A 57,671-nucleotide genomic window follows, 5' to 3' on the forward strand; every position below is an offset into this window, starting at 1 on the left:
ACAGAGTTATTTTGCAAATCTGAAAAATACAATCATTTCAAACAATCAAAATTCAGATATTGAGTTTTCTCAAAATACATTCTCAGTAATGGATTTGGTAATGCTATCTAAAAATAATACTCAAAATAAAGAAATACTAGCAGCCATTTATACCGATGATGAACGTTATTTTGCTTCTTATTCAGCTAAAGAATTTCACGTTTATTTGCCGATGCTTTTAGAGAAGAAAGGTTGGAAAGTGAAGTTTTTTTGGTCTAAGGATTATTTTTTGGATGCACAAAATGAAAAATAGTTAATTCAAACAACTTCTAATATTTTTAGACTTTTTGAACTTTATCTAAGTAATTGAATTTGACGGATAAATTAGTGTATTTCCGAAGACTATATTATCCTTGTTGGCTACGTAGTTCTCTAACATAGTTCCACCTAAAGCACTCTTATAATCTAACTTGGATTTCTCGTTTCGCTCTTTTTGTAGAATAACAGTTTTTTCTCTTTCAATATCCCATAGTAATACTGGCATATAATAATCAAGTGCGAATAATACATTCTCTTCTGATTTCACGAAAGATAGAGCAAACCTTATGAACTTTTGCTCTTTAAAAATTACATAAGCATTTGTGTATAATGAAATGTTTTTTTCTAAATCTTGTCTTATAGTTTTTTCAATTTCAAAGAGACTTAAAGCTACAGCTTCTTTAATTACTGCATTAATTTCCATAATCGAACAATTTAACTTTTTATAAAAATAACAAAAGTAAATATATGAAATGCTGATAAAGGAAAAAATAGTTGTTCCACTACCTAAGTATAATTTTTGTCCAAACTATCCTCTTATTTCAGTAAATTTGTCCTTTTAAAGACTAGCTCATAGTTATTTTTGTTCAATAAATTTCTATACTTTTAAAATAATAAAATCTGGAAACTTCAAAAAATACTTTCACAAAACAAGAACGTCTCTCTTCTGTCAAAGATATCGAAACACTTTTTAAAAAAGGCAAATTATTGTTTGTCTTTCCTTTAAAAGTTGTTTTTATTCCCAAAAAAGTAGAAGACAAAAAAGAGGAAAACAACCAAAAAAATACTCTCCCTGCTCGTCTATTGATTTCAGTTTCGAAGCGAAATTTTAAAAAAGCTGTCGATAGAAATCGTATCAAAAGACAAATAAGGGAAGGCTATCGATTACAAAAATCAGAGTTTGATTTGTCGCATGTAGATACATTTGCCTTTATTTGTGTGGCAAAAGAACATATTGATTCAAAGTTTTTACACAAACGTATTAAAAAATTATTACAGATGTTGGAAAATGAAGGTAAAAGTAGAGTTAATAGCTAGTTTGATTGGTTATTGTTTGCATGTTAGTAATTCTTTTCAGAGTATTGTATCAAAAAGCTAGTTATATTGAAGTATCTTTAAAGAAAAGTACTTGATATTTCGTTATCCTATTCTAAAAACTAACTGTTCAATAACACATAAAATTAAATGTCTAAGAAAACATCTCTTTCTCTTTCTTCTTCTGGACAAGATTCACAGCAACTTGTAAAAGGACAAGGATTTGGAACTGCACCTGTATTTTTTACTGCTATTTCTACTATTTTGGGAGCAGTTATGTTCTTACGTTTTGGTTATGCTGTTGGAAATGTTGGACTTTTGGGTTCTATCGGAATTATTATTTTAGGACATATTGTAACTATTCCAACAGCCATGGCAATTGCCGAAATTGCAACCAATCAAAAAGTAGAAGGAGGAGGAGAATATTATATTGTCTCTCGTTCCTTCGGACTAAATATTGGCGCAACTATCGGAATTGCGCTTTATCTTTCACAAGCAATTAGTGTAGCTTTTTATATTATTGCTTTTGCTCAAGCCTTTCAGCCTGTTTTAGAATATCTTCGAACACTTCCTTATGTTATTGATAATGGGCTTTTATTTTTTGTAGAAGATAGATTGATTAGTCTTCCTGCACTTTTGTTACTTATTTTAATGGTTTCTACAAAAGGTGCTGATTTGGGCGTAAAGGCTCTTTATTTTGTTGTTGCTCTGCTTTTTATTTCTTTGATTATGTTTTTTGTAGGAACTACAAATTACGTTTATGATTATAATTCAGTCGGTTTGAGTGATTCAATTGCCAATCCAGATTCTTTCTTTAAAGTATTTGCTATTTGTTTTCCAGCGTTTACAGGAATGACGGCAGGCGTAGGCTTGTCAGGTGATTTGAAAAGCCCACGTAAATCAATTCCCCTCGGTACTCTTTCAGCTACTTTTGCAGGAATGTTTATCTATTTCTTTATCGTTTATAAATTATATGTTTCAGCAACTCCCCAAGAACTTCATACAGACCAACTTATAATGGAAAAAATTGCCCTTTGGGGACCAATGATTTTGGTAGGTTTGGCTGCTGCAACAGCCTCTTCAGCTTTGGGTTCAATTTTGGTTGCCCCCAGAACACTCCAAGCCTTAGCTAATGATGATGCGTTTCCTTCTCAAAAAATGAACAATTGGTTAGCAAAAGGAAAAGGTAAAAAAGCTGAACCGTTTAATGCTACCTTGATTACTTCTGCTTTTGCACTTATTTTTGTTATTGCTGGTGATGTTAATGCTGTGGCTGAAATTATCTCTATGTTTTTTATGGTAACGTATGGTACTATTTGTTCAATTTCGTTCTTAGAGCATTTATCTGGCGATACTTCTTACCGTCCTACTTTTCGTTCAAAATGGTATATTTCACTTCTTGGTGCATTAGCTTGTATTTTTATGATGTTTAGTATGAATCCTACTTATGCTTTTATTTCTTTGATTTCAATGGTAGTTCTACACATTGTGATGAGCCAATATCGTAAGAAAAGCACAGGAATTGTTTATCTATTTCAAGGAGCTATTTTCCAAGTCAATAGAGAATTACGAGTATTTTTGCAAAAACGTGAAGATGAAAAAACAACACAATGGAATCCTGCTATTGTTTGTCTTTCACAAGATTTTTTCCGTCGTCAGAGTGCTTTTAATATGCTGCGTTGGCTTTCGCATCGTTATGGCTTTGGAACGTATATCCATTATATTCAAGGATTTTTATCAAAAGATACTAATATTATTGCCAAAGAAACCAAAAAAGATATTATCCAAATGGCTTCCAAAACCAAAAGTAATGTCTATATAGATACACTTGTAAGTCCGTCGCTTACTTCTTCGATTGCACAAGTATTGCAATTACCTGGGGTTTCAGGACTTGAAAATAATATGTTTTTATTAGAGTTTAGTAAAAATAATCCTGAAAACCTGAAAGGAATTATTGATAATTACCCACTTATCAAAGCCACTTCCTTTGATGTATGTGTATTAGCTACCTCCGAAAGAAATTTTGGTTTCAAAAAAAGTATAAATATTTGGATTACTCGCCATAGTTTCCAAAATGCAAACTTGATGATTCTTTTGGCGTATGTAATTGTGGGGCATAGAGATTGGAAAGATGCAGATATAAAACTATTTGCTGTCTATGCTGATGCAGAAATTGAAACTGAAAGAGTAAAACTCATCGAACTTATTAAATCAGGTCGTTTGCCTATTTCAGCTACAAATGTAGAATTGATTGCACAACGAGGAAAAAGTATGAAACAAATCATTAATGAAAAATCAAAATCGGCTGACCTTACTATGATTGGACTCAATGACAAACAGGTAAAAGAAGAGGGAGAAGCTATTTTTAAAGGTTATGATACCATTTCAGATATTTTATTTGTAAATAGTCATAATCAGAAAATTATTGAATAAAAATGATATTAGTAAAAGCAATAGATAATCTTATCGATAAAATAGGCGAATTAACACAATGGTTGGCTTCTATTTTGGTGATTTTGGTTTGTGTAGACGTAATTTTACGTTATACAATTGGTTTTAGTAGTGCTTTTTTATCAGAACTAGAATGGCATATTTTTTCATTTTTCTTTCTAGTGGGTGCTGCTTATACACTTAAAGACGACAAACATGTGCGTGTAGATGTTTTTTATGCTCGTTTTTCTGAAAAGAAAAAGGCTTTAGTGAATCTTTTTGGGACACTTATTTTTCTGATTCCTTTTTGTGTTGTAGTCATAAAAGGTGGAATTCCTTATACAGAATTTGCTTTCAGACTTTCAGAAGGTTCGCCAGATCCTGGGGGATTGCCTGCTCGTTTTATTGTAAAAAGCTTTATCGTTATTGGCTTTGGACTTCTTTTTTTACAAGCTATTAGTTTAGTTTTGAAGAGTTTTTTTATCATAATCAAAAAATAAAACCCACAAATCAGTTTGTGGGTTAAATAATTATAGTAAATGAATTACGTTTGTAAAATTGTAATAAATTGTATTCATTCCGTAATCCGTAATCGATTTACTTATTAATCAATTCTTTCACTACTTTAGCAATTGTTTGTTTTTCAGCTTCTGTGCCTAATTCTTTAATGGCTGCACCCATTGCTTGTCCCATTTGTTGAGGACTAACTTCGCCCATTCCAGCCAAAATTTTCTCTACTCTTATTTTTACTTCATCTTCTGAAAGCATTTGAGGTAAGAATTTTTCAATAACTTCTAACTCTGCTTTTTCAGTTTCGGCAAGTTCTGTACGTCCTTCTTGCTCATAAAGAGCTAAAGATTCACGTCTTTGTTTGGCTTGTTTTAATAAAATATCTAATTCTTGTTGTTCTGAAAGAGATTCTGAGGTGCTTCCTTTTTCAGTTTGAGCCAATAAAATAGCTGATTTGATAGCACGAAGAGCCGTTAATTTTGTTGTTTCTTTTGCACGCATAGCGACTTTCATTTCGCTTTCTACTTTTTCTTTTAAAGTTGTCATTTTATGGGTTAATTAAATTATAAAAAATAAACTGAATCACACTTTAAAGTCAATTCAAATTAATAAACACGAATTTAATCAAAATCAATCCCTAATGACAGTTTATTTTTAAATTAGATAAAAAGACTGCAATTTCAAACTTATATTATATTTGGTTTAGGATAGGTTTTTGATTGTGTTTAAATTTTAAAAATTAAGTTTTTAAGAATAAAATTTGTATTTATATTTAATTCACTGTAAGCAGCATTATATGTCTGTAAAAAACAATTTAATATCCCCTCAATTTTATGGAAAAGAAACTACTAGAAAATCAATTTTGTACTTACTATTATGATAATACAAATAAATTTCTCACTCAGTTATGGACAAATGAAAGTGATGATATGACAGAAGATGATTACAAAAAAGAAATGCGAAACTACTTAGGTTTTGTTCAAAAACATGCTGTATCTCATGCTTTGATTAATCTTCAAGAGTTCAATTTTACTATTGTCCCTCAAGTTCAAGTTTGGGTAGATGAAAATATAGCTATTCACGCAAATAAAATCGTACAAAAAATTGCTTTTGTTTTACCACAAGATTTAATGGTAGAGTTATCGGTCGAACAAGTAATGACAGAAAATGAAGGTAAAAATTATAAAGCATTAAATTATTTCGATAATGAGAAAGTTGCCAAAAAATGGTTGTTAGATTAATTATTGAAAATTAGTAGTAAAAAAAGTAGAGTTTGGTTATTAATTCTTTAAAACAAATTTGATTTTTGTATTTTTATACAACTAGAATTTATCAATCAATCGCTATTTTTTTTTAATTATGGATACTTTTAAAATATTTTTTCGTCGTTTCTTATATGTACTTGGTTTTTTTGCCATTCTCATTTTAGGTCTTTTACTATTTTGGATGTACAAAGGGATTCCTATTATTTCTCTTGATCCCTTTAGTTATGTGCCTTCAAGTGCAATGTATATCTTAGAAACTGACGAACCTGTTGATAGTTGGGAAGAGATTAGTAGTTCTCAGCTTTGGAAACATCTACAAACACAACCTTATTTTGGCGAATTGACAAAAGATGCAGCTTCATTAGACACAATGATTCATCAAAATAGAGAAGTTTTTGACTTTCTTGGTAAAAGAAAAGTTTTGGTTTCTTCACACATTCACAAACAAGGAGATTATGATTTTTTATTTATTGTTGATTTGAAGCGAGAAATTCCATCATTTTTAGAAAAAAATATTGGAACATTTATGAGTAGTGTTGAAGATTCTTCTAAATATGAATACAAAGGAAATCGTATTTATTTAATAAAAAATACATCAGATAATTCTCAATGGGCAATTTCTATTCGCCAACATCTGCTTTTATGTTCTCAAACTCCTGCCTTGATTGAAGCTGCTTTAGATGAGCGAGAAAATCCAAATAATTTTGAAAATAACCGTCGTTTTAAAAAAGTTGTTTCAAAAACTTCCTCTAGAAATTTAGGAAACTTATTTATCAACTATGATTTGGCAGATGAATTTTTTGGTCTTTATATGGACGAATCAAATGAATATCTGAATGATATTTCAGAAGCTCTATTTTTTTCTGGACTAAATTTAGATTTGGAACAAATAGGCGACGATGACGATGAAAATGCTTCTACACTAGTTAGGATGATAGGAACGACAGGAATTAATGATTCTGTGCCTTCTCATGTACGTGCGTTGTTGCGTTCTGGAAGTAGTGATATTACGGCTGCTCGGGTTGTTCCACAGCGTTCTGCATTTTATTTTAGTGTCAATTTTGATGATTTTTTGAGCTATTATGATAAGTTTACTGAGGTTTTGCAGCGAGATGAAGAAGCCTATCAAGAATATCAAAATCAAATTAGAACTGTCGAAAGACTTTTAGATATTAGCGTTAGGGACAATTTTTTTTCTTGGATTGGTTCAGAAATGGCAGTTATTCAGAGTGAAGCAACAGAGTCGATTGATAAAAATGATGAATATGCACTTGTTTTGAAGGCAAAATCTATTTCGGAAGCAACAGCTCAATTAGAGTTTATTGGAGAAAAAATTCGTAAACGCACACCTGTAAAAGTGGTAGTTTCCGAACACAAAGGACACAAAATAAGCATGCTTGCTGTAAAGGGATTCTTCAAATTGGTAATGGGAAAATATTTTGAAAAAATTGATAAACCCTATTTTACTTTTATTGAAGATTATGTCATTTTTAGTAATAGTCCTAAAACACTCAAAAACTTGATTGATGATTATGAAATGGGACTTACTTTGGCAAAATCACCTTCTTTTCAAAATTTCTTTAAAGAATTTGAAGCTGATAATTCAAACTTTTTTGCTTACATAAATATGCCTGTTGCTCTCAAAACTCTAAAGCGTTCGATGAGTCCAGAAACTTGGAAGACAGTTCAACAAAATGCAAATTATGTGATTTCTCAACCACACTGGGGTTTTCAGCTTCGTAGAGATGAAACCAATTTTTATGATACTCGCTTAGTTACGGTTTATGAAAATCCTGAAAAGGTGAGAAATGATTATAAACTAGCACAAGAAAACCGTAAAAAACTGCTAGAACAACTCAATAGCAAGAATATTTTAGAAAAAGTGTTTGGAACAGAAGAAAAAATAGACCTTTTCGAACAGCTCCAAACTATTCCAGAATCTGAATTGATTGAATTAGATAAAGATAATGCTGAGCGTCGTTTGATTGTCAGAAGTCAAGAAGATACTCGTTACGAATATGAAGTAAAAGGAAGTATAAAAGATGGAGTTTATCGTGAATTTAAAGCTGGAAAACTTATTATTGAAGGTTATTATAAGAATGATAAGCGAGATGGAAAATGGCGTTTCTATGATAAAAATGGCAAGATAAAAGAACGAAAACGCTACAAAGAAGGAGAAGAGACTAAGTTTTCTTTATTTTGATAAAAACAAAAAACGGCAATTTTTACGAATTGCCGTTTTTTTATCATTTCACTTCTATAACTTCAACTTGATAGGTCAGTTTTGATAATTCTTCTTCTTTTACTTTTGGAACAGCCATAGTTGTACTCAAAACACGTATTTGATTGCGTTTGAGCTTAGAAGTAGAACCCGAAACACCATATCTGACTTCTGTTCCTAATAATTTTTTAGCAGAATTAAACCAACTAAATTGAAATTTGAGAAGAGAAATAGACGCATTTCCTGTATTTTCGATTTCTAAAGTGATGCGATGAAATCCATTTCCAAGTATACCCTCTGAAAAGTTGCTTTGTCTTTCTCTAAGCTGAATATCTGTATTTTGAGGTCGTTTTTGCGCCCAAGTTACTGGGATTTTTGGTGAAGGTTCATAAGTTAGTGCTTCATTTAACTCCTCTTGCTCTATCACCGAAGACGAGATTACTACTTTTGCAATATTTGGAGCTATTGTTTTTTCATATTTCATAACTTGAAATGGAATCAAATCATCTTTTCGTAATGTCAAATCTGACTCCTTTACCACCTCTTCATAGGTTGTTCTGATTATTTCTCCTTTATCATCAAAGAGTTCTAATTTTATTTTTAACTGATTAATTTCAGCATTTTTGACTAAAAAATCACCAATTAATTCTACCTTATAACTCTCATTATATTTTGTAACAAGCGCACTTTCTGTCTGCCATTCTAAGTTTTTTAGTTTTGGGTCTGTAATTTCTATAGGGATTTCATATTCATTTGCATTAAAATCTATATTTTTATTTGGAGGATAATCTGATGCTACTTTTTTTATTTCTTCATCAATATTTATATTTATTTCTTCAGTTGATTCTGCAACAGGAAATTCTTCTTGTTTGACTCTATTAGGAGAATTGAGAAAAAAGAAAGCTAAAATGCCAAATACAATAATTAAAGGAAGAATTATAAATAGATTTCTCTCAATATAAGATTTTCTTTTAGTAACTATTTGAGTGTTTATTTTTCGTGGCTTGCGCTTCAAATCCGAAATTATCTTGAGCGATTGGTTATGACTAGGATTTTGATTCAAACAAATTTTGCTATATGAAATAGCAGCTTCTTTGTCTTTTTTATCAGCATATTCTCTAAAACGCTCAAAATGTGCCTGCGCCAAAGTAGCTGTTGTATCTATCGAATTATAATCCAAAACATTGGCTTGCTCAAGCTCTGCAATGGCATCATCATAATTTTGATGTGATAAAAAACCACGTCCACGCAACAAATGAGCTTTGTAGGTTTCTTGCACAGCCTGCCAATCTGCATCTGAAAGACCAATTTGAGCAGCTATTTCTTGTTGTTCATTTTTAGAAAGAGGTTTATCTTGTCGTTTTTGCTGAACAGCTAACAATTTTTCTATAAACTCTCTTTGTCTTTGTTGGTCATTATTCATCTGTAAATTTATAGTTGGTGATTAGCTATCTTGAATATTGATTTCCTGTTTTTTTAATTTTGATATTTTAGGACTTATAAGGTACAAAATAATTCCCTTTTGCTGAAAAAAAGACAGTAAAATTTATCAAAACAAAATACACTGTTTTTCCGTGTTACTTCATACACAAACATATCAACATTTATTCATATAAGATAAAAATACGTTACTCATTATGGATTATTTAGATAAAGACTATTTAGAAAAATCTCTTTCTTACCAAGAGTACAGAACACTTGGACAAGAACTTTTAGAAAAAGCAACCACCACAAACAGAGATAATCGTCCAGAAATTTTGGAATATACAAATACCAATATGTATCGTATGAACAGGCTTGACAAGACAACAAAAGTAAACGAGAATGTCAAAAATGCTTTAGCTACTATTTCATCAAATGAAAAATATTATTGGATCGTTTTGACAGAGAGTTGGTGTGGAGATGCTGCTCAAATTGTACCTGTTATGAATAAAATTGCAGAAGAAGCAGGCGAAAAACTAGAAATTCGTTTTCCCCCTGTCCTTGCTCGGTTTTTTGTGGCTATCGCTCGTTTTTAACGAGTGATTTATATGTATTCGGCTGTAGCCGTGGTTTTTGTATTTGTTGTTCTAGCAGCACATAAACTGTGAAAAAACACCTATTTAGCTGCAACATTATATTTTTTAATACAAATATACGGCAGGAATGCCGAATACATATAAGTCACTTGGCAAAGCCAAGCTTTTAGGTTTGTAGTAGATAAAATAGATGTAATTTCTTATCTTGTATTTAAGAATTCATCTAGTAGGAAGAGAACCTATAGCCGAGCAGCAGCAGAGAGGTAGTTTTTTATAGATATTGTGATTAGATTTTTATTCTTTAATATTAGTGTTTTTTGAGAATGTAAAACCTAATTTTAAAATTGATTAATTATGAATATTTCGCTAATCTCTTTCATCGTTTGCCTTCTTTTTACCTTTTCATTCCAAATAAAAGCACAAGATACACTTTGTTATGAAGAAATAAATAGACTTCATTTTGATAGTTTATATTTATCTTTTAATGTCGCACCTTCTTACACTAATAACTATCTTTTTTATGTAGAAAGAAAGGGAGGTAGTATTTGTATAGTAAAACATAATGGACAAGATATATACAAGAGTAGTTTAATGAAAATAGAATACAATTTCTATACTGTAGGTTCTTGTAAAAATGGTAACCCCTTCATTTTACTATACGATAGTCATATAAAAGATAGGAAAGGTAAAAGTCATATAATTACATTTGATTCTTTATTAAATAAGGATAAAGAATATAGTATAGCAAAAATAAATATGTATAAATATAATGAAGAAGTATACAGATCTATCAAATATTTAGATACACTACAAGATAGTATTATATTAAATCCTTCCTTTTATGGAGGATTCATAATTAAATTCAACAAAACAACATTTTCTAATGATCTAGTATCATACCCATACGATTATGATTTTTATAATTCTGAATTTGTATCAATAAGAGGTTTGATAGGTAGAATAGAAGAAAAAAGAGTATATTATTATAAAGAGGGAATTACGTTGGACGGTATAAAGAAAGGTCTTATAAATAAAAAAACTTTGTTTATAAAAAATAGCTTTGTTTCACAACTAGATAATGGAGATATTGTATTTTTCAAGTTTTGTGATTGAGTAATTTTTTGCTCAGACTAATATATCTTGAAGAGGTTGGTAAAACTGTTTGGTATATGTTTAAAGAAATGATGTCTTTTAATCTTAGCAAAGAACTTGTAGTAGATGTATTGAAGTACTCAAACAAGAAACCAGAAGTATTTAAAAATGTGGAAGTAGAAATGAAGAAACCACAAAATATAATCTCCTGCATTAAAAACATTATCACTTCCCAACTCTATAAAAATGGCATTTTCCTTCAAATCTGAAATACGTGAAACTGAATTGGCTTGTGGGAGCATTCCACCACCGTTTCCAAAAATTTGAATGTTATTTGGATTGATAGTAGAAGGATTCAGACCTGCTGTTTGAAGGTCTTGAAAAGTAACTTTATGTACTCCATTTTTTTTCTATTTTCAACTTCAAAATTTGTCCCTCTGAAAGAACTGAATTTTGAGCGAAACCACTAAAAGCAAAGAAAAAAGTAAGAAGAAGAAAAAAGGAATACTGAATATATTTTGATGTATGAAGATTCATAAAACTTATTTTTTATATAAATTAGTAGAGCTGGAAGTATTTTGAGCTATATGATGCTGATTATCAAGTTTTTGATTGATAAAATAGTTTGTAAAGTTACGATTTTTTGGAATACTTCTTTTCTTAAAAATTTGGAAAACAAAAAGACACCTCAATTTTTTTGAAGTTTCTTTTTTATCCTCGTTGACGATTTCATTTGAATCTCAACGACGGTGGAAAATTTTACTTTTTAGAGCAACCGTCAACGAGGCGTTGCCGTCGTTGAGGATTTTTGAATATGTAAAAATCTATTTGCCATTGGTATCTCCTACTCTAACACTTCCTCCAATATTTCCAAAGTTAGAGTTGTTTATTACGTTTTTGCTATTAACAATTCTTGTCTGAACATTCGAATTTGTAGTAGGCTGATGTTCTGCTAAAAGAGCCTTGAATTTTTCTATTTCTGTTTTTAAAGCTGAAATTTCTATTTCTTCATCTTCAATAGCATTTTCTAGAACAACTTCTAATTTTGTAGCTGCTTTTTCATCTTTTGCATTCTCTTCTACAGCTTAAATAGCTGTTTTCTGATTTTTTTGCTTAAATAAACCTCCTAAGTAAGAGAAAATTTCTTTTGAACCTGTTCTTATTTTTCTATTATTATTTTACAACATAAAATCAGTATAAGTTTTTATTATAGAGTATTCAAATAAAAATAGATGACTCAAAGAAAATTAGCCAAAAAAAGCAAAGCCCTAACTAATTTTACGTGTTTTTGATAGGGTTGGAATAAAAAAACTTTGACAGTCCTTTCAGAAGGCTGTCAATAGTTCAAAATATACGTTTACATTTTAACTATTGTCAGATTTATTTTGGATTACCAAAAAATTACTAACAAAGTTTTATAAACTTGACTAGAATTTTATTCCAAAAAATAAAAACTAATTCATTAACTTTGTAAGTTGATAGAAAAAACAAAAATCCGAATTTTAAATAAACGAATTTGGATAAATACATAAAGAAAAATTCAAAATGAATAAATTAATTGCTGATATAGACATTGTAGATAAAGCAAGTGAAGCTATACACGAACCTTGCGAAACTGTCAAAAAAACAGCCAACAATGCCAAAGAAGGAGAGCGAAAACTCTACATCGAAAGTTATGGCTGTCAGATGAATTTTGCTGATAGCGAAATTGTGGCTGCCGTAATGCAAGAACACGGTTTTGGAACGACAGATTCGGCAGAAGATGCTGATTTGATTTTCCTAAATACCTGTTCAATTCGTGAAAAAGCCGAACAAACCGTTCGCAAACGCTTAGTTCATATCAACGGACTCAAAAAACGTAAGCCTGAAATGATGGTTGGTGTTTTGGGTTGTATGGCAGAGCGTTTGAAACACAAATTTTTAGACGAAGAGAAAATTGTAGATTTAGTAGCTGGTCCAGATGCCTATCGTGATTTGCCAAAACTGGTCGGTTCGGTAGATGATGGACAAAAAGCTGTCAATGTTCTTCTTTCAAGAGAAGAAACCTATGCTGACATTTCGCCTATTCGTTTGAATAGTAATGGAATTTCTGCTTTTGTTTCAATTATGCGTGGTTGTGATAATGTTTGTAGTTTTTGTGTTGTGCCATTTACTCGTGGTCGTGAGCGCAGCCGTCCTGCTGATTCGATTGTACAAGAAATTAAAGATTTGGTAGCTCAAGGTTATAAAGAAGTTACTTTATTAGGACAAAATGTAGACTCCTATAAATGGACAAATGTTCCAAGAACGATAAGAGCCGAAAATTTTGAAAAAGAAACAGGAGAAAAAGTAAGAAATGAAAACTTTGCTACACTTTTAGAAATGGTGGCTCAAATTGACCCAAATCTAAGAGTTCGTTTTACTACTTCGCATCCAAAAGATATGACGGATGATGTTTTGCATGTAATGGCGAAGTATGAAAATATTTGTAAGTATATTCACTTGCCTGTTCAGAGTGGAAATAGTAGAGTTTTGAAACTTATGAATCGTACTTACACTCGGGAATGGTATATTGACAGAGTAGATGCAATTCGTAGGATTTTGGGAGAAGATTGTGCCATTAGTTCGGATATGATTTCAGGTTTTTGTACTGAAACAGAAGAAGAACACCAAGAAACATTGACTTTGATGGACTATGTAAATTACGATTATTCGTATATGTTTTTCTATTCTGAACGCCCTGGAACGTTGGCAGCAAAGAAATATTTGGATGATATTCCGATGGATGTAAAGAAAAAACGCCTAAGTGAAATTATTGAACTTCAATCGAAGCATTCATTGGCTCGTAATCAAAGATTGATTGGAAGAACTCATAAAGTTTTGGTAGAAGGAGAATCAAAACGCTCTGATAAAGATTTGCAAGGCAGAACGACAGACAATAAAGTAATTGTTTTTCCTAGAGAAAATTATGAAAAAGGACAGTATGTAAATGTACATGTAAATGATTGTACTTCGGCTACGCTGTTTGGAAAAGCTGTTGAATTGGCAAATTAATTTAAACGAGGTCTTATCAATTAAAAAGAATTTTAATCCTGTTTATATAGACTTTAAGTAACTAAAAACCCTCAAAATCTGATTATAGAAATCGAATTTTGAGGGTTTTTTATTGACTTTTTACTTTACAAATTCCCAAGCAAAATTAGTTCCTTTGTGTTCGACAACAATTTTGTTTACAGCACCAGATGAATAATCGACTGTTCCTTCATATTTATTTTCTTCTTTCTGATTGAGCAAAACGGAATTAACTTTTAGTCCATTTGTTATATGTTTCTCAATGCGATAACGGAGTGTTGTTGCAAGGGAAGTAGAAGTATTTTCAGGATACCAACCACGAATTATATCCACAAAAGCAACCAAGTTTTCATTTTTTTCAGTTTTAACAGTAAGTTGAACAAAATTATTCACTATTTGTGCGCTTTCAACTTGTAGTTTTGTTTCCAAATCATTCTCTAAAAAGCGTTGAGCGAGTAGTTTTTTATTTGTTTCATTCACGTCAGGAAATTGTATTCCTGCTTGTTGTGTGTATGTAATAGTTACTTCATTTCCATTTTCAAGAAGCATTTTTCCTTCGTAATTATTCTGTTCTGCTTTTTCAAAACTTAACTTTTCTATTGTTTTAACGCCATATTTTTTTCTCATTACATATTGAAAGTAGCTTGAAACTGCTGCTTTATCTTGCTTTGGAAACACACCTGTTTGTGGATCAAGAGTTAAAGGAAGTTCACTTCCATTGTCAGTTGTAACAATGACATCAAATCCATTTCCTACAGTAGGAATAAGTTTTACTTTTTCAGTAGGAATCCCCATTGATCGGATTAGATAACGCTTTGTACTTGACTCTAAAATCTCTTTCCAAATAGGTTTTAAAAGACCTATTTTATCTTTTCCAACTCGCACAAAAATAGTTGCTGTTGGCATTGCAGCATCTTCAAAAGTAGTTTTGGCTAGATAAACCCACTCATCATCAGTAATAGAAGGTGTTTTTTCTAAATGAATAGTTTGTTTTATATCTCCCCAATGCTTTTTTTCTAGTTGTAAGTCAGTTATTTTTTGATTGAATGCTTTTTCAATTTCTGGTTTTAAAAACTCTTTTATTTGTTCTTCATCTGATTTTGCTTTGTCTTTTGGAATAAATTTTTGAACTGAATTTCCTTTAGTCAGAAAAAGTGTATCTCCTTTAAAATCAAATTGATAACTATCAGCAATTCCATAAGCCATTACTTTTAATGTATTTTCATTAATTTCATAGTCTCTTTCAGTAATGTTATCAAAAGTTATTTTTTCATCTGTAACTTGAAGTGTACTTTTGTAATCTGAACGCACCCATTCGCCCTCTAATTTAGAAGAACTAGAACAGCTACTCAAAAAAACGAGCCCTACAAAACTTCCTGTATAAAATAGTTTTGATAGAAAATAAGGATATGTATGTTTAAATTTCATGATAGATTTTATTTTGAATAAACTATTTTTTTATTTTACATACGAAGTGTATGTTACAAGGCTGCAAAAGTAAGAAATTTTTGACTTTTTAGACAGATTAGTCATTTTGAAATGCTGTAAAAAAGTTTTTTTAGAGATTCTTTCTTTATTTTTTCAGTATTTTTTAGCTTTTTTATAAGAATTAATAACTCTAGTCGCTAAAACTTGTTAAGTCTTACTAATTAAACGCTTCATTTTTAATAAATTTGTAGTTACGTTTTGCAAATCTGATCGTGTAGCCTATCAATTAGATTTTAATACACGCCAAATTACTTTTTGATTTTCTAAAAATTACATGAAATACCTACCTTATTTTCTTATTGCGCTAGGCGTAATTCTTATTGACCAAGCTCTCAAATTATATATTCATTCTACACTTTCTCTAGGTGAAGACATTCTGATTTTTGGCGACTGGTTCAAACTTCATTATACACTCAACCCTGGAATGGCATTTGGTATTACGTTGGGTTCTGATTATGGAAAACTTATCCTGACTGTATTTAGAATTTTTGCAGGAATAGGAATTGCTTATGTGATGGCTCGTGCTGCATTGCGTGATGCTCCAAAAGGTTTTGTTTTTAGTATGGCTCTTATTTTAGGAGGAGCATTTGGAAATATTGTAGATTCTACTTTTTATGGTGTTTTTATAGAAGGAAATGCTGTTGCTATGTACGAAAATGAACCAAGTTTTTATCCTTGGTTTCATGGGCAAGTAATCGATATGTTTTATTTTGATATTGCTTCAGGCTATTTTCCTGATAATTTGCCTTTTGTTGGTGGCGACCATTACTCATTTTTTCCAATTTTTAATATCGCTGATGCAGCTATTTTTATAGGAGTTTGTATTATCTTGATTTGGCAAAAACGTTTCTTTCCAAAAGAAGAAGTGGTTGAAATAGAAGTGGAAAAATCTTTAGAAGATGAAATTAGAACAGACAACTCAAGTAATACAGAAGAAGATAAAATATCTGATACATCTGATGAAGATACAACTATCTTTGTAGCAGGAGAAAATGATTTAAAAGAAGATAAAATAAATGAAGACTTTAAAAAAGAGAATTAGTCTTTAAATCAAAGAAAAAACTGTTTTGAATATAATTTATTTGAACAAAAAAATCCTGTAAAATCGTTTACGTTTTACAGGATTTTTGATTTTTACTTAATTATTTGGTGATGTTACAAACTGCCACCATGCCCTTGTTAGTATTTTAGCGAAGCGACACAAACAATCAAATAATTATTTCTTTGCTCGTTTTAGTTCGTCTTCTTTGATGGTAAGTGAATACAAATCTTTTCCATCTTTGTCTTTATAAGTAATTGTCAGGATACGTTCTTTACGTTTTCCATCAATTTCAATGACTGCGTAATTGTGTTTTCCTACAATAAATGACTCTTTAATGGCTGTCGGATTTTCGTCTTCTTTTGGTGTGGCAGAACCTGCTGTAATGGAAGAAGAAGTAATATCATACAAAGGATAATCATTTTCACGTTCCATTTTAGTAATTACACTATGATGACGGTCACCTGTCAGGAAAATTACACCTTCAATATTTTGTTTTTGAATGGCATCCAATACTTTCTGACGTTCTTCTTTGTAGGTTGCATAGTTTTCAAAGATTGCACTTTCATTTAAAACCTGTCCACCAGCTACCACAAATTTAAAAGGAGCTTTACTAGAAACTAAAGACTCAATAAGCCACTGCACCTGTTTTTCGCCAAAATAACTTTTATTTTCAGCTTCATAATCTTGTGCTTGTCTGAAAGTACGATTATCTAACATAAAAAACTGTGCATCTCCCCACGTAAAAGTGCTTACTACATTATTTGCCCCTTCTATAATACTTGTATTTTGGCTGTGCCAAAAAAGTTGAAAGGCTTCTGTAGTAATATCTTTATTAGCAAATGTATAGTCAGAGTCATTAGGACCAAAATCGTGGTCATCCCAAGTAGCATAATTATGAATACCTGCTAAAAGAGGTTGCATTTCTGGAAGCGAACGAGTATGTGTATAACGGTGCATAATTCCCGAACGACTGCCCCAGTCTGGGTCACGTAAATAAGTATTATCTCCACCCCAAACCATAAAATCAACATTTTCTTTATAAAGAGAAGTGAAAATTTCGTACTCACTTCCATATCCTTTTCCAGGACGGTCAGCTTCAGGTTCGTTTACATACACACAAGAGCCAAAAGCAAATTTAATTTTTGGTGGGTCAGTTCGGTATTGCCAAAGTAGTTGAGTTTGGCATTTCAAATCATACTCAAAAGGAACTTCTTTATCATTTATGAATACTTTATATTCATATTTTGTAGAATGCTCAAGATTTCTCAAAACTGGTTTTGCAACAAAAGCTGTTAGAGAGTTCGTTTGGATAGGTTCTGTAAATTGGAAGGGTACATCTGAAATAGCTTTTTCTGTTGCTAGATTTAATTTTGGACGATAAGCAATATGTACTTTTGCAGCTTTTTTGGTTTGTACCCAAAGACCAATTTCACTCATTTCAGAATACCCAACCATAGGACCTGACTGTACAAATTCAGTTTTTAAAGCACTTTTAACTTCTTCTTGAGCAAAAGAGGATGTAGAAAAGATAATTGCAAATACGATTGACAAATAAGTTAAAGAAAACAGCTTTCTATGAGATGTGTTTTGACAAAAGTTCATTAGATAAGGGATTTGTTATAACAGATAATTATTTTCTGTAAAAATACGCATCTTTTTAAAAAAGAATGATTAATTTCTTATTAATGATAGTTGGTTTCTTACTCTTCATTGGTAACAGCTACTATTTTTTGAATGATTTTGTCAAGTAATTCGACTTCATGTTGCAAGTAACTTAAATAAAGTAATTTGTTTTCTTGATTACTTTCCATTTTCATCAAATTCATTAATCCCAAAATAGTTGCAACAGGTCTTCTAACTTCGTGAGACTGTTGCCAAGCTATTTCTTTCAAACGCTCATTTTGCTTTTGTATTCTAATCTCTTTTCGCTTTTGATCCGTAATATCTGTTACAGCAAGCACAAATGTTTCTATTTGATTATCTTCATTCTGTATAGGAGATATTTTTGTTAAGTATACTTGCTCTTTATAATCTACTTCATACGAAACGGTAAGACCTCGCCAAATTTTGGGAATAGCTTCTTGTAATTTACGATATAACTGAGGAAGAAGCATTTCACTTGCATGTTTACCAAAAAAGTTCCTTGGATTAATATCATACATCTTATAGCCTTGTCCTCCTGTATATAGAACAATCATATTTTTATCTATTAATGAAATAGAACCATCAGGAAAATTTTGTGCAAGAATATCTAAATCATGTTGTAGTTTTTTGGCTTGAGAAGTTATATTTTTATATTTTGTTATGTCTTCTAAATTATGAGAAATTCCAATAATATCGGTATTTTTATCATAGACAGGAAGTAATCTAAACTGCCACCAATTTTCTCCTTCATGTTTCTCCACTTCAATAGTTTCTCCAGCTAATACTCTTTCATAATATTGCTTAAATTCATCTTGAAATACTGGTAATATAAAATCTAGCAAAAAGTCTCCTTTTTTTGGTTCTTTTCCAAAAACGATTTTACATATATTTTTTGTAACTTGATTTGTATGAATAATTCTTAAATCTTTACCAATAAAGCTTTTTGAATAATTACTACTCTCATAAAGAGAATCAAGCATGTTGAGTGTATATTCTTGTATTTGGATAGCTTTTTTTGCTGATAAATGAGTTTTAAGTTGCTCAATAACTAAATCGGCAAGAGACTGGAGAATTTCCTTTTCTTTAGTAGTAAGTACACGAGGTGTTTTATCCAAAATACAAATTGTACCTAAATTATACTTTCCTTCAACTCTTAGAGGTACAGCAGCATAAAAACGCAATCCAAAATCACCACAAACCAAAGAATTATTTATCGTATTTGGGTGGGTGGCTGTATCTTGGATTTCATAAATTTCATCTGAAAGAATAGCTGAGCTACAGAGTCCTTTTTTTCTTGGAATTTCTTTTATATCTAACCCTTCAATTGATTTAAACCAAATTCTATCTTTATCGACTAAAGAAATAATAGAAATAGGAACATTAAATAGTTGAACGGCAAGTTTAGTAATTCTGTCAAATGCACTATCAGCAGGAGTATCTAATATTTGATATTTATTCAGAATATTCAAACGTTCTTGTTCCGATGTTTTATCGAACATACGAATAATTTTAGAGAACGTAATTACGTAAGTATTGAGATTCAACAAACAAAATCAATTTTTTGTTTTCCTTTATTTAGCTGATTATAATTTTTTTGTAAAAGACATTTTATTGAAAATACTTATAATTGCTTTACAGGGACATTTAATAGCGTCTTTTTTTAAGAAAAATAACTAGGTTATTAGAGAAAATTCACTTGAATTGATACTTCTTTCAAAATTGCAAATTCCCTTTCAGATTCGTAACTTTGTATGTTATTATAAATCAATAGATTCTGCCATTTTGTCGGTCTTAGTTTATCATTTACCCTTTTTTATTCATTTTAAATAAAAAATGAGTAAAATTTGGACAAAAAAACGCCTTTGCTTAATTTTTGACTTAGATAGAAAAGCATCTGCAAAACGGCAAAACACAAAAGAGCTATTTAACAGCAGCTATATTAATAAGCAATCAATACGAACTATATAAAATATTATGTTTAACTCAATTACAAATGTGGTCGCAAAAGTATTCGGTACAAAATCGGAACGAGATCGCAAAAAACTCATTCCTTACGTAGAACAAGTAAACCAAGAATACAAACAACTTCATGGATTGACAGACGATCAGTTAAGAGCAAAAACTCGTGATGTGAGAGCAGAGATAAATGAATACGTATCAAAAATAGATGCTGAAATTACAGAATTTAAAAAGCAAATTGCAGATGACCCAGAAATGGACATCAACGCAAAAGAAAAAATATTTGTACAAATAGATAAATTAGAAAAAGATAGAAATGTTAAGTTAGATGAAGTATTAGATAAAGTTTTGCCAACTGTTTTTGCTATCGTAAAGGATACAGCTAGACGTTTTACAGAAAATAAGAAAATTACTGTAAAAGCAACTGACCACGACCGTAGAATTATACAAAAAAGACAACAAGAAGGACGTTATAATAACGAAATTGAAATTACAGGAGAAGGAGATAATGCAACTGTTACATGGCACAACAAATGGACAGCCATGGGGCAAGAAATTGAGTGGAATATGGTTCATTACGATGTCCAAATTATGGGTGGTGTGGTGCTTTATGAAGGCAGAATTTCGGAAATGGCAACTGGAGAAGGTAAAACATTAGTGGCTACTCTTCCAGCTTTCTTGCGTGCTTTGTCAGGAAAAGGAGTTCATGTAATTACAGTAAATGATTATCTTGCAAAACGAGATTCTGAATGGGTTGCACCTATTTTTGAGTTTCATGAAATGATGGTTGATTGTATCGACAAACATCAGCCAAACACTGAAGCAAGAAGAAGAGCTTACGCAGCAGATATCACTTATGGTACAAATAACGAATTTGGTTTTGATTATTTGCGTGATAATATGGCTCGTGAAACTGAAGAACTTGTTCAACGTGGACATTACTTTGCCATGATTGATGAGGTAGACTCTGTGTTGATTGATGATGCTCGTACCCCTCTTATTATTTCTGGTCCTGTTCAAGATGCAGGAACACAAGAATATGATATTTTCAAACCTCGTATTGAAAAATTAGTTGGACTTCAACGTAAGTTAGCTCAAGATTTCTTGCAAGATGCTAAACAAAAAATAAAAGCAGGAAATGAGAAAGAAGGTGGCTTATCGCTTTTTAGAGCCTTTAGAGGTCTTCCTGAATATAAGCCTTTGATTAAGTTTTTGAGTGAAGCAGGAATGAAGGCTTTACTTCAAAAAACGGAAAACGAATATTTAGCAGATAATGCTCGTCGTATGCCTGAAGCTGATGAACCTTTATATTTCTTTGTGGAGAAAAAACAAAATAAGGTTCAGCTTACAGAAAAAGGAACTCAAGCCATTACAAGAGATGGAGAAGACCCTCGTTTCTTTATTCTTCCTGATGTTGCTACAAAAATTGCTCGTATAGACAATGATAAAGACCTCACAGATAAAGAAAAGCTAGAAACCAAAGAGAGATTACTTACTGATTACTCTATCAAAACATCACGTATTCATACTGTAACACAACTTTTGAAAGCCTATACGCTTTTTGAAAAAGATGTTGATTATGTAGTGATGGAAGATAAAGTAAAAATTGTAGATGAAAAAACAGGGCGTATTATGGATGGTCGTCGTTATTCTGACGGTCTGCATCAAGCCTTAGAAGCAAAAGAAAGTGTAGAAATTGAAGATGCAACACAAACCTATGCAACAGTTACACTTCAAAACTATTTCCGTATGTACTACCGTCTTTCTGGTATGACAGGTACAGCCGAAACAGAGGCAACAGAGTTTTGGGAAATCTATAAACTTGATGTTGTGATTGTTCCTACCAACCGTCCTATCCAAAGAGATGACAGACAGGATAAAATTTTCCGTTCAGTTCGTGAAAAATATAATGCTGTAGCTGATGAAATTCAGCATTCTGTACAACAAGGAAGACCTGTTCTTGTAGGTACAACTTCAGTAGAAAATTCGGAAATTTTGAGTAGAATGCTTCAAATGCGTAAGATTCCACATGAAGTTCTGAATGCAAAACAACACCAAAAAGAATCTGAAATTGTTGCAAAAGCAGGTATTTCAGGAAATGTTACGATTGCAACTAACATGGCAGGACGTGGAACGGATATTAAACTTTCTCCAGAGTCTAAAAAAGCAGGTGGACTAGCTATTATTGGAACAGAGCGTCATGATTCTCGTCGTGTTGATAGACAGTTACGTGGTCGTGCTGGTCGTCAGGGTGATGTTGGTATCTCGCAGTTTTTTGTTTCTTTGGAAGATCCATTGATGCGTATGTTTGGTTCTGACAGAATTGCCAAAATTATGGATAGATTGGGATTAGAAGAAGGTGAAGTAATTCAGCATTCTATGATTACCAAATCTATTGAAAATGCACAGCGTAAAGTAGAAGAAAATCACTTTGGCTCTCGTAAAAACCTTCTTGAGTATGATGATGTAATGAATCAGCAAAGAGAAGTTATTTACAAACGTCGTCGTAATGCTCTTTTTGGTGAGCGTTTGGAATTAGATATTATGCTTATTTTTGCAAAAGTATCAGATCAATTAGTACAGATTTATAAAGGAGATTTTGAATCATTCCATTTAGAAGTATTTTCTCTTTTAGGAATCCAGACAGAAATTACAAAATCTGAATTCCAATCTCTAAATGATCAAACTCTTTCTCAACGTCTTTATGAAGAAGCCTATAATGCGTATCGTCAGAAAAATAAAGATATTGCAGCAAAGGTAGTTCCTACTTTAGAAAACATATTTGCAGAACGTGGAGGAAATGCAAGAGATATAATTATTCCTATTACTGACCAACGTAGAATGGTTCAGATGCCTGTCAATATTGAGGAAACAATTGAGAAAAAAGGTGCAAATCTTGTTGCTACTTTAGAACAAACAATGGTACTTTCTATCATTGATAATCTTTGGAAAGAACATTTGAGAAACATGGATGATTTGAGACAGCAAGTACAAATGGCTCGTTTCGAACAAAAAGATCCATTGGTTATCTATAAAATGGAAGCCTTCCAATTATTTAGGTCACTTTTAGATGAAATTAACCAAGAAATCACGTCTTTCCTTTCTCGTGCAAAACTTCATGAACCTGATCCAGAAGAATTACAAGCTCTTCAAAATGCTCAACGTCGTCAGTTAGAAATGCAGATGCGTAGAGAACAAGAAGCGAAACAACAGATGGCTGTAAATCGTGCAGAAGAAGTTGATACAACAAGCGACAATCAAAGAGCGCACGGAACGCAGCAAAATATAGCTCCTACTGCTCCAAGAACAGTTTCACAAGAACCTGGAAGAAATGATGTTGTTACAGTTCGTTATAAAAATGGACAAGTAAAACAAGGAAAATATAAAAGTGTAATGAGTGATGTACGCAATGGAGAATGCGTAATAATTTAATGTAGAATATGCTTTAGCGTATTTTGTATTTATACTCTAACATTTACATTTTAAATATAAAAAAGCAACTTCAATAAATGGAGTTGCTTTTTTAGTAACTAATTTATCTTTTAATTCTATGAAAAAACTAATTCTAATTGACCCAAATCCTGTTCTTTGTAACGAATGGAAAAAATCATTCGAAAGTTATGAAGAAGTAGAAATTATAAATGGATATTTTGAAGTGTTAGAAGAATTTGATTGTATGGTTAGTGCTGCCAATTCGTTTGGTCTAATGGATGGAGGAGTAGATTATGCTATAATAAAATATTTTGGACAAGATTTAGAAAAACGAGTTCAGCAAAGAATCATAAAAGAATATAGAGACGAACAACCTGTTGGAACATCAATGATTGTGGAAACTAATCACAATAAACATCCATTTATTGCTCATACACCTACAATGAGAGTTCCACTAACTATTTCTAGAACTGATAATGTTTATAAAGCCATGTTTGCACTACTTTTGAGTGTTCATCAGCATAACAACAATAAAGAAAATAACATTAAAATAAATACAATAGCTTGTTGTGGATTAGGAACAGCCACAGGAAAAGTTCTAGAAGAAGAAGCTGCTAGACAAATGCAACTTGCTTACAAAAACTTTAAAAATCCTCCTTCAAGAATAGACTGGAATTATGCTTCTGAGCGTCAGAAAGAAATTATTTTTGGAGGGAATTTGTTTTGAAAATTTACCTATAAATAGCTGATTGAGTATGAATATTTTAAAAAAACTACGCACTTTAGAAAATCTACTATTATTGTTATTCACAATAATTTTAATTTTAGCTTCCACATATATTTTACCAGTAATTGGTATAATGCTTGGCTATGCAAACTCTGGAATAGTCTATCTTTTTACTTCGCTTTTAGGAGTAGGGTTAAGTATTGGCATTATATTCACCTTTGATTTGTGTGTTCTCTTTTTTTTGGTTTCTCTGAAGTATGTTACAAAATTCAAACTCATAAATTATTTCATTCTAATCTATATAAGTTTTTTGTTGAGTAATCTTCCTATCCTTCTGAAGCTTTCTGAGCAGCAGTATGGGAGCTTAGTCTTTTGTCTTAAAATTATTATCCTATCTATCTCTTATACAACAATCATTTATACAGAAAAATCATCTTAATATTATGAGCAAAAAACAATAAAGAGCAAAATATCTTTATTAAATTAAATTATGGAAAAGCACGAATATATCTTACACAAATTAAATGAAGTTCAGAAAGCCTCAAATAAGAAGGGTACTAGCATAAGGGGTTATCGTCGGATAGCAAAATTTATGATTATACTTAATCATTATATAGAGAAAGAAAGCTGCAAAACTTGTTCGGATATACAAGATGAACTACACAGTAAAATAGCACCAATTTACAGTAGTCCCACTTCAAATTGGCATTGGTCTAATTTTGCTGCTATATTTAATATTTATCATGATAACGCTTCACATTTAATAAAAGGACATAACTTTTATCGGAAAAAGAGATACATATATTGGGTATCTCTTGCCCTTATTCCAGTTGATATAATAATGATAATACTGTTTTTTATGAGTTATGCACCTCCAGTATTTCTAGTTTCATTACTTTTTTATTATACTGCTTCATACATCGAAAGCAAGTACATAAAGATATTTAATAGAAAGTGTTTTGAATAAATGATTTATTTATAGAAATAGTCAAACAAAAAAGCCTAGTCATCTAAAAAAAATAAATAGACTTTCATTTTAACTATGAAAACTATTTATCACTATTTAGGTAACTTAAATTTCCCAATATGATTTACCAAATCTCCTCCCAAATATAAATAACCATTATGTTCTTCAACAGAACTTGCTTCTGAGACTTTTTCGCCCGTTGTATCATAAAACACACTCAGAATTTTGCCTTCTTCACTTATATTCATCACAATTCCAAAAGGCTCTTGTTTGGGTTGAAGCCATAAAGGAACACCATAAAGCATTTTTTTCTTTCCTGTATAAGGATGCAAATTATCTAAAAGCTCATTTCGTTTGGTTGTAAATCCTAACCAAAACGAACCATCTTTTCGTCTTGCAATTCCGTTAGGAAATCCTATCAAATTATCTATAAAAATATCTATTGTTCCTTGTTTTTCTCCTTTCAACCAATAACGGACTATTCTGTATTTGGCTAAATCAACCATCAATACAAAATCATTATCTTTTGAAAGAGCTACTCCATTTCCAAAAAAAGCTCCATCTATTAATGTTTGGACTGTTTTAGTTTTAGGATTGTAGGAATATAATCCTCCATCAGGTTGCATTTCTAATATGATTTTACGAACATTACGAGGCGAAAAATGTGTTTTAGAAGAGGTATTGGAAAAATAAATAATTCCGTCATCAGCAATATCTACATCATTGGGAATCAAAAAAGGCTCTCCTTTTTCATTTTTAGAAGCCAAAACAGTTATTTTACCTTCTTTATCGACACTAATTAAACCTCTTTCTATATCACAAGCTATCAAATTTTCATTTTTATCAAAGTGCAAGCCCGTAATCCAAGAATTTGTTTTACAAAAAATGGCTACTTTTCCAGTAGTATCTATTTTTAGAATTGCACCATCAGAAAAGTCTGTTTTTTTGCGATGTACGCCACAATATAAATTCCCTTCTTTATCAACTGCAATATCTTCTGAGCCATACCAACCGTCTAAATCTATCCATTGAGTAGATTGTAAAATTTCATTTTTGGCAAGTTTTCCTTCAAAATCAGGAACTTTGGCAGGTTTCCAAGCATTGGGGTTTAGAGAACAGGCTTGAAAAATAAAATTGACTAAAAAGAGTAATAATAGTACAACAGGGAGGCTAAAAATAATTTTTTTCTTGTTCATAATACAAATGATTTAAAGTTGAATGAAGTAAATAATAGAATTACAAACTTCTCTCTTTAAATTTTCATTTGCATTGACATTTGTTAAGTAATGAGAAACTGACCCCTAATTCGGCTTAACGATTCGGCTTCAATTCCTAAATAGCTGGCTAATTGTTTTTGAGGAACACGTTGAATAATTTTTTGATGATAGGTATTTATAAACTCCAAATATCTTTCTTTAGCTGTTTGGGTTTGAAAATTATAGGTTCTGTTTTTTATACACAAATAATTTTGTTCTGCTAACATGCGTCCAATTTTTTCAAATTTAGGATTTTGCTCATATAAATCAATCAGTTTTTTATATGAAATAGCATATACCTCTGTGGCTTCAATGGTTTCCAAATATTCAGTAGAAGGTTTTTGAGTAATTAGACTTTCAAATGTGGAAATGAATTGTCCATCACAAGCAAAATAAGTAGATATTTCTTTTCCTTTATTTAAGTGAAAAACACGCAGAAGCCCACTTCTAATAAAGTAAATATATTTTGAAACTTGTCCTGATTGAACAAGTAATTGTTTTGTGTCAAACTTTTGATTTTGAATGATAGCCTGTAATAGATTCCATTCTGATTCATTTATTTTGAAGTATTGATTTAAGTAGGTACGAAGCTCTTCCATATTATTATGTTTATTGAGATTTTGAATACAATAGGTTTGATAGTTATTCGAATTTAGAAAAAAATAAATTAAGTAGCCTTAACACAAACAAAGCCTATCCATTTCTAAAAATGAATAGGCTTTTAAATTTTATAGAAAATCAATTATTCTTAATCCTCTTTTCGTTCTGCAATAACGGTAGATTTTGCGCTTGGACTAATCTTTTCAGAAAGTTGGTCAGCCATCAAATACATTGCAGGCACAACTACAAGTGTAAGGAAAGTTGCGAATACCAAACCGAAGATAACAGCCCACGCCATTGGTCCCCAAAAAGTTGCATTATCGCCTCCCATATAAAAATCAGGATTAAAATTCGCATAGAGTTTTGCAAAATCTATGTTCATACCTGTTGCTAATGGAATAAGTCCCAAAACAGTTGTAATTGCTGTCAGAAGTACAGGGCGAAGACGAGTATAACCTGCTTTAATGATACATTCCAAAAATTCAGCAGCAGGCAAATGTTCTTCTTCATCAAGTCCTAGTTCTTCTTTTCGTTTTGCACGAACTTGGTCGGTATAATCAATCAGTACAATCGCATTATTTACAACAACACCAGCCAATGAAATAATACCGATTCCTGTCATGATGATAATGAAATCCATTTGGAAAATTACCAAACCTAACATTACACCTGTCATACTAAAGAGTACAGAACCCATAATAATAAATGGCTTGATGATAGAGTTGAACTGAGAAACCAAGATAAGCGAAATAGCAGAAACGGCAATTAGCATCGCTTTTGCCAAAAATGCCATTGATTTGGCTTGCTCTTCTTGCTCTCCTGTAAGTTTAATGCTATACCCTTCTGGTAATTTATGACTTTTGATAAGCAATTTGATTTGTGCTACAATTTCATTTGCATTATATCCTTCCACAACTCCAGAACTTACAGCTACCATACGGTCAAGGTCTTTACGACGAACCGAGCCATACGACGAACTATAATCAATCTTAGCAATCGCAGAAATTGGAATTTGATGATATGTACCACGATTATCTCTAAACGTAATTACCTGATTCATCAGAGCTGAAATATTATAACGGTATTTGTCTTGTAAGCGAAGTTGAATAGGAAAATCATCATCACCATCTTTGTATTTCGAAATTTCTTTTCCAAAAATAGCTGTTCTGAGTGTCATAGCTACTTGACTTGTAGAAAGACCAAACAAACGAGCTTTTTCTCTATCAATGGTAAGGATAAGTTCAGGTTTTCCAGTTTCAGCTTCAACAACAAGATTGTCAAGTCCTTGGATGCCTGCATCTTCAATCATTTGTTTTACTTTTTCGGCTTCTTTTACCAAAACATCATATTCTACTCCCGAAATTTCGATATTTACAGGCTTTCCAACAGGAGGTCCTTCACGGTTTTTGTCCGTTTTGATTTTTACCCCTGGAATTGTTTTCATTTCAGTAGAAAGTTCTTTCATAATATCCGAAGTGCTGATTCCTTTTCTGTATTGGAATTCATAAAAAGCAACTGCAATACGTGCTTTATGAGGTGTTGCACCACTTCTACCAAAGTTATCTTGAGGGTCACCCGACTCTTCACCTACATTTACACCAATTGATTTAATTATTTCATCATAAGGAGCAAGAACTTTATAGGCTTTCTTTTCAATTGTTTCAGCAAACTCATTTGTTGTTTTGATGTCTGTTCCCAAAGGAGCTTCTACATACATATAAACAAAAAGAGGGTCACTACTAGGGAATAGACTTGTTTTAAGTCCAACATTTCCTACCAAAACAAAACTGAATACTAATAAAAGAAACATTCCTATGGTGAGAAGGTAAGGACGAGAGCCTTTTAAAAGGTAACGCAAAATACGCATATAGATTCTTTCCAAACGAACTAATAATTTGTTCTGAAACCAATCTGATGCAGGTGTAAGGAAATAGATATTTAAGAAAATGATTGAGCCAAAAGTAACAAGTAAGTTAGGAAGTGTATAATTAGTAGCACTTGTTGAAACAACAAATACGTATCCGATAGCAGCTAAAATCATTGTAACAATACCCACAATTAGCCATACTTTTATCCCTTTTTTATTTACTCCTTCTACTTTCATAAAGTAAGCCGAGAAAACAGGATTAATAACTAATCCTACAAAAAGTGAAGAAGATAGAACAACAATAAGTGTAATAGGCATATATTTCAAAAATTCTCCCATAATTCCACCCCAAAAAGCAAGAGGAACAAAGGCTGCTAATGTTGTAGCTGTAGAGCTAATGATTGGCCAAGCTACTTCACTCACACCCATAACAGCAGCTTTTTTAGCAGAATAACCTTCTTCCATAAATCTGAAAGTATTCTCAATTACTACAATGGCATTATCTACAAGCATTCCGAGAGCCAAAATAAGCGCAAACAAAACAACAATATTGATACTAATTCCTACTAGATTCAGAATCATAAAGGAAATAAGCATTGATAGTGGAATGGCAACACCTACTAAAAGCGCATTGCGAAGTCCCATAAAGAAAAGTAATACCACAACTACCAAAATAACACCTGAAATAATGTTGTTTTGAAGGTTGGCAATCTGCATTTCCATATTTTCAGATTGGTCATTTACAATCGTAACATCTAATGTAGATGGAAAATGAGAACCTTGTGCTTTTTTCAAAATTTCTTTAATTTCATAAGCAGCATCAATTAAGTTTTCGCCACTACGCTTTTTTACTTTTAAAGAAATTACTGGAAGACTTCCTTTTTCTTCAAAATTATTTCCTGTTGCAAGACGAGCATAACTAGAGCGTTCAACATACGAATCTTTTACTTCTGCAACTTCCTTCAAATAAATAGGTTCATTATTCTCAGATTTTACAATAATTCCATTCAGCTGACTTACATCTTTAAACTCACCAACTACACGAAGAGAACGACGATAACCTTCCGTCAGAACATCGCCACCCGAAGCCGTTAGGTTTTCAGAAATAATAGCATTTTCTATATCTTGAAAAGACACTTTACGAGCAGCCATTTTATAAATATCTGCATTGATTTGAACTTCTCTATCTCTATCACCTGTAATTACAGCTTCTGAAACTTGTGAAAGCTCTTCTAATTCGTCTTGTAAGTATTCTGCGTATTCTTTGAGTTTTGCTTGTTCGAAATCTCCTGAGAGATTGATTTCCATAATCGGAATTTCAGAAAAATCTACTTCCAAAACATTTGGATCTTGGTCTAAATCTTTAGGCAAATCCTTTTTAGCTTTATCAACAGCATCTTTTACATCCAAGACTGCATCCGAAACTTCTACATCTTCATTAAATTCAATAATGACAGCCGAAGCATCTTGAACCGAAGTAGAAGAAATTTTCTTTACTCCTTTTAGAGATTTTAATTCTTTTTCTATCGGACGAGTAATAAGGTTTTCTATATCAATAGGAGAGTTACCTGGATAAACTGTCTGGACGTAAACCGTCGGCATAACAATTTCTGGAAACTGCTCTTTGGGCATAACAATGTATGAGAAAATCCCTGCTACTACAAAAAGGATAGTGATAATAAATACACTTGTAGAGTTTTTGAGAGAGAACTTCGACAAGCCAAAAATTTCGAATTTTGGGTCTTGCTGAGGTTCTGGTTTTTTATTTAAGTCTGGTTTTGTTTCGCTCATTGTTTTTGGTTGTTAATGAGTTTGAATTTTATTTGATTAACCGTCGTTGAGACTCAAATGAAGCCGTCAACGAGGTTACATTTTTTTATTTTTATGATTTAATGAAACGAACATTTTCTCCGTCCACTACTTCATTATACCCTTTGATGATTACTTGGTCATTGGCAGAAAGTCCTTCAGTTACAACAGTTGAACCTTCATACGACATTCCTGTTTTTACGACTACTTTTTTAGCTACTTTTTTTCCAGCTTCCTCTTTAACAACATATAAAAATTTGCTTCCATCTGTTCCAATCTGAATCAAATTAGTAGGAACTGTAATTGCTCCTTCTGCTTGAAAATCATTGATTTTAACTGTTCCAACAAGATTTGGTTTGATAGCTCCATTTTTATTTGGAAGGTCAATCTGAACTTTAAAAGTACGGTTTGCAGTATTGATTGTTTGTCCTACAAAAGTTACTTTTTGTTCCATTTCTGTTCCTAAAGCACTAAAGAAGATTTTTACTTTATCACCTTTTTTGACAGCAGAAAGATAATTTTCAGAAACATCAGCTACAAGCTGCACATCAGAAACATTGATAACACGAGCAATTGGCATAGCAGGATTTGCTAGTTCACCTTGTTTTGCATAGACTTCATCAATCGTTCCCGAAATAGGAGATGTAACTACACTTTTACGCATCTGTTGTTTGAGTGTTGCAATGCTGTTTTCCAAACTTTCTTTTTGATTTTGAGATTGTAGGTATTCGATTTCTGAACCTATTTTTTGTTCCCAAAGGCGTTTTCTTTTCTCATAAACTGTTGTAGCAAGTGAAAGTTGTGTTTCAAGTTCTGCTACTTGTTTGTTAAAAGTTCCTGCATCAAGGGTTGCAATTACTTGTCCTGCCGAAACTCTATCGCCTTCTTTTACTTTCAAAGACATAATTGTTGCTGGCATTTCAGGCAAAATAGTGACATTTTTATCAGACTCTACTGTTCCCTGTACTTCAATATAATGGTTGAAAGTTTCAGATTTTACTGGCATTGATTCTACCAATTTTGAAGGATTTTCTTTTTTTGCTGCTTCTCCTAGTGCATCTTCAAGTTGAGCAATTTCGCCTTGAAGTTCCATTAGTTCACTACGTTTTTTCTCTAAAGCAGCCTTTTTTTCTTCAGGCGTTTTTGGTTCTTTTTCTCCACAAGAAGAAAGGAAAGAAAGAGAGAGAATAGCTACAAAGAAAAATAGGTAACTGATTTTATTAGAATATTTTTTCATTGAATTATGAATTAAAAATTACGGTTTTTTATTTTTTGATATATTGTAAAATAAAATAGTTGTAGGTTAAAGGCTTGCCTTTGACTTATTTGTATTTTATAATTTGCTAGAAGATGTCTTGTTTCTGTCAAAGGCAAGCCTTTGACCTACTGTATTTTTGATTACTCTTTAGTGGTAACTGTATATAAAGTTCCTTGGGATTTTTGCAAGTCTATTTTGGCAACCATTGCATCATATAAAGCTGAATAGTAATTGGTTTGAGCTTCTTTGTATGCTGTTTCAGCTTCCACAACTTCCAAATTTGAACCTACACCCTCTTCATATTTGATTTTGGTTACTCTAAAAATTTCTTGAGCCAATTCCATATTTTCTTCTTGAAATTTGAGTTTATCAATGCTGTTTTGTAGAGTAATACTTGATTGAGAAACTTGTAAATCTACTATTCTTGAAAAATCACGCATTTGATTTTCTGTTTTCAACAATCTAAATTTTTCTTGCTGAATTAGATAATGCTTTTGGAAAGAATCAAAAACAGGAATATTCAAACTAAGTCCGAAAGAACCATTTGCTACCCATCTATCGCTTGAAAAAGGAATCAAATCTTTTGCTTCTGGCGAACCCATATTTGCACCATAATTAGCAAAAAAGGCTAAAGTAGGCAAGTAACGAGCTTTGTATTCTCTGATTTGAAGTAAATTAAGATCTTTTTGAGTTTGGAGTAACGAAAATTCAATGCGCTGTTCTGGATTAATTTGAGCCACTAAAGCCTCTGAGGCATCGATTTCTAATTTTTCTAATGAACCACTAACAGTCAGTTTGTCTTCTTGTTGTAATCCCATTTGAAATTTTAGAAGCATATTACTAAGTTCTATCAAACGCTCAAAATTCTGAATCTCCATTTTAATGTTATTTGAAGAAACTTTCAACCTGTCAGCATCAATTTTTTCAGCAAAACCATTTTCATACAATGCCTTTGTTTGTTGATAAACTGTATCTAGTCGGTTATAATTTTGCTTTAAAAGCTCTAAACGTTCTCTATTGATAAGAAGAGTATAATAGGCTTTACTGACCGATTCTGCAATGTCAATTTTAGATTGGATAATTTGTTTTTTAGAAAGCTCTGTATAAGTAGCAGCAGCCTTCAAACCTAAAATATATGAACCACTAAAAACAAGCTGTTGGAGTTCTATTTTTGATTGTCCTACATATTGAGGTTGAAATTCAACACCTACAAACTCTCCTTCTGGAGCTTGTGGATTCAGAATTTGAGCAGGTAGAAAGTTTACAGGTACTTTGTAGTTATCTACTAAAGAGAGGGAAGCTTCTAGCTGGGGCAAGCCTTGCGCTCTTACTTCTCCTACTTTTGCTTTAGCAATTTGATTGTCTAATTGTGCATTTTTTACTTCTACACGGTTTTCGATGGCATATTCTATACATTGTTCTAGTGTATAGTTTTCCAAGTCTTTGGTAGAAGTGGTTTGTGTATTTCCTTGTGCCTTTAACTGACTTCCAAAAAGAAGTAAGAAAAATAAGACAGAAAATAAAGTTAAAAATCGATGCATTATAATTAAGTAGTTTTTGAAAAAATAATTGAATTGAAAATAATGAAATGTTGTCTTTAATTACGCTGTTTATTTATTAAATTCTATTTGGGCAATTGCTTCTGTTAGTACCTGATGTCCTTCAAGAGTTACAAGCCCATATAAAAAATGCCTAAAAACTTGGAACTGAACTTCACCAATATTATGTGATTTTGGAGAAAATATTTGAGGATTAAAGATAGCTTCTACTTGTGCCATTCGCATTCTTGCAATTACCTCTGGTTCGATATCAGCTCTATATAATCCTTCTTTTATTCCTCTTTCCATATTTTCTTGAATGCCTTTAATAATTTTTTCTTCTTTGTGTCTTAAAAACATTTTCCACGCCTTTGGATAGCTTCGTTGCAAATCCAAAATTAAGGAAGGATGAAAATTGAGAAAAAACTTTCTATTGTATTCCATAATTTTCAAAACTTCTGCAATCGCATTTTCAGCGTATTGAGATACTTCTTGTTTATTACAAAATTCATTTTCAAGCTGATGTTCGGCACATAAATAAACTAATTCTGCTTTATCTTGAATATATTGATAGACTGTTTTTTTAGACATGGCAAGTTTGTTTGCAATATCGTCCATTGTTACACTACGAAGTCCGTACGTCCAAAAAAGCTCTTGCGCTCCCTCAACAATATGTTGTTTAATCGCTTTAAATTCTTCAGAAATGGTTTTTTTTGCATTTTCTTCTTGCTCGTTATGTGAGTTGGATATATCCATTTGTTATTTCACTTCTTATTTATTTGTTAGTTTGAATAGTCTTAAAATTCTATTCTTGAGTTTACACTTGCAAAACTACGGAAACTATTTCTATTATGAAAGTTTCCTGAGTTTTCAGAGTTACTAACGTTTCTTAATCTTTTAAGTTTAAGTTTTTAGTGTGAAATTGTGTTAAAAAACATTAACAAAAGTCGTCGGTGGAGATACTGATAATTAGGGTTTTTATACCACCGAACAGTTCGCTCAAAGCGAACCGTTCGGTAAAGTTCGGTAAATCGGTAGAAACTAATCTAACAACCCTAATTCTTTGGCGATGTCGTGGGTAAGTTTGGAGAGGGGGCGTTTTTCAAAATCTTCTAATTCTAAATAATTTCCTAAAGCTAATTTCAAAACATCTTCTCTATTTCTGAATAAAGTGCCCTCATAACTTTGAAAAAGTTCGTTTAGATAAGATTCATTATAGACTTGTGATTTTTGAATCATTTCATAAATATAATCTTTGTGTTCATTATAAACTTGTTCAATCTGAAATACTTTTTTATGTCTTTTAGTTTTCTCACAATCATTATCATTCAAATTTACTTCAAAACTATTTAGATTTCCTTCAAAAAAAGCCATTCCAAAATCTTCTTCTTTTTCTACATCAGATTTACATATTAGTTGTGTTGTAAATAATGCTTCTTTCGAAAAACCTTCAAAATAAGGATGGAAATGCTTATCAATATCAAATTTTTCTGAATGTTTGAAACGACTATTGCAAATGGAACAAGAAGGAATAAGATTATAGAATGATAAAGCCAAATAAGGATAAGTTCCTTTATCAAAAAAATGGTCAAAATCATAAAGTAATTTAGGTTTGTTTTCTGCTGTACGGTAAGTAAATGTATATTCTCTATTGCAATAAGGACAAGTTTTTACATTCAAATTACTTCCAAGCCAATAACCTGTTTCATTTCCTCTTAAATTTTCATACTGATTTTTGAAGAAATTTTTCACTTCATTTTTGTTCTTTTGAGACAACTGATTATACTTTTCGCCTACTTTACCATCTATAAATTCTTTTTTCAAATCCTTTGGCGAACTTGTAATAAGTGTTTTTAATCTTGAAAAATTATTTCTTTCATCAATTAGAAAAGTAAAGTAACTTTTAGGAGTTGCATTTTTTAGTTTTGGGATTAATGCTTCGGTCAAGTTAAATCTATCTCCTTTTTTCGTTTTGGGATTCAATTTTTCAAAAAACCGATTGGCTAATTCTTCTAAGTTATTTCGTCGTATTTGTATCATTATATTATCCTTTTAATTTTTTCAGCTCTTCTTCAAGTTGTTTTATTCTATCTTCTACCGAAAACTTCACTTTTTCATCATAAAGCTGCATTAATTTGTGTCGTATGACAGGTTCGCCAATACAAGAAATAATATAACGAATTTTCTCTTTGTCTTTTGGGTCAATTTCCTTTTTCTCCAATAATAATTCCATTGCCCAGTTGATTTTCGATTTGGCAAACTCTCCCACCAAACCACCTTTCATAAAAAACGAATCTGTTAGAAGCGTATGAATATTTGCTCCAAAAGTCTCTTTCATATTGTCTAGTTTGGATACTTTACACAAACCTGTACTCTCTTCTTTCTCCAAAAAAATAACATTCTCTTTCGGCAAATCAGAAACCAAAAAAGGAGAGTGAGAAGTAAGAATAAGTTGGATTTGTTTTTTTGGGAATATCTTTGGCAGCGTTTCAAGCAAGATTTTTAAATACTGCTTTTGCCATTGGGGGTGTAAACCTAGTTCGCCTTCGTCGATGAGAATGGAAATAGAATCAGCATTTTTTGCATTATATTCAATTTGTCCTCCTTTTCTTGAGACGTTTTTAGCCATGTATATACACGCTATAAGATGAACTAAATTGTTTTCTCCAGAGCTTAAGTGCTTATATATATTACTAATTTTATGAACTTGTTGTACCAATTTTAACTGTATTATTGGTATCATAGATGTTAAAGTGAAAGTGAAGAAGTCAGAAAAATCTTTATTTTTTTCTAATTCTTTTAAGTTCAAATATACTTTAGAAAATAAAATATCATCAAAAACTATAGGAGCTTCATATAAATACTGACATATTTTATCAACTTTATAAGAATTTCCATGACCGAAAACAGCAAAATATTTTTTTAAAATTTTATCTTCCCATATAGCATCAAATAACTTTTCTAAATTTTTAGTGAATAAGCTCAAATTATCTACATAGGCATCATCTAAAGATGAAAAGACATTGCTATCTTCTATAAGCTTTATCAATTTTAAATAAATAGTAGATGACTTTGAAGCTATTTCAGTAATTGAAATAATATAAGCTCTGAAAAAGTTGATTATGAATACATTCTTTTTTTTCTCAAGACTAACTTCTTTTAAATCATGTCCAAACCTTGTGATAAAGTCTAGTTTTACTGGTTTTGTATTATTGTGATTTTGTATTACGTGGTTCTGACTATAATTTAAACTAATTTCTATGATAGAAGGAAGCAATATAAATGGTTTTAATACCTTTTGAATACTACTATAATTACACATTATATTTGAAAGATTTTGGCTTTCTATATAATCTATTATGTTCTTATTAGGATGTCTAAGAAGATGTGAGTAATCATCAAAAACTTTATAGGGAGATAAATCAATAAGATTATTATTGTTTTTAACCCTATTGTTATCAATATCTAATACATATCTATGTGAGTTAGAAGAATATAAAACAGTAAATATTTTTTCAGTAAGGTTACTTGTCTTTGGATACCTATTGATTTCAATATGTGATAATATTTTAATCTTACAATTTTTTTTATAGACAAAAATCAAATTATAATACTCTGCTTTATTAATATTATAGTTTGCAAGAATTTCAATTAGGCTACTCTTCCCAGCTCCATTTTCTCCCACAATAGCCGTAACATTCGTTATTTTTCCTTTTTGAGTTTTATCATCATCTTTTTCATTTTTTACATTGAAAAAATCCTTATAAAATGTTTCCTTAGTTTCTCGTTCTTCTTTTGTTATATTATCTTTTAAAGTTCCCTCAATGACTTTTCCATTTTCTTCTTTTGTAGGAGTAAACTCAAATTTATATAAAGGACTAAAATTAAATCCTTGTCGGTAAATATTTTTATAATCTTCAATCCAAAGATAAAGGAGTTCCATAGTAGTTTTTTGAGTAAGAAGTAGCGTTTTAGCAATAGAAAACAAGATACAAAACTAAATGCTATACTCAAACCTATAAGGTTTCCAAAACCTTATAGGTTTAAACCAAAAAAACCTATCTCTACAAGAAATAGGTTTTGTCTATATTCAAAATGAAAAAATCAAAGATTTGATTTTTAAAGATTTACATTTTCTTAGAACTTTTTAGAACCATCAGTTTGCACTACATAACGCAATGTATAATGTCTTGAATCTTCCATAGGTGCAGTAGTTGGGTCGGCAGGAGCATTTTTGTAATAACTTACAATTTCTACTTTTGCATATTTTTCGTCAGCAGTACGAATAACCAAAATTTTTCCTGCAATCGGACTAATTACATGAGTAGTTGGGTCGTAGTTGTACCAACCTTTTCCAGAACCTGTTGTGATTGCCAAATCAGTTTCAGAATTATCCTGTTTGAATGTTTGGCTTTCAGGAATTTCTTGTAATTCAGTAAAAAGACCATCAAAAATATATGCGCCTCCTTTTCCTGTTCGGATTGCGCCACCGTTTACAATAATTGTAGAGCCTCTAAAACCAATATCCCATTTTGTGGAAGCACTATCTGTATTGGCAATAATTTTATTTTCACGCAAACTGAAAAGCGTAAAATTTCCAGTTGTACCTGTTGGCATTCCTGTTGTTGGGTCAATCTGAATTGGGTCTGCAATAATATTACTTGCCGTTTCTACTGTCAATGGTTCTGGAGTTGGGTCTTCATTATCATCATCTTTACAAGAAGAAAAAATAAAAAGACAAGTTGCTAAAAGCAAGATTACGTTTAAAGAAAGATTTTTCATGGCTTATTAAAATTTGAGTTGATTGAATTAAGTAAAACAGACATCTCTGTCTGTCTGTTTGAATTTGAAATTTATTTATTTTTCACAGACAGGGATGTCTGTGGTACGGAAGGGTTAGGGTTTTATCCACAAAAGAGGTTTGAATTTTTTGTATTCTTTAGCGATTAATAAAATATTGATTACCAAAAAACCACCTGTTTGGAAGAGTTCGGCTGTATCATCAGGTTCAAGAAAAAGATGAAATAAGAAAATATGTAACGTAATCGGAATGAGCATCAGCGCACCGACAAAGCTCAAATATTGGCTCAGAATCATTAAACCAAAAACGATTTCACAGATTCCTAAAAGCTGCCAAAAATAACCTGTTTGTTTCATTCCGAAAATGTAGTTTTTGATGACAAGTATATTTGGCTTTTCTCTAAGTTTTTGGCTGCCTTCTTTCTCAATTTGAGTAATCATTTGAGTAGGTTCTGGCAATGGTTTTGCAAATTTTTGATAGCCACCATAGAGCATTATTCCTCCCAAAATCAGACGAATAGTTATGAAAAAGATGTTTTTGATAGTTTTTGAGTTCATTGTTTTTTTGATTTAGCTGTTTTTATTAACCGTCGTTGAGGCTCTGCCGTCAACGAGGTTTGAAATTAAATACCTCAACAACGGCAACGCCTCGTTGAGGGTTGAATTAAATAATTGATTTATTTTTTTTGAATTAAAAACTGCATTCTTACCCACAACAAACGCCCTGCAAGTGTTGGAATAAAATTTTCGTCTTTATAATTGAATAGATTATCTGCCCCGATTTGCAGATTGAGTTTTTGTTTTAAAAATTGTTTTCCTGTTGAAATATTAACTGTTGTATAGCCGTCGACATATTCATTTTGAGCATCTAAAATCAAATTTCCATTTCGGTCGCCAAAACCGTATTTGCTTCTATAAATGGCTCTGATATTTGCCGAAAAACCATGTTTTGAATTTTGATAAAATAATTTTGCATTTGCCATGTGATTGCTTCTTCCCATCAGTCCACCATAATCTGATTTTGAAAGACGCTTTGTTTCTAATGTTTCAGGGTTTCTAGCAAAATAATTTCCGTTTTTTATTTCCTCCAAAACCGTTTTGTCTTTGGCTTCTAAGTATTGATAACCTGCCGAAAAAGTAAGAGAAGAACTAGAGTTTGAAGAAGGAGAAAGAATTGAATAATTCAGTTCTGTTTCCATTCCTTGTGTAAAAATGCTGTTGAGATTTGTATAGCTAAATAAATTCTGTCCATTTGTTTTGCGAGCCACCACTTGGGTTTCTATCAAATTATCGACATCATTTCTGAAAAAATTAGCTTTCAAAAGTAATTTTGCTGTTGGCGTATATTTTATTCCAAGATTATAAGAAACAGAACTTTCAGCTTTTATTTCTTGAATATCATCAGGATTTAATACAACTTCTGCTATTTGCCCTGCTTGCTGTAAATCTGCAACGCCTTGTTTTATTTCTTCTGTTCCAAAAACAGAATAACCCACCACATTATTTGTAAAATTGAGATAAAGTTGTCTAAAATCAGGTGTTTTGAAACCCATTCCTGCCGAAGCTGTCAGACGAATTTTAGGCGAAATTTGATAATAAGAGGCTATTTTCGGACTTAATTGATTACCATAAATAGAATGTGAATCAAACCTAGCTCCTAACGTGATATTAGCTTTATCAGTAATAAAAAATTCGTGTTGGGCAAAAATATAGTTGGTTTGAAGGCGTTTTTTATCGGTGTAACGAGTAGAACTTACCGATTCATTGACGCTTCCAATTCCTGCCGTAAGAAAATGCTTTTCATTGAAGGAATAAACACTTTGAAATTCTGGACGGAAAAAAGTTTGGTCAAAAAATGTTTCATCATAGACAGAATTATCATTCTCATAAAGAAGTTTTGAATCTGTTTTGTACTTTGAATAATAAAATCTAAAATAGGTGCGCCATTTTTGTGTAATTCTCCAATCCAAATTGGTCAAGACATTGTAATCATTAACTTTTCCATCACCCGAAACTTGTTCTTCTCCTACTTCTGTGCTTGCACCAAATCTTGATTTTTGATTTTCTTCAAAATACCTTCCCGAAACAGAAAGATTTATTTTATCTGTAAAACGATAAGAAATTTTACTTTGAAAAGTGTAATTATCAAATGGTTCAACAGTTTTTCCATAACTATTTGGTGTAAAATCATATCCATTACTTCCATAGCGATTAGCAAAAGCTGTAATGGCTAATTTGTCTTTTTTGGTCTGAAAGGAAAGAGTCAAATCGCTGGTTTGATTTGTTCCATAACGAGCCGAAATGCTCCCTTCTGTACCTTTCGGATTTTTTGTGATTATATTAATAACTCCTGCCAACGCCTCTGAGCCATACAAACTAGAACTTGCTCCTTTAATAATTTCGATGCGTTCGATATTTCCTACTGCAATGCGTGAAAGCTCCAAAGTTCCTGCTGTTCGTCCGATGATTGGTTCGCCATCAATCAAAATAAGTGTATAATCTGGGTCAAAACCTTGCAATTGAATTCCTTGTCCGTGTTCTTGAATAAGTGTAAGTCCTGTTTGTTCTTGCAAAACATCACTCAATCGCAAACTTCCCATTTGTGAGATTTGTTCTTTATCAATGATTGTCATGGGAATAGGAATTTCTGAAAGCAGTTTTTCACTACGAGTAGCTGTTATGACAACCTGCTCCAAGTCTTCTGTTTTGATGTTTTCCTCATTGTTTTTTGCATTATTTTCTAAAGTATCTGCCTCTATTTTTAACTGCTTTTTATTATTTTTTTGAGCATACAAATTATGTGTAAAAAATGTTAAAATAATTAAATATAAAAGAATATAAAGAGTAAATTTTTTCATGGCTATTGAAAAATATCAGTAGTAGTTTATAGTTGTGAAAACATATCAGTAAGATTTGTTTTTTCTAGCAAACCTGAGCAAAATAGGATAAAGTCTTGGTATGCAGAACTGTAATTGCCTTTAAAGACTTTTAGAGCACTTTTGATGATGCAAAATTAAAGCTATTTAGACTAATTCCAAATAAAAAACGAAAAATTTAGCAAAATAATTTTTATTTAATCTAAATAAGGATAAATTTGCATCATCAAACAGCAACTAATAGGGTTTGTTTGTATACTTAATCAGGTTTATTTATTTTATTTAAAAAAAATACTTTTATGAAAAAGAAATCTCTCTTTTCGACGGTTCTGTTTTTATGCTTATTTGCTTGTGGTCTTTTAGGAATGGCATTTATTTCTCCTTCTGATAATGACCCAAATCCGAAGGACAAACAGGCTATCAAATCTATGTGTGGATGTTATGAAATAAGTTTTGACTTTGCTGAAACGTTTGCATCAGATACAAACTACCAGTTTCATGACAATTATACGGCAAGTGCTTTGGAGTGGGTTGAGCTAGTGGAAGAAACACCTACTTTTGTATCGATGCAACATCTTTTGATTGCCAATGATACTATGATTATTAAGCATTGGCGACAAGATTGGAGCTATGAAAATACAGATTTTTATATGTATGATAAGGATAATCAGTGGAAATTTGTCAAAAAACCAAAGTCAGAAGTAGCTGGACAATGGACACAGAAAGTATTTCAGGTAGATGACAGTCCACGTTATGAAGGTTCTGCAAGTTGGGTGCATGTAGATGGTCGTCAGTATTGGGAAAACACGACGGATAGTCCACTTCCTAGAAGAGAATATACAAAGCGCAAAGATTATAATGTAATGACTCGTACTAATCGCCATGAAATTACAAATGAAGGCTGGTTGCACGAGCAAGATAATGACAAAGTTTTGCGTCAAGATAATAAAGCAGATTTTAAGATTGCTAGTGAAAAAGGAATCAATATCTATAAAAAGGTAGATGATTCTCGTTGTAAATCTGCTCAAGGTTGGTGGAAAGAAAACAAAGATTTTTGGGCTGTTGCTAGAGCAGAATGGAATGCTGTTTTTGCTAAAAATAAAGACTTAAAACTAAAAGGTGTGGTTGATAAAAAACCATTATTTATGCATCTTTTCCCTTTAGAAAAAACACAGACAGACAAGATAAAGCCTATCATTTCAGAGTTTGTAGAAAAGAGATAACATCAAACAATTACGCTACTCATAGTATTTATAAAACCTATTTCATTTGATGGAATAGGTTTTTATGTTTTTGAATGTTTTTTGACTAAACAATGAATAGGCGAGTATTTTACTTTTTCTTTTGAATAAAAATATGTACTTTAAAACCTAGTTATCAAAAAGATAGCAAGATTTGATGAATTTTGAGTAAAATTAAATAAATCAAAAAAAAACTGATATATAGATTTTATTTCTGTTAATTTTTGTTTAGTTTCGCTATTGATAATCTAACTTTCATTGTATGAATTATATAGTGATAGGTCTTATAATGAGTATATATAGTGTTTTGTCGAAAAAATATTGAATTTTATCAGATTTATTGACATCTTTGATAAAAGATAGAGTATTTGATACTATATTAAAGTATATTTGAATTATGTAGAGTAAAATCAAGTTAATTTTTGCTTTTACTTTGTTTTTAAAAAATTATATTTAATTTCAAGCGTATGGATAACGATTTCGTCATATATGATTTTTACGACCAGATGCGTAAACATCAAACGTTACTAGCTTTTCAAGGAGTAGTTTCTCAAGATTTGCTCTCTCGTTTGGCGAGTAGTTTAAAGCGCAAGAGTTCGCAAGAAGACCCTAATATTGGACGCAAAATATTTGCAATTTTCATTGAGCTTTCTCAAAATGTCAGTCTTCATTCTATAGAAAAATCATACTCTATAAAAGAAGATAAACCTATTGGTGTAGGTTATCTTTTGGTAAGTGAAGCTGATGATCATTTTTTAATTTCTTCCTCTAATCTAATCGAAAATTCTATACTAGACCACGTAATGGAACGTTGTCAATATATTAATTCTTTAGATGATGATGAATTAAAAACGTATTATAAAGAACAACGTCGTGCACCTCAACGTGCGAACAAACCAGGTGCTAACATTGGTTTAATCGATATGGTTCGCAAATCCAATAACCCTTTAATTGGAGAAGCTTATCCACATCCTGATTATCCAAGCCAGTCATTTTTAACTATTACTGTCAGATTAGATAAATAAACTTTAAAAAAAATATAAATTCGTATGGAAAACTTCCAAATCGAAGGTGAAAACTACATCCCTACTGTTAATTTTAATCCTGAAGAAGGAGTTTTAGAAATCTCTGGTGAATCATACCATGAATACACTATTGAATTTTTTCAACCTATTTTTGAATGGCTCAATAAATATCTAGAAGAAGAGGGTAGAACTTTTACATTCAATTTTAGAATGACGTATTTTAATACCTCTTCTTCTCGTCGTTTCTTAGAGATTTTTGACTTACTTGAAGACTATAATAAGTCTAAGGGTGGCAATGTTACTGTCAATTGGTACTATGAGAAAGATGATGTTGATATGCTTGAAAGTGGAGAAGAGTATGCCGAAGATGTTGATATAGGTTTTAATCTGATTGCTTATTAAAAGCAGGTTTTAGCTAATAACTAAAAACTGATTCTTATTTATTTCATTTCAGAGACTTTTTAGTAAGTATTAAAAAAATTAGCCTCCTAGAATTTAATTTTCTAAGAAGGCTAATTTTGTTATTTTTCTTTTTGAAAAGCTCTTTATGAATTTGGGTAAAAATAGTTGTTTTTATCTACTATTAGAGAAAATCATATATTTTCAGTGAGACAGTAACAACAGTAAAAAAGAAGCATTTTACAATACACCTATCTCTATTGTTGGTATCTCACTGACAATTTTCAACTCCATTCAAAAATTACTTGATAAATGAAATGGCATTGATAATCAGTTAATATAACTTTAAGTTATCTGAAAATATGTGTGTTCAGTTCGGAGCACGACATAGTCCTCAGCGAAGCTAAACGATTTCAAGCAATACATTTTTTATTGTACGCTAATTACAAGTTCCACTCGTGGTGATTTTGGGGGAAGTTGTGTTAGAATCAAATTTTCTTTTTCTTGATTATTTTCTTTTTGATTCTCATTTATAGGTAGAGACTCTTTCAAAACAGCATCGTCAAGTTTTTCGCTCATTCCATAGACGATATAATGAAATTTACTTTTGTCATCTACTCGTCTTTTTAAGTATTTGAAAACCTGTTTTGTACGCTTTGCTGACATATAAAGACGTTTTTGTGCGTCGTTATCTAAACTATTTTCCTTTTTGCTTTCCTTATTATCTGAATAGGTTCTTCCAAAAATTTCTATTATTAAATTGGCATCATTATTTAGAAATAGAGCAATCTCTTTTAATTTGTTTTTCTGTTCTCTAGTTAGTTTTTTAGCATTTTTGCCATCAAAAAGGACAAAATGAGTTATAATTGTTTTTTTATTTTCTTTTTCAATAGTTGATATGCTGCTTGCTTGTGAATAATAGGTATTTCCTGTACTTTGCTTTGCATAAAGTTTATCTATATATTCCCAAGATCCATGAGAAAAACTCTCTTCTATTTTATCAAAAATAGGTTTGAATTTATCCATCGGATTTAACTGCGAAGAGACATATTGGGTAGGAATAATTGGCTCAACTTCCTCTACCGTAATTTTTTCTAAACTATCAAGAGCTTCTATGCTTCCTTTATTGATTGTATAATCTACCAATTCTTTCAATACCTCAAATCTATCTCTGTCGTAGTTGTGAAAAGCTGCTGAATCATAATAACTGAGTAGTTGCTGAGAGCGAGTTTCAAAAAAGTTGTGTTGTCCTATTTGTGTATCTAAAAGTAAAATAGGTTCGAAAACAATCTCACGATTAAGTTCATAAATAAATGTTTGTGGAGGAATAAAGATAACGATTACATAAGGGCGAAAATCTTTTACTTGAACACTAATTTCGTAACGCTCATCCGGGAGTAGAAATATAAAATAGTTTCCAGTTAAGGTATCAGGCGAGAAAACTCTCAATTGTTCTTCTTGTGTACGAAGGTTTTTGACAGTTAGATTTATTTCTAGTTTTTCTTTTTTAGTATTATTTTTTGCTTGAGGATTTTTGTAATGATATGCAAATAATTTTCCTTTTACAATAGTAGAAGTAGGAGCAAGAAGATGCGTATTTAAAGTAGTTGTAGGAGAATCAAAATCTTGTGCAAAGGAATTATTTACTCCTATAGTAATTATACTAATTAGTAAAATAGACAAAAAAACAATCAAAGTTTTGTCTTTGCTGTTAGATAGATAAAATGAATTTGTAGTGTGTTGTTTTTTTTGTTTTCTCATTTTTTTATTTCTCATCTCTTCTTTCTGCGTGCTAATTTATAGAACTAAATAATTTTATTTGTTTCTCAAAAATATCTTTTAACTATTTTCGCTTAAAATTCATCTTGATATAGGAGAAATATAGCAATTTATAAAAAATAAACAAAAACCGAACCTCTCATACTAATAAAATGAGAAATTCGGTTAATCTATTTTTTTTGACGACAAAATAAATTCTAGTTTGCTATCTATTTTCCGTCAGCAGATACTTTTAAGATAAGCATATCTACATTTTTTGTGTCCATATTTTCATTGGTATAACCAGCTAAAATAAAGCTTCCATCGTCTGCAATTGCTCCAGCTTTGGCTACTTGATCTTTTTCTCCTCCTAATGTTCTTGTCCAAATTTCTGTTCCTTTTGAGTCTAATTTATTAATCATTATCTCATTAGAAAGAACACTTACATTATTACCATATTCATCAGCTTTATAAATGTCAGTATAACCAATCAGAATAATTTCAGAATTATCAGTAACCAAAATATCGAAGGCTTCATCTGTACTTAATCCACCAAAGTTTTTATCCCAAAGTTTTTTTCCATTTTTATCAGCACAAACAATCCAAGCATCGTGACTTCCTTCTGCATAAGTATACGAATAACCAGCAATTAAGATATTTCCAGAAGGCATTATTTTTACTACATTTGCCATTTCATTATCTCCACCACCGTATGTTTTTTCCCATTTCTTATTTCCACTTTTATCTACGTGGATTAAAAGCATATCCCATTTTGTCATCATTTCTCCCTCTACATGACCAGCAATCAAATATCCACTTTCTGTTTTGGCTAAAGAGTGTCCTTGTTCGCTACTTTTTCCTCCAAAACTTTTTTTCCAAATCGTTTCTCCTTTATCATCTATTTCTAAAAGCATAATATCGCTTTTTCCTGTTTCAATAGGAATACTATTCATCAAAATCATATAATTTCCTTCATCAGTAGCAACAATACTATAAATTTCGTCTATGCTTTGATTAGAGCCAAATGTTTTGTCCCAAATACGAATTCCTTTTGAATCTGTACGAACTATCCAACCATCTTTTATATCCGAACCAGCACCATACGAATCTGAATAACCTGCAAAAATAAAACCTCCATCAGATGTTTCTAAACCTGCATATCCTTCTTCGCTTTCTTCTGCGCCATAGTTTTTATTCCAAATAATATTTCCACTTGCATCTACTTTTATTGCGCTCATATTCATATCACCAGCACCATACGAATCTGTACGCCCTAAAAGTATAAAATTTCCATCCTTACATTTGATTATACTATTTGCAGCATCAAAACCTTTGTCTCCTACTGATTTGTAAGCAAGTTTGTTGGTTTTATTGTAGGAGTCTATTTCTAATGTAGTAGTAACAGGATCAATATTTTTTGTAGGATTTAAGAAAGGAGCAGAAAATGAAACAGTAGAACTGATAGATAAGGCTGCTGCAATACAGAAAGTTAAGATTTTCATACGCTAAGGCTATATTTTATTTTATAGATAAAGTTAAAGGCAAATGGTAAAGGCGATGTTGTATTTAGACTCTAAATTATGATGCTATTTGATTAACTAAGCAAAAAGTCTTAAAAAAATAGTCATTCATTGTTTGTATTCGCACTTATTTAGCAATTTTGCAATAAGTGTGCCTACTTCTAAGGCAAAATAATACAAAATATGCCATAAATACAGAGGAAGAATTAAATATAGTCTTATTTTGTTGATAAATCTTTTTAAAAGATAATTTATTAGTTAAATTATTCAATAAAATAGATTTTGAAAAACTTTAAAAGTCTTTTAAATCATTCCCAACACTTTTACAATTTCTTTTTCTACTGTAATTTATTACTTATTTAAGTTGATTTTCTGTTGTGTTGGTGTTTCTATATTTCCATCTCTTAGACGGATTACTCGTTCTGTTTTTGCAGCAATATCATCTTCATGAGTTACAATGACGATAGTTTTGCCACTTTCATGTACTTGTTTGAAAAGTTCCATTACTTCATAAGAGGTAGTTGTGTCTAATGCTCCTGTTGGTTCATCTGCCAAAATTACTTTTGGGTCTGTAATTAAAGCTCTAGCAATGGCAACACGCTGTTTTTGTCCCCCTGAAAGTTCAGAAGGCAAATGATGCGCCCATTGACGTAGTCCAACACGTTCTAAGTATTTTTCTGCCAGAATCTGTCTTTCTTTACGTCCTACTTTTTGATAATAAAGTGGTAGAGCCACATTTTCGGCTGCTGTTTTGAAAGAAAGTAAATTAAAAGATTGAAAAACAAAACCTAAAAATTTATTACGATAAATAGCTGCTTGTTTTTCAGAAAGATTTTTTATTAATACTTTATCTAACCAATATTCTCCTTTATCATAGTTATCTAGCATTCCCAAAATATTTAGTAGCGTAGATTTTCCAGAACCTGAAGAACCCATTATCGAAACAAGTTCGCCTTCATTGATAGTCATATCAATTCCTTTTAAAACATGCATACTTTGGGCTGTCGTATGGTAGGATTTGTGAATGTTTTGTAGAGAAAGCATAGTTTATATTATCAGTAGCTATTTATCAGTAAAAATATAACCAAGTTTAATGATTTTTTCTCTCTTCTCTATTCATTTGAATCATTTTTAACGAAAAATTTGATTTTATTTCTATTTTTCATCATTATTTTTATTATTTCAAGACTTTAAGTAAATGCTTGACTTTATCAGTCTGAATATAATCTACTCCTTTATTGATAGCTTCTATATTTTTATTATTCGAATGTGTGTTAAGAGTAGCCACTAAAAAACCTTCTTGATGAGCTTGCTCTACATTTTCTTTGGTTAAGTTATCTGTTTGAACGGTAATTCCTCTTAAATTATATTTTCTAGCTTTTTCCATAGCTATTTCAAAATCTTCATAAGCAAAAATTTGATAATTGGGACGTTCTTTTTGTAAAGATTCTATCAAATCGGTTCTTTTTAGTTCTATATATACTTTATTCAAATTAAGATTACGTTTTTGTTCATATTTTTCTAGCAAAGAAATAAGTGCTGTATTGAGTTGATTATAATAAACTGGAGAAGTAGAAGAACTAAAACTTTTAATATCTAAAGAAAAGACATAGTTTTCAAGGTTAGGTAGATGTTCGAAAATATCTTCCAAGCGAATGACTCTGTATTTTGTATAAGGTGCAGAACTTGTATACTGAGCATTTTTTATTTCATTCCAGTTTTGCTCATGGATTTTTCCTTTTTTATTGGTTTTGATATCTAATTCTTCATCATGAAAAGCTACCAAAACGCCATCTTTTGTCATTTGTACATCAATTTCTACTCCATCACTTCCTAAAGTTAAGGCATACATAATTGATTCATAACTATTCATTGGATAAACCTGCCCAATGCCCATTCCTCCGTGTCCAATTACTTTAATGTCTCTTTCAGATAAATTAATGTTAATATCTTCTTGTTTACAAGAACTAAAAGAGAAAATAAAAAATAGAACCAAAGTTAATATTTGAAATGATTGTAGTAATAATTTTTTCACGACTTAAAATGTAAAATAGATTTAAAATAATAGTTTGAAAATGAGCTTAAAAAGCATAACCAACTGCAAGTCCCCCCCAATGTTGATAATCTGTATTGAATTCAAGAATAGGTGTGTAGGCAATTCTGAACATTAAACCACCTTTATTTTTTTGATAGCGATAGCCCAATATAAAATGAGTGTGATTTCGTATATCTCGTTTGGGTTGAAAGTTTGACGAACTAGCTCTCACAAAAGAAGTGATTGTTTGTCCTGCTCCAACTTCTAGCTTATGATTTTTTCCATATAAAAAATGAATAGCCACAGGTACAATAATTTCAGGATTGAATGTATCTGTATAATCATTAAGATAATATGTACTTGCACCTAAGCGAAAAGCAAAAGCAATTTTTGAAGTTTGATTATTAGAAAAAGTACGAGGTAAAAAATAAATATATTCATAGTTAATAGAACCATATCCTCCAGCACCAGCACCCTCTATATAAATTGTGTTTTTTGAATTGTTTTTATAATCTGATTGAGAAAATACTTCAACAGAATTATTGAAAAAAAATAAGATAGAAAAACACACAAAACTAAACAGTTTAAAAAATGGACTTTTCATCGTTTGTTTTAGTTTAATATATTTATTTACTGATGTTACGCAGTTTAGTGTTCTGTGTGCCACAGAACACGGATTTAGTTTTTTTCAACCCTGCTCTGTGGCACACAGAGCAGCCTTTTGCGTAACATCAGTTATTTATACGTTTTCCCTAAATTATAGTTGTAGGTACAATGTTTTATTAACGTTTATTCTATTTGTATTAAATTATCTAAAAATAATGTCTTTTTTAAAACATTTTATTGATAATAACTTGCCTGTATGAAAAATTTGTTTGTAGTAAAGAAATTCAAGGAATTGTTTTGTGTTCTTGAAGTTATACGATTTATAGAAAATAATTTCATGTTTTACATTTAAAAAAGGAAATGAATATACTACCTCAGATAGGATGAATTCATAAGAAAATCCTGTCAAATTGTTAAACCTTTTAAAAAATTTGCTTAAACAAAACTATTGTGCTACTTTTGTGTTAGTAAGTAATACTATCAATATTGTTAATTAAACAATCATTAATAAAATTAATTGGTAGTTGTGAATAACCAATAAATAATCATTTTCTCGTTTAACAAATTTTTAAAATACTTCTCTTATGCTAGTATCCAACGGAAATTACACAGACACACAAGACACAACATTTGCACAGAAACCTACTCACAAGAAAACTTTAGTTACTGTTGCTAAAGGCGATGGAATAGGCGAAGAAATTATGAATGCAACGCTTTCAATTTTGGAAGCAGCTAAGGCGAGAATAGATTTTGAAGAAGTAGAAATAGGTGAAAAAGTATACAAAAATGGACATTCAGCAGGAATAACACCTGAAACTTGGAAATCTTTACGCAAAACGAAAGTATTTTTGAAAGCTCCAATTACTACTCCTCAAGGTGGTGGTTTCAAAAGTTTGAATGTTACGATACGCAAAACTTTGGGACTTTATTCAAATGTTCGTCCTTGTGTTTCGTATAATCCTTATGTACAGACAAAGCATCCCAAAATGGATACCGTTATTATAAGAGAAAATGAAGAAGATTTGTATGCAGGAATCGAACACCAACAGACTGACGAAGTAACACAATGTTTGAAACTGATTACAAGTGTAGGAACAGAAAAAATTATCCGTTATGCTTTCGAATATGCAAAAGTATATAATCGTAAGAAAGTTACTTGTTTTTCGAAGGATAATATCATGAAAATTACTGATGGACTTTTCCACAAAACATTTGATAGAATAGGCGCAGAATATCCAGAAATAGAAAAAGAACATTGGATTGTGGATATAGGGGCTGCCAAATTAGCAACAAAACCAGAACAGTTTGATGTAATTGTAATGCCAAACTTGTATGGTGATATTCTTTCTGATGTAGCTGCTGAGATTACAGGTTCGGTAGGTCTTGCAGGTTCGGCAAATATAGGTGATGATTTTGCTATGTTTGAAGCCATTCACGGTTCTGCGCCTGATATTGCAGGAAAAGGAATTGCAAATCCATCAGGTCTTTTATTAGGAGCTGTTCAAATGTTAGTTTATATCGGACAAGCTGATATTGCTGAAAAAGTACAAAATGCGTGGCTCAAAACAATTGAAGATGGCATTCATACAGGAGATATTTACAACCCAGAAACTAGTACGAAAAAAGTAGGCACAAAAGAATTTGGAGAAGCTGTCATCGAAAGATTGGGACAAAAACCTACTACTTTAAAGCCTGTTGAGTACGGAAGAGGAAAATCAATTAGTATTAATGTTGAGCCTACCAAAATAGCTAAAAAAGAACTTGTAGGAGTAGATATTTTCTTGCATTGGAACGACACAGCAGACCCAACAGGGAAAAAACGCAATGCAAATACATTGGGAGATTCACTTTCTAAAGCTGCATTAGAAAGCAACACACATCTAGAACTGCAAATGATTACAAATAGAGGAGTAAAAGTGTATCCAAATGGATTCCCTGAAACTTTCTGTACAGATCATTGGCGTTGTCGCTTCCAAACACAAAATGAAGAAGCTATTGATTACAAAGAAGTCTTGAAATTGATGAATAAATTAAATCAAGAAGGATTTGATATTATCAAAACAGAAAACCTTTGTACGTTTGATGGTGTTCGTTCTTATTCTTTAGGACAAGGACAATAATATAGGAGCAATTACGAATTTAATTCATTGATTACCAGCTAACTGAATGTTTGAAAATAGTAGTTTATTTAGTTCTTATTTATTTCATAAACATAAAAAAGGAATTTGATTGAGTTCAAATTCCTTTTTTTCTTTCTAAGATTGTGCAGTATTCTCATCTTGCAATTTAAACCACTTGAAGAGAATCCAAATGTATTTGCTTTCAAATACTTCTACATAAACCTCATTATCATTAGCAACAAAGAACCCATTAGCAGAATTTACATCAGATATAAAATAAAATTTATGTTTTATCCTGACCTTATACTCACACATTTTTTTGTCTTTATGCTCTGCTCTACTTCCAATAACTTTATGATTTAATTCATCTTCAAAATACGATTTTACACGTTGAGAATCTGACATTGAAAGTTTAGGTTGAAATGAGAAATAGATATTTTCTACAAACTCTCCTGCAAAATTACGCCTATTTTTAGCTACTTCTAAAGGTAAACTATCTTTTCCAATCAGAAAATAAGTTCCAATTTGAATAAGGAAAATAGATAAAATAACAAGCAATAACTTTTTCATTTCATTCGTATTTAATTCTAAAATCTAAATTCAGACTTCTAAATTAGTTTACTCTCCACTAGCAGCAGCCGACAAACGCTCTGCATTCTCAGCCAATTTCAATTCTTCGATAAAAGAACCAATATCTCCATCCATTACGTTAGGCAAATTAAAGACACTAAAGTTTATTCTATGGTCGGTTACACGTCCTTGTGAGTAGTTGTATGTACGAATTTTGTCTGAACGGTCACCACGTCCTACCATTGAGCGACGAGTTTCTGAAGTTTCAGCATTTTGCTTTTGTAGTTCCATATCATACAAACGAGCTTTCAATACTTTCAAAGCCTGTTCAAAGTTTTGAATTTGTGAACGTCCATCTTGACATTCTACTACTAATCCTGATGGAAGGTGAGTCAAACGAATAGCCGATTCTGTCTTATTTACGTGCTGTCCACCTGCTCCTGATGCTCTAAACGTATCTTTTTTGACATCGCCCATATCAAGATTGATTTCTACGGCATCTGTTTCTGGCAAAACAGCAACTGATGCAGCCGAAGTATGAACACGTCCTTGACTTTCTGTATCTGGAACACGCTGAACACGATGAACGCCTGATTCGTATTTAAGTTTTCCGTAGGCTTCATTTCCAGTAACAGAAACAATAATTTCTTTATAACCACCTGCTGTGGCTTCACTAAATGAGATAATATCCCAAGTCCATTTCTGAACCTCAGCAAAACGCTGATACATTCTATACAAATCTCCTGCAAAAATACCAGCTTCATCTCCTCCTGCGCCTGCACGAATTTCAAGAATGGCATTTTTGTCATCATCTGGGTCTTTAGGAATAAGTAGGGTCTTGATTTCGTTTTCTATTTTTTCCTGTTTTGGCTCTAGCTCTTCAAGCTCCTGTTTTGCCATTTCTCTAAAATCCTCATCTTTTTCTTCTCTCAAAACAGATTTTGCGCCTTCGATATTGCTTAGTATTTTCTCATATTCTTCATATTTCAAATCAATTTTTTCTAAGTCTTTGTATTCTTTACTTAGTTTTGCATAATTGTCCATGTCGTTCATCAAGTCAGGATTCATCATTTCCTCACGAACATCATGAAAACGTTTTCTAATTTCTTCTAATTTATCTACCATATTGATTTAATTCTTGAATGTAAGGGCGTATATTTTTTAAGTAAATGTAAAATCACTTTTTGAAAATTGAGTACAAATATACAATAATAATTTGAGTATTTTTTTGTGAAATCAGGAAACATTATTACGACTTACAGATAAAAATGCAATGTATATTTATAACAATTTATTCTTACTTAAAATAATCAATCATTTCTTGAGCCATTATAACAGTAAGTCCTTCTGGATGCCCTAAACGATTATCTCTTATCAAATTTGATAAAATATTGATAACTTCCTTTTCTAATGAAGCATTATGTTCAACTAGTTCTTCATTAATATAAAGTCTTCTAGGTATATTTAGATTTGGTGGTGGAGTATATTCTTCTTTTTCAAGCATCTCAAGACCTTCATCTGTGGGAAACATATTTACTTTTATTTCTTGTCCTTCTCTGTCAAATAAAGTCAACATTAAACTACAAGGTTGGGGAGGAACCCAAAAGTGGATTTTTTCAATATCATTATAAGAAGGTAGGTTCATGTTTTTATTTGAAAATATGTAGTTAAAATTTTATATATTTGGTTTTGCAATTTAAGTAAAAACGATAACTAATTAATTTTAATTATATGAAAACAATAATCCTATCTCTATTTTTTACTAGTATTATTTTTAGTTTCAGTTCTTTTTTTATTAAAAAAAATAAACTAGATGAAACTATATCTAAGCCTTGTGCCATTTTTGTCATGCCAACGATTGAAATGATAGAAGAGTTACAAAAAACAGATGCTGATAATTATGATGTTATCTTAAATGAAAACATGTCTTATTTAGATTTAACAAGAGAATATTTAACTTCTCAAGAAATTTCTATAGTAGATACAGAAGCACAAGGAAATTTGAAATTTCAGAGTTCTAAAAATGAAGTTTTTGAGTTGGATTTATCTCAAAATGCTTGGCAAGTTATTTTATTTAATGGAACTGATGAGCCTATCAAAATAAATCCCACAGATTACGAAACAGAGATTAAAAAATACATGAAGTAATAAAAAAATTTTACCTTTGCAGAATATACAAATATAGTGCACACTTTAGTATGCAATTATTTTGTTCCGTACCTTTTAAGGTGCGTAAAAAAAGATATAAAATTAAAGCCTTAAAAATAGATTTATGTTAAGAACGCATACTTGTGGAGAACTTCGCCTTTCAGACGTAGAAAAAGAACAGGAAATAATCCTTTGTGGTTGGGTACGTCGTATTCGTGATAAAGGAAAATTACTTTGGATTGACCTTCGTGATAGATACGGAATTACTCAGCTTTTTTTAGAAGAAGACAGCACAGACCCCAAACTTCTAGAACTTGTTAGAGAAAAAATGGGTAGAGAATGTGTCATCAAGGCAACAGGAAAGCTAATTGAGCGCACTTCTAAAAACTTAGATATTCCGACAGGAGAAGTAGAATTGAAAGTTACAAGCCTTGAGATTCTGAATGAATCTAAAACGCCTCCTTTTTTAGTAGAAGATGATACAGACGGAGGAGATGAGCTGCGTATGAAATATCGTTATTTGGATTTACGTCGTCCAAAACTTCAAAATAATATGATGCTTCGCCACAAAATGGCACAAGCAATGCGTAGATATTTGGATGCAAAAGATTTTATGGAAATCGAAACGCCATTTTTGATAAAATCTACTCCTGAAGGCGCACGAGATTTTGTAGTTCCTAGTCGTATGCACCCAGGGGAATTTTATGCCTTGCCACAAAGTCCACAGACATTTAAGCAGATTTTGATGGTTTCGGGTTATGATAAGTATTTCCAAATTGTTCGTTGTTTTAGAGATGAAGATTTGAGAGCAGACCGTCAGCCAGAGTTTACTCAAATTGACTGCGAAATGTCGTTTGTTTCCCAAGAAGATATTTTGAATAATTTTGAAGGACTTTTGAAATATCTTTTCAAAGAACTCAAAGGAATCAATATCGAAAATGATTTTCCTAGAATGACCTACGATGAAGCGATGAAAACGTATGGTAATGATAAGCCAGATATTCGTTTCGAAATGAAGTTTAAGGAAATGAATGCCGTTACAAAAGGAAAAGATTTTAAAGTTTTTGATGATGCTGAATTAGTCGTAGGAATAAATGCCACAGGTTGTGCTGATTATTCAAGAAAACAATTAGATGCTCTTACTAATTTTGTCAAAAAGCCACAAATTGGTGCAACAGGACTTATTTATTTGAAAGTTAATGCTGATGGAACATTAAAATCTTCAGTAGATAAATTTTTCAATGAAGAGGATTTGAAGAAATGGGCAAACCTTTTTGATGCAAAAGCAGGAGATTTAATTTTAGTTTTGGCAGGAAATGCAGACAAAACTAGAAAAGCTATGAGCGAATTGCGTTTAGAAATGGGCAATCAATTAGGACTCCGTAAAGCTGACGATTACAAACCTCTTTGGGTTCTTGATTTTCCTTTATTAGAATGGGGAGAAGAAGAAAACCGTTGGTTTGCAATGCACCACCCTTTTACTTCGCCAAAGAAAGAAGATTTAGAAAAACTAAACACAAATCCTGCTGCTGTTCGTGCAGATGCTTATGATTTGGTCTTGAATGGTGTTGAGATTGGTGGTGGTTCGATTCGTATTTATGATAGAGCTTTACAGGAAAAAATGTTGGCATTTTTAGGTTTTTCTGATGAAGAAGCAAAGGCTCAATTTGGTTTCTTAATGGACGCTTTCGAATATGGTGCGCCTCCTCACGGTGGAATTGCACTTGGTTTTGACCGTCTGTGTGCACTTTTTGGTGGTGAGCAGAGTATTAGAGATTTTATCGCTTTCCCTAAAAATAACGCAGGAAAAGATTTGATGATTGATGCACCAGCTAAAATTGATGAAAAACAACTTAATGAACTAGAAATTAAAGTTGATTTGAAAGAAAAAAATTAATAAAATCCTCGTTGACGGTTCAGACCTCAACGACGGTTGCATTTAAAAGACTGTTTGATAATTTTTATTATTGAACAGTTTTTTTGTATTTTTATAGAAATTAAAACATAAAATACTATGGAAGAAGCAGCAATAAAATTAGAATTGTTTAGAATTATAGATAGCTATGAAGATGAATTACTTCAAGAAATGTACAATCTCATAAAAGAATTTCAAGAAAAAAAAGAAGCTGAATTAAATGAAGTTCTTGAACACGGCTATAAAGCTATGTCAGAAGATTTAGAAAGGGAAGAAGAAGCTGACGAATGGATTGAAGGTACTTTTGAAACTGAATAATTCTAATACAAAACTCAAATTATGAAAAAAAGAGGCGAAATTTGGTGGGTAAACTTTGACCCTTCTGTTGGTCAAGAAATTAAGAAAAAAAGACCTGCTGTAATTGTAAGTAATAATATTTCGAATAGATTTTTGAAAAGGTATCAAGTTGTTCCTTTGAGTTCGAATGTAACAAAAATATATCCTGCAGAAGTGAAGGTTAAGTTTGAAAATAAAGAATCAAAGGCTCTTGCAGACCAAATAACGACAGCTAGTGAAAAAAGATTTGTCAATAAAATAGGAGTATTAGATACTGAAGAGATGAAGAAAATTGAAAAGATACTCAAATCACAATTAGGTCTTAAATGATAAACAACTTAACGAACTAGAAATTAAAGTTAGTTTGAAAGCAAAAAATTAATAAACTTCGTTTGATGATAAAGTTTCAACGACAGCTACTACTAAGAAATTTATTTATAAAAGTCTAATAAAAAACGAGAGTTTTAAACACAATTTTCTTATTTTAGAGTTATCAATATTAATAAATCAATTTTATTCAATTTTTTAATCTTAAATTTTTTAATTATGCGTTGGAAAGGAAGACAAGGAAGTGGTAATGTAGAAGACCGTCGTGGAAGTGGTGGTTCTAGTTTTGGTGGAATGGGTGGTGGAGTAGGTAAAGCTGGGCTAGGCATTGGTGGTGTTATCATTGTTATTATTGTGATGCTTTTGGGGGGAGACCCTTCAGCTATTTTGGGAGGAGCTTCTGGTGGAGGTGCTGTACAAACTGAAAATAGAGTAAGTACAAGTGATGAAAATGGACAACCAACTGATGATATGGGACAGTTTGCATCT

The 57,671-nt window shown here is 31.4% G+C and carries 48 protein-coding genes (2 of these 48 only partly in view); 21 read left to right on the plus strand and 27 right to left on the minus strand.

The annotated features are described in order from the left end of the window. Positions 1-292, plus strand: the final stretch of a protein-coding gene (locus V9L05_RS23610; protein WP_338815563.1) for an AAA domain-containing protein. The gene continues 4,052 nt to the left of window position 1, outside the view; the window shows 292 of its 4,344 coding nt (coding positions 4,053-4,344); its start codon lies beyond the left edge, outside the window; its stop codon occupies positions 290-292. Positions 293-337: 45 nt separating this feature from the next. On the opposite strand, the gene V9L05_RS23615 is transcribed toward V9L05_RS23610, so the two are convergent. Next, entirely contained in the window at positions 338-721 is a 384-nt protein-coding gene (locus V9L05_RS23615) for a hypothetical protein (RefSeq protein ID WP_338815564.1), read from the minus strand. Positions 722-918: 197 nt separating this feature from the next. On the opposite strand from V9L05_RS23615, the gene rnpA reads away from it, so the two are divergent. The 3 genes from rnpA (at position 919) to V9L05_RS23630 (ending at position 4,262) form a co-directional block, all read left to right on the plus strand. Continuing rightward, positions 919-1,335, plus strand: coding sequence for a ribonuclease P protein component (gene rnpA, locus V9L05_RS23620; RefSeq protein WP_338815814.1), 417 nt, complete (start codon positions 919-921; stop codon positions 1,333-1,335). Between the two features lie 147 nt (positions 1,336-1,482). Beyond that, positions 1,483-3,765, plus strand: a complete 2,283-nt coding sequence (locus V9L05_RS23625) for an amino acid permease (protein ID WP_338815565.1) — start codon at positions 1,483-1,485, stop codon at positions 3,763-3,765. A 2-nt stretch (positions 3,766-3,767) separates the two neighbouring features. After that, positions 3,768-4,262, plus strand: coding sequence for a TRAP transporter small permease subunit (locus tag V9L05_RS23630; RefSeq protein WP_338790628.1), 495 nt, complete (start codon positions 3,768-3,770; stop codon positions 4,260-4,262). Positions 4,263-4,359: 97 nt separating this feature from the next. Here V9L05_RS23630 and V9L05_RS23635 read toward each other — a convergent pair whose 3' ends face one another. After that, the gene (locus tag V9L05_RS23635; RefSeq protein ID WP_338815566.1) at positions 4,360-4,818 is read right to left on the minus strand and encodes a GatB/YqeY domain-containing protein; all 459 of its coding nucleotides are present in this window, start codon (positions 4,816-4,818) and stop codon (positions 4,360-4,362) included. 287 nt (positions 4,819-5,105) lie between these two features. On the opposite strand from V9L05_RS23635, the gene V9L05_RS23640 reads away from it, so the two are divergent. Next, a complete protein-coding gene (locus V9L05_RS23640; RefSeq protein ID WP_338815567.1) occupies positions 5,106-5,513 on the plus strand; it encodes a hypothetical protein in 408 nt (135 codons plus the stop codon). A gap of 118 nt (positions 5,514-5,631) precedes the next feature. Next, positions 5,632-7,740, plus strand: a complete 2,109-nt coding sequence (locus tag V9L05_RS23645; protein WP_338815568.1) for a DUF3352 domain-containing protein — start codon at positions 5,632-5,634, stop codon at positions 7,738-7,740. Between the two features lie 43 nt (positions 7,741-7,783). Here the strand turns inward: V9L05_RS23645 and V9L05_RS23650 are convergent, their stop codons facing one another. Continuing rightward, positions 7,784-9,181: a hypothetical protein gene (locus V9L05_RS23650; RefSeq protein WP_338815569.1), complete on the minus strand. Its 1,398-nt coding sequence runs from the start codon at positions 9,179-9,181 to the stop codon at positions 7,784-7,786. Positions 9,182-9,395: 214 nt separating this feature from the next. Here V9L05_RS23650 and V9L05_RS23655 point away from each other — a divergent pair, with 214 nt between their 5' ends. Further along, positions 9,396-9,776: a thioredoxin family protein gene (locus V9L05_RS23655; RefSeq protein WP_338790634.1), complete on the plus strand. Its 381-nt coding sequence runs from the start codon at positions 9,396-9,398 to the stop codon at positions 9,774-9,776. 354 nt (positions 9,777-10,130) lie between these two features. Next, positions 10,131-10,889, plus strand: coding sequence for a hypothetical protein (locus tag V9L05_RS23660; RefSeq protein ID WP_338815570.1), 759 nt, complete (start codon positions 10,131-10,133; stop codon positions 10,887-10,889). A gap of 119 nt (positions 10,890-11,008) precedes the next feature. Here the strand turns inward: V9L05_RS23660 and V9L05_RS23665 are convergent, their stop codons facing one another. Together V9L05_RS23665 and V9L05_RS23670 are read right to left on the minus strand one after the other, a co-directional pair. Further along, positions 11,009-11,170, minus strand: a complete 162-nt coding sequence (locus V9L05_RS23665; protein WP_338815571.1) for a hypothetical protein — start codon at positions 11,168-11,170, stop codon at positions 11,009-11,011. Between the two features lie 88 nt (positions 11,171-11,258). Next, complete coding sequence (locus tag V9L05_RS23670) at positions 11,259-11,405, minus strand: hypothetical protein (RefSeq protein WP_338815572.1); 147 nt, start codon at positions 11,403-11,405, stop codon at positions 11,259-11,261. 1,008 nt (positions 11,406-12,413) lie between these two features. Here V9L05_RS23670 and miaB point away from each other — a divergent pair. Continuing rightward, positions 12,414-13,901 (plus strand): tRNA (N6-isopentenyl adenosine(37)-C2)-methylthiotransferase MiaB, encoded by a 1,488-nt coding sequence (miaB, locus tag V9L05_RS23675; RefSeq protein ID WP_338815573.1) that lies wholly within the window; start codon positions 12,414-12,416, stop codon positions 13,899-13,901. Positions 13,902-14,021: 120 nt separating this feature from the next. Here miaB and V9L05_RS23680 read toward each other — a convergent pair whose 3' ends face one another. Next, a complete protein-coding gene (locus V9L05_RS23680; protein WP_338815574.1) occupies positions 14,022-15,347 on the minus strand; it encodes a hypothetical protein in 1,326 nt (441 codons plus the stop codon). 334 nt (positions 15,348-15,681) lie between these two features. Here V9L05_RS23680 and V9L05_RS23685 point away from each other — a divergent pair, with 334 nt between their 5' ends. Further along, entirely contained in the window at positions 15,682-16,449 is a 768-nt protein-coding gene (locus V9L05_RS23685; RefSeq protein WP_338815575.1) for a lipoprotein signal peptidase, read from the plus strand. 174 nt (positions 16,450-16,623) lie between these two features. Here V9L05_RS23685 and V9L05_RS23690 read toward each other — a convergent pair whose 3' ends face one another. Continuing rightward, positions 16,624-18,000, minus strand: a complete 1,377-nt coding sequence (locus V9L05_RS23690) for an alkaline phosphatase D family protein (protein WP_338815576.1) — start codon at positions 17,998-18,000, stop codon at positions 16,624-16,626. Between the two features lie 149 nt (positions 18,001-18,149). After that, positions 18,150-19,592 (minus strand): PAS domain-containing protein, encoded by a 1,443-nt coding sequence (locus V9L05_RS23695; RefSeq protein ID WP_338815577.1) that lies wholly within the window; start codon positions 19,590-19,592, stop codon positions 18,150-18,152. A 475-nt stretch (positions 19,593-20,067) separates the two neighbouring features. On the opposite strand from V9L05_RS23695, the gene secA reads away from it, so the two are divergent. After that, entirely contained in the window at positions 20,068-23,484 is a 3,417-nt protein-coding gene (secA, locus tag V9L05_RS23700) for a preprotein translocase subunit SecA (protein WP_338815578.1), read from the plus strand. Between the two features lie 118 nt (positions 23,485-23,602). Further along, on the plus strand, positions 23,603-24,211 hold the full coding sequence (locus tag V9L05_RS23705; protein WP_338815579.1) for a macro domain-containing protein: 609 nt from the start codon (positions 23,603-23,605) through the stop codon (positions 24,209-24,211). A gap of 1,059 nt (positions 24,212-25,270) precedes the next feature. Here the strand turns inward: V9L05_RS23705 and V9L05_RS23710 are convergent. From V9L05_RS23710 to V9L05_RS23760, 11 genes are all read right to left on the minus strand, one after another. Beyond that, positions 25,271-26,374, minus strand: a complete 1,104-nt coding sequence (locus tag V9L05_RS23710) for an SMP-30/gluconolactonase/LRE family protein (protein ID WP_338815580.1) — start codon at positions 26,372-26,374, stop codon at positions 25,271-25,273. A gap of 83 nt (positions 26,375-26,457) precedes the next feature. Continuing rightward, positions 26,458-27,033: a Crp/Fnr family transcriptional regulator gene (locus V9L05_RS23715; RefSeq protein WP_338790645.1), complete on the minus strand. Its 576-nt coding sequence runs from the start codon at positions 27,031-27,033 to the stop codon at positions 26,458-26,460. 149 nt (positions 27,034-27,182) lie between these two features. Then, on the minus strand, positions 27,183-30,692 hold the full coding sequence (locus tag V9L05_RS23720) for an efflux RND transporter permease subunit (RefSeq protein WP_338815581.1): 3,510 nt from the start codon (positions 30,690-30,692) through the stop codon (positions 27,183-27,185). Positions 30,693-30,783: 91 nt separating this feature from the next. Further along, the gene (locus V9L05_RS23725; RefSeq protein ID WP_338790647.1) at positions 30,784-31,947 is read right to left on the minus strand and encodes an efflux RND transporter periplasmic adaptor subunit; all 1,164 of its coding nucleotides are present in this window, start codon (positions 31,945-31,947) and stop codon (positions 30,784-30,786) included. A 161-nt stretch (positions 31,948-32,108) separates the two neighbouring features. Then, positions 32,109-33,509 (minus strand): TolC family protein, encoded by a 1,401-nt coding sequence (locus tag V9L05_RS23730; RefSeq protein WP_338815582.1) that lies wholly within the window; start codon positions 33,507-33,509, stop codon positions 32,109-32,111. Positions 33,510-33,578: 69 nt separating this feature from the next. Next, a complete protein-coding gene (locus tag V9L05_RS23735; protein WP_338815583.1) occupies positions 33,579-34,262 on the minus strand; it encodes a TetR/AcrR family transcriptional regulator in 684 nt (227 codons plus the stop codon). 285 nt (positions 34,263-34,547) lie between these two features. Beyond that, the gene (locus tag V9L05_RS23740) at positions 34,548-35,546 is read right to left on the minus strand and encodes a hypothetical protein (RefSeq protein ID WP_338815584.1); all 999 of its coding nucleotides are present in this window, start codon (positions 35,544-35,546) and stop codon (positions 34,548-34,550) included. A 4-nt stretch (positions 35,547-35,550) separates the two neighbouring features. Further along, a complete protein-coding gene (locus tag V9L05_RS23745) occupies positions 35,551-37,449 on the minus strand; it encodes an AAA family ATPase (protein ID WP_338815585.1) in 1,899 nt (632 codons plus the stop codon). 194 nt (positions 37,450-37,643) lie between these two features. Beyond that, positions 37,644-38,288, minus strand: coding sequence for an HmuY family protein (locus tag V9L05_RS23750; RefSeq protein WP_338815586.1), 645 nt, complete (start codon positions 38,286-38,288; stop codon positions 37,644-37,646). Positions 38,289-38,402: 114 nt separating this feature from the next. After that, complete coding sequence (locus V9L05_RS23755; protein ID WP_338815587.1) at positions 38,403-38,864, minus strand: DoxX family protein; 462 nt, start codon at positions 38,862-38,864, stop codon at positions 38,403-38,405. A gap of 119 nt (positions 38,865-38,983) precedes the next feature. Continuing rightward, positions 38,984-41,164 (minus strand): TonB-dependent receptor, encoded by a 2,181-nt coding sequence (locus V9L05_RS23760; protein WP_338815588.1) that lies wholly within the window; start codon positions 41,162-41,164, stop codon positions 38,984-38,986. Positions 41,165-41,481: 317 nt separating this feature from the next. On the opposite strand from V9L05_RS23760, the gene V9L05_RS23765 reads away from it, so the two are divergent. The 3 genes from V9L05_RS23765 (at position 41,482) to V9L05_RS23775 (ending at position 43,850) form a co-directional block, all read left to right on the plus strand. Continuing rightward, positions 41,482-42,405, plus strand: coding sequence for a DUF6607 family protein (locus V9L05_RS23765; RefSeq protein ID WP_338815589.1), 924 nt, complete (start codon positions 41,482-41,484; stop codon positions 42,403-42,405). Between the two features lie 485 nt (positions 42,406-42,890). Beyond that, complete coding sequence (locus V9L05_RS23770) at positions 42,891-43,448, plus strand: SiaB family protein kinase (RefSeq protein WP_338790656.1); 558 nt, start codon at positions 42,891-42,893, stop codon at positions 43,446-43,448. 24 nt (positions 43,449-43,472) lie between these two features. Next, positions 43,473-43,850, plus strand: coding sequence for a DUF1987 domain-containing protein (locus V9L05_RS23775; RefSeq protein ID WP_338790657.1), 378 nt, complete (start codon positions 43,473-43,475; stop codon positions 43,848-43,850). A 426-nt stretch (positions 43,851-44,276) separates the two neighbouring features. On the opposite strand, the gene V9L05_RS23780 is transcribed toward V9L05_RS23775, so the two are convergent. The 5 genes from V9L05_RS23780 to V9L05_RS23800 all read right to left on the minus strand — a co-directional run bounded on the left by V9L05_RS23780 (position 44,277) and on the right by V9L05_RS23800 (position 49,764). Beyond that, positions 44,277-45,608: a hypothetical protein gene (locus V9L05_RS23780; protein WP_338815590.1), complete on the minus strand. Its 1,332-nt coding sequence runs from the start codon at positions 45,606-45,608 to the stop codon at positions 44,277-44,279. Between the two features lie 227 nt (positions 45,609-45,835). Further along, entirely contained in the window at positions 45,836-47,107 is a 1,272-nt protein-coding gene (locus V9L05_RS23785; protein ID WP_338815591.1) for a hypothetical protein, read from the minus strand. Positions 47,108-47,476: 369 nt separating this feature from the next. Continuing rightward, positions 47,477-48,169, minus strand: a complete 693-nt coding sequence (locus V9L05_RS23790; protein WP_338815592.1) for an ABC transporter ATP-binding protein — start codon at positions 48,167-48,169, stop codon at positions 47,477-47,479. Between the two features lie 133 nt (positions 48,170-48,302). Next, positions 48,303-49,121 carry a glycerophosphodiester phosphodiesterase family protein gene (locus V9L05_RS23795; protein ID WP_338815593.1) on the minus strand — a complete coding sequence of 273 codons (819 nt, stop codon included), beginning with the start codon at positions 49,119-49,121 and terminating at the stop codon, positions 48,303-48,305. Between the two features lie 85 nt (positions 49,122-49,206). Next, on the minus strand, positions 49,207-49,764 hold the full coding sequence (locus tag V9L05_RS23800) for a hypothetical protein (RefSeq protein WP_338815594.1): 558 nt from the start codon (positions 49,762-49,764) through the stop codon (positions 49,207-49,209). 586 nt (positions 49,765-50,350) lie between these two features. On the opposite strand from V9L05_RS23800, the gene V9L05_RS23805 reads away from it, so the two are divergent. Next, positions 50,351-51,886, plus strand: a complete 1,536-nt coding sequence (locus V9L05_RS23805) for an NADP-dependent isocitrate dehydrogenase (RefSeq protein WP_338815595.1) — start codon at positions 50,351-50,353, stop codon at positions 51,884-51,886. Between the two features lie 135 nt (positions 51,887-52,021). On the opposite strand, the gene V9L05_RS23810 is transcribed toward V9L05_RS23805, so the two are convergent. The 3 genes from V9L05_RS23810 to V9L05_RS23820 all read right to left on the minus strand — a co-directional run bounded on the left by V9L05_RS23810 (position 52,022) and on the right by V9L05_RS23820 (position 54,101). Then, the gene (locus V9L05_RS23810; protein ID WP_338815596.1) at positions 52,022-52,456 is read right to left on the minus strand and encodes a hypothetical protein; all 435 of its coding nucleotides are present in this window, start codon (positions 52,454-52,456) and stop codon (positions 52,022-52,024) included. A gap of 48 nt (positions 52,457-52,504) precedes the next feature. Next, on the minus strand, positions 52,505-53,581 hold the full coding sequence (gene prfA, locus V9L05_RS23815) for a peptide chain release factor 1 (RefSeq protein ID WP_338790665.1): 1,077 nt from the start codon (positions 53,579-53,581) through the stop codon (positions 52,505-52,507). A 172-nt stretch (positions 53,582-53,753) separates the two neighbouring features. Continuing rightward, positions 53,754-54,101, minus strand: a complete 348-nt coding sequence (locus V9L05_RS23820; RefSeq protein ID WP_338815597.1) for a hypothetical protein — start codon at positions 54,099-54,101, stop codon at positions 53,754-53,756. Positions 54,102-54,187: 86 nt separating this feature from the next. Here V9L05_RS23820 and V9L05_RS23825 point away from each other — a divergent pair, with 86 nt between their 5' ends. The 5 genes from V9L05_RS23825 to V9L05_RS23845 form a co-directional block, all read left to right on the plus strand. Continuing rightward, positions 54,188-54,604 carry a hypothetical protein gene (locus V9L05_RS23825; RefSeq protein ID WP_338790667.1) on the plus strand — a complete coding sequence of 139 codons (417 nt, stop codon included), beginning with the start codon at positions 54,188-54,190 and terminating at the stop codon, positions 54,602-54,604. A 124-nt stretch (positions 54,605-54,728) separates the two neighbouring features. Then, positions 54,729-56,501 carry an aspartate--tRNA ligase gene (aspS, locus tag V9L05_RS23830; protein WP_338815598.1) on the plus strand — a complete coding sequence of 591 codons (1,773 nt, stop codon included), beginning with the start codon at positions 54,729-54,731 and terminating at the stop codon, positions 56,499-56,501. 117 nt (positions 56,502-56,618) lie between these two features. Beyond that, positions 56,619-56,837, plus strand: coding sequence for a hypothetical protein (locus V9L05_RS23835; RefSeq protein ID WP_338815599.1), 219 nt, complete (start codon positions 56,619-56,621; stop codon positions 56,835-56,837). 21 nt (positions 56,838-56,858) lie between these two features. Further along, the gene (locus V9L05_RS23840) at positions 56,859-57,185 is read left to right on the plus strand and encodes a type II toxin-antitoxin system PemK/MazF family toxin (protein ID WP_338815600.1); all 327 of its coding nucleotides are present in this window, start codon (positions 56,859-56,861) and stop codon (positions 57,183-57,185) included. A 216-nt stretch (positions 57,186-57,401) separates the two neighbouring features. Then, positions 57,402-57,671, plus strand: the beginning of a protein-coding gene (locus tag V9L05_RS23845) for a neutral zinc metallopeptidase (RefSeq protein WP_338815601.1). 621 nt of this gene lie beyond the right edge of the window; 270 of the gene's 891 nt are visible here — the first part of the coding sequence; the start codon lies at positions 57,402-57,404; the stop codon falls past the right edge of the window.

It is taken from the genome of Bernardetia sp. Wsw4-3y2, assembly GCF_037126295.1.
In the GTDB taxonomy this organism is placed as follows: domain Bacteria; phylum Bacteroidota; class Bacteroidia; order Cytophagales; family Bernardetiaceae; genus Bernardetia.

Coding starts and splice junctions, on each gene's coding strand:
- V9L05_RS23715 (WP_338790645.1), bottom strand. CDS start 27,033: ATGGAAGAGCTTCGTACCTACTTAAATCAATACTTCAAAATAAATGAA.
- V9L05_RS23805 (WP_338815595.1), top strand. CDS start 50,351: ATGCTAGTATCCAACGGAAATTACACAGACACACAAGACACAACATTT.
- V9L05_RS23835 (WP_338815599.1), top strand. CDS start 56,619: ATGGAAGAAGCAGCAATAAAATTAGAATTGTTTAGAATTATAGATAGC.
- V9L05_RS23800 (WP_338815594.1), bottom strand. CDS start 49,764: ATGAAAAGTCCATTTTTTAAACTGTTTAGTTTTGTGTGTTTTTCTATC.
- V9L05_RS23615 (WP_338815564.1), bottom strand. CDS start 721: ATGGAAATTAATGCAGTAATTAAAGAAGCTGTAGCTTTAAGTCTCTTT.
- V9L05_RS23665 (WP_338815571.1), bottom strand. CDS start 11,170: ATGCTCCCACAAGCCAATTCAGTTTCACGTATTTCAGATTTGAAGGAA.
- V9L05_RS23640 (WP_338815567.1), top strand. CDS start 5,106: ATGGAAAAGAAACTACTAGAAAATCAATTTTGTACTTACTATTATGAT.
- aspS (WP_338815598.1), top strand. CDS start 54,729: ATGTTAAGAACGCATACTTGTGGAGAACTTCGCCTTTCAGACGTAGAA.
- V9L05_RS23635 (WP_338815566.1), bottom strand. CDS start 4,818: ATGACAACTTTAAAAGAAAAAGTAGAAAGCGAAATGAAAGTCGCTATG.
- V9L05_RS23775 (WP_338790657.1), top strand. CDS start 43,473: ATGGAAAACTTCCAAATCGAAGGTGAAAACTACATCCCTACTGTTAAT.
- V9L05_RS23750 (WP_338815586.1), bottom strand. CDS start 38,288: ATGAAAAATCTTTCTTTAAACGTAATCTTGCTTTTAGCAACTTGTCTT.
- secA (WP_338815578.1), top strand. CDS start 20,068: ATGTTTAACTCAATTACAAATGTGGTCGCAAAAGTATTCGGTACAAAA.
- V9L05_RS23655 (WP_338790634.1), top strand. CDS start 9,396: ATGGATTATTTAGATAAAGACTATTTAGAAAAATCTCTTTCTTACCAA.
- V9L05_RS23760 (WP_338815588.1), bottom strand. CDS start 41,164: ATGAAAAAATTTACTCTTTATATTCTTTTATATTTAATTATTTTAACA.
- V9L05_RS23710 (WP_338815580.1), bottom strand. CDS start 26,374: ATGAACAAGAAAAAAATTATTTTTAGCCTCCCTGTTGTACTATTATTA.
- V9L05_RS23670 (WP_338815572.1), bottom strand. CDS start 11,405: ATGAATCTTCATACATCAAAATATATTCAGTATTCCTTTTTTCTTCTT.
- V9L05_RS23695 (WP_338815577.1), bottom strand. CDS start 19,592: ATGTTCGATAAAACATCGGAACAAGAACGTTTGAATATTCTGAATAAA.
- V9L05_RS23770 (WP_338790656.1), top strand. CDS start 42,891: ATGGATAACGATTTCGTCATATATGATTTTTACGACCAGATGCGTAAA.
- V9L05_RS23820 (WP_338815597.1), bottom strand. CDS start 54,101: ATGAACCTACCTTCTTATAATGATATTGAAAAAATCCACTTTTGGGTT.
- V9L05_RS23790 (WP_338815592.1), bottom strand. CDS start 48,169: ATGCTTTCTCTACAAAACATTCACAAATCCTACCATACGACAGCCCAA.
- V9L05_RS23625 (WP_338815565.1), top strand. CDS start 1,483: ATGTCTAAGAAAACATCTCTTTCTCTTTCTTCTTCTGGACAAGATTCA.
- V9L05_RS23685 (WP_338815575.1), top strand. CDS start 15,682: ATGAAATACCTACCTTATTTTCTTATTGCGCTAGGCGTAATTCTTATT.
- V9L05_RS23730 (WP_338815582.1), bottom strand. CDS start 33,509: ATGCATCGATTTTTAACTTTATTTTCTGTCTTATTTTTCTTACTTCTT.
- V9L05_RS23735 (WP_338815583.1), bottom strand. CDS start 34,262: ATGGATATATCCAACTCACATAACGAGCAAGAAGAAAATGCAAAAAAA.
- V9L05_RS23840 (WP_338815600.1), top strand. CDS start 56,859: ATGAAAAAAAGAGGCGAAATTTGGTGGGTAAACTTTGACCCTTCTGTT.
- V9L05_RS23645 (WP_338815568.1), top strand. CDS start 5,632: ATGGATACTTTTAAAATATTTTTTCGTCGTTTCTTATATGTACTTGGT.
- prfA (WP_338790665.1), bottom strand. CDS start 53,581: ATGGTAGATAAATTAGAAGAAATTAGAAAACGTTTTCATGATGTTCGT.
- V9L05_RS23755 (WP_338815587.1), bottom strand. CDS start 38,864: ATGAACTCAAAAACTATCAAAAACATCTTTTTCATAACTATTCGTCTG.
- V9L05_RS23740 (WP_338815584.1), bottom strand. CDS start 35,546: ATGATACAAATACGACGAAATAACTTAGAAGAATTAGCCAATCGGTTT.
- V9L05_RS23810 (WP_338815596.1), bottom strand. CDS start 52,456: ATGAAAAAGTTATTGCTTGTTATTTTATCTATTTTCCTTATTCAAATT.
- V9L05_RS23650 (WP_338815569.1), bottom strand. CDS start 9,181: ATGAATAATGACCAACAAAGACAAAGAGAGTTTATAGAAAAATTGTTA.
- V9L05_RS23725 (WP_338790647.1), bottom strand. CDS start 31,947: ATGAAAAAATATTCTAATAAAATCAGTTACCTATTTTTCTTTGTAGCT.
- V9L05_RS23825 (WP_338790667.1), top strand. CDS start 54,188: ATGAAAACAATAATCCTATCTCTATTTTTTACTAGTATTATTTTTAGT.
- V9L05_RS23705 (WP_338815579.1), top strand. CDS start 23,603: ATGAAAAAACTAATTCTAATTGACCCAAATCCTGTTCTTTGTAACGAA.
- V9L05_RS23765 (WP_338815589.1), top strand. CDS start 41,482: ATGAAAAAGAAATCTCTCTTTTCGACGGTTCTGTTTTTATGCTTATTT.
- V9L05_RS23720 (WP_338815581.1), bottom strand. CDS start 30,692: ATGAGCGAAACAAAACCAGACTTAAATAAAAAACCAGAACCTCAGCAA.
- V9L05_RS23680 (WP_338815574.1), bottom strand. CDS start 15,347: ATGAAATTTAAACATACATATCCTTATTTTCTATCAAAACTATTTTAT.
- V9L05_RS23780 (WP_338815590.1), bottom strand. CDS start 45,608: ATGAGAAAACAAAAAAAACAACACACTACAAATTCATTTTATCTATCT.
- V9L05_RS23660 (WP_338815570.1), top strand. CDS start 10,131: ATGAATATTTCGCTAATCTCTTTCATCGTTTGCCTTCTTTTTACCTTT.
- V9L05_RS23630 (WP_338790628.1), top strand. CDS start 3,768: ATGATATTAGTAAAAGCAATAGATAATCTTATCGATAAAATAGGCGAA.
- V9L05_RS23745 (WP_338815585.1), bottom strand. CDS start 37,449: ATGGAACTCCTTTATCTTTGGATTGAAGATTATAAAAATATTTACCGA.
- V9L05_RS23785 (WP_338815591.1), bottom strand. CDS start 47,107: ATGAAAATCTTAACTTTCTGTATTGCAGCAGCCTTATCTATCAGTTCT.
- miaB (WP_338815573.1), top strand. CDS start 12,414: ATGAATAAATTAATTGCTGATATAGACATTGTAGATAAAGCAAGTGAA.